General features: G+C 38.7%; 53 protein-coding genes and 4 pseudogenes. 36 read left to right on the top strand and 21 right to left on the bottom strand.

The annotated features are described in order from the left end of the window. The 13 genes and pseudogenes from ACIFPW_RS14025 to ACIFPW_RS13965 all read left to right on the top strand — a co-directional run. Positions 1-461 (top strand): annotated as a pseudogene (locus ACIFPW_RS14025) (hypothetical protein); the annotation flags it as partial. Positions 462-701: 240 nt separating this feature from the next. Continuing rightward, a complete protein-coding gene (locus ACIFPW_RS14020) occupies positions 702-965 on the top strand; it encodes a hypothetical protein (protein WP_430245144.1) in 264 nt (87 codons plus the stop codon). A gap of 109 nt (positions 966-1,074) precedes the next feature. Continuing rightward, on the top strand, positions 1,075-1,290 hold the full coding sequence (locus tag ACIFPW_RS14015; RefSeq protein ID WP_430245142.1) for a DUF3953 domain-containing protein: 216 nt from the start codon (positions 1,075-1,077) through the stop codon (positions 1,288-1,290). 729 nt (positions 1,291-2,019) lie between these two features. Beyond that, a complete protein-coding gene (locus ACIFPW_RS14010; RefSeq protein ID WP_283152820.1) occupies positions 2,020-2,250 on the top strand; it encodes a PF20097 family protein in 231 nt (76 codons plus the stop codon). Positions 2,251-2,638: 388 nt separating this feature from the next. Then, a complete protein-coding gene (locus ACIFPW_RS14005; protein ID WP_430245140.1) occupies positions 2,639-2,983 on the top strand; it encodes a hypothetical protein in 345 nt (114 codons plus the stop codon). 434 nt (positions 2,984-3,417) lie between these two features. Continuing rightward, positions 3,418-3,912 (top strand): hypothetical protein, encoded by a 495-nt coding sequence (locus tag ACIFPW_RS14000; RefSeq protein ID WP_430245138.1) that lies wholly within the window; start codon positions 3,418-3,420, stop codon positions 3,910-3,912. 115 nt (positions 3,913-4,027) lie between these two features. Next, positions 4,028-5,152: pseudogene (locus ACIFPW_RS13995) on the top strand (IS3 family transposase). Positions 5,153-5,196: 44 nt separating this feature from the next. Continuing rightward, positions 5,197-5,610 carry a hypothetical protein gene (locus tag ACIFPW_RS13990; protein ID WP_430245136.1) on the top strand — a complete coding sequence of 138 codons (414 nt, stop codon included), beginning with the start codon at positions 5,197-5,199 and terminating at the stop codon, positions 5,608-5,610. Between the two features lie 168 nt (positions 5,611-5,778). Beyond that, the gene (locus ACIFPW_RS13985) at positions 5,779-5,970 is read left to right on the top strand and encodes a hypothetical protein (protein ID WP_098443851.1); all 192 of its coding nucleotides are present in this window, start codon (positions 5,779-5,781) and stop codon (positions 5,968-5,970) included. A 227-nt stretch (positions 5,971-6,197) separates the two neighbouring features. After that, positions 6,198-6,870, top strand: a pseudogene (locus ACIFPW_RS13980) (permease). 552 nt (positions 6,871-7,422) lie between these two features. Continuing rightward, the gene (locus ACIFPW_RS13975) at positions 7,423-7,602 is read left to right on the top strand and encodes a hypothetical protein (protein ID WP_430245134.1); all 180 of its coding nucleotides are present in this window, start codon (positions 7,423-7,425) and stop codon (positions 7,600-7,602) included. Positions 7,603-7,901: 299 nt separating this feature from the next. Continuing rightward, on the top strand, positions 7,902-8,225 hold the full coding sequence (locus tag ACIFPW_RS13970; protein WP_430245132.1) for a 2-acyl-glycerophospho-ethanolamine acyltransferase: 324 nt from the start codon (positions 7,902-7,904) through the stop codon (positions 8,223-8,225). Positions 8,226-8,313: 88 nt separating this feature from the next. After that, positions 8,314-8,568: a hypothetical protein gene (locus tag ACIFPW_RS13965; protein ID WP_430245130.1), complete on the top strand. Its 255-nt coding sequence runs from the start codon at positions 8,314-8,316 to the stop codon at positions 8,566-8,568. Between the two features lie 568 nt (positions 8,569-9,136). Here ACIFPW_RS13965 and ACIFPW_RS13960 read toward each other — a convergent pair. The 7 genes from ACIFPW_RS13960 to ACIFPW_RS13930 all read right to left on the bottom strand — a co-directional run bounded on the left by ACIFPW_RS13960 (position 9,137) and on the right by ACIFPW_RS13930 (position 14,814). Continuing rightward, positions 9,137-10,144, bottom strand: a complete 1,008-nt coding sequence (locus ACIFPW_RS13960) for a hypothetical protein (protein WP_430245128.1) — start codon at positions 10,142-10,144, stop codon at positions 9,137-9,139. Then, entirely contained in the window at positions 10,141-11,091 is a 951-nt protein-coding gene (locus ACIFPW_RS13955) for an ABC transporter permease subunit (RefSeq protein ID WP_430245126.1), read from the bottom strand. The genes ACIFPW_RS13960 and ACIFPW_RS13955 overlap by 4 nt, the downstream gene beginning before the upstream one ends. A 13-nt stretch (positions 11,092-11,104) precedes the next feature. Further along, entirely contained in the window at positions 11,105-11,671 is a 567-nt protein-coding gene (locus ACIFPW_RS13950) for a TlpA family protein disulfide reductase (protein WP_430245124.1), read from the bottom strand. A 1-nt stretch (position 11,672) separates the two neighbouring features. Then, entirely contained in the window at positions 11,673-12,251 is a 579-nt protein-coding gene (locus tag ACIFPW_RS13945) for a MauE/DoxX family redox-associated membrane protein (protein WP_430245122.1), read from the bottom strand. A 15-nt stretch (positions 12,252-12,266) separates the two neighbouring features. Next, the gene (locus tag ACIFPW_RS13940) at positions 12,267-13,295 is read right to left on the bottom strand and encodes an ABC transporter ATP-binding protein (protein WP_430245152.1); all 1,029 of its coding nucleotides are present in this window, start codon (positions 13,293-13,295) and stop codon (positions 12,267-12,269) included. Further along, entirely contained in the window at positions 13,261-14,055 is a 795-nt protein-coding gene (locus ACIFPW_RS13935; RefSeq protein WP_430245120.1) for a hypothetical protein, read from the bottom strand. The genes ACIFPW_RS13940 and ACIFPW_RS13935 overlap by 35 nt, the downstream gene beginning before the upstream one ends. A 225-nt stretch (positions 14,056-14,280) precedes the next feature. Next, the gene (locus tag ACIFPW_RS13930) at positions 14,281-14,814 is read right to left on the bottom strand and encodes a hypothetical protein (RefSeq protein ID WP_430245118.1); all 534 of its coding nucleotides are present in this window, start codon (positions 14,812-14,814) and stop codon (positions 14,281-14,283) included. A 381-nt stretch (positions 14,815-15,195) separates the two neighbouring features. Between ACIFPW_RS13930 and ACIFPW_RS13925 the strand changes: the two genes are divergently transcribed. From ACIFPW_RS13925 to ACIFPW_RS13855, 15 genes are all read left to right on the top strand, one after another. Continuing rightward, positions 15,196-16,395 (top strand): iron-containing alcohol dehydrogenase, encoded by a 1,200-nt coding sequence (locus ACIFPW_RS13925; RefSeq protein WP_430245116.1) that lies wholly within the window; start codon positions 15,196-15,198, stop codon positions 16,393-16,395. A gap of 24 nt (positions 16,396-16,419) precedes the next feature. After that, positions 16,420-17,877: a CoA-acylating methylmalonate-semialdehyde dehydrogenase gene (locus ACIFPW_RS13920; protein WP_430245114.1), complete on the top strand. Its 1,458-nt coding sequence runs from the start codon at positions 16,420-16,422 to the stop codon at positions 17,875-17,877. A gap of 164 nt (positions 17,878-18,041) precedes the next feature. Continuing rightward, entirely contained in the window at positions 18,042-18,197 is a 156-nt protein-coding gene (locus tag ACIFPW_RS13915) for a hypothetical protein (RefSeq protein WP_194220706.1), read from the top strand. A 42-nt stretch (positions 18,198-18,239) separates the two neighbouring features. Continuing rightward, positions 18,240-18,551, top strand: a complete 312-nt coding sequence (locus tag ACIFPW_RS13910) for a hypothetical protein (RefSeq protein ID WP_430245112.1) — start codon at positions 18,240-18,242, stop codon at positions 18,549-18,551. 113 nt (positions 18,552-18,664) lie between these two features. Continuing rightward, complete coding sequence (locus tag ACIFPW_RS13905) at positions 18,665-18,832, top strand: hypothetical protein (RefSeq protein WP_283152685.1); 168 nt, start codon at positions 18,665-18,667, stop codon at positions 18,830-18,832. Between the two features lie 222 nt (positions 18,833-19,054). Then, positions 19,055-19,699, top strand: coding sequence for a hypothetical protein (locus tag ACIFPW_RS13900; RefSeq protein WP_430245110.1), 645 nt, complete (start codon positions 19,055-19,057; stop codon positions 19,697-19,699). A 123-nt stretch (positions 19,700-19,822) separates the two neighbouring features. Then, positions 19,823-20,218 (top strand): VOC family protein, encoded by a 396-nt coding sequence (locus tag ACIFPW_RS13895; protein ID WP_430245108.1) that lies wholly within the window; start codon positions 19,823-19,825, stop codon positions 20,216-20,218. 466 nt (positions 20,219-20,684) lie between these two features. Further along, positions 20,685-21,221: a small multi-drug export protein gene (locus ACIFPW_RS13890; RefSeq protein WP_430245106.1), complete on the top strand. Its 537-nt coding sequence runs from the start codon at positions 20,685-20,687 to the stop codon at positions 21,219-21,221. A 239-nt stretch (positions 21,222-21,460) separates the two neighbouring features. After that, a complete protein-coding gene (locus ACIFPW_RS13885) occupies positions 21,461-21,901 on the top strand; it encodes an NUDIX domain-containing protein (protein ID WP_430245104.1) in 441 nt (146 codons plus the stop codon). A gap of 490 nt (positions 21,902-22,391) precedes the next feature. After that, a complete protein-coding gene (locus tag ACIFPW_RS13880; protein ID WP_430245102.1) occupies positions 22,392-23,321 on the top strand; it encodes a collagenase in 930 nt (309 codons plus the stop codon). 317 nt (positions 23,322-23,638) lie between these two features. Beyond that, complete coding sequence (locus ACIFPW_RS13875; protein ID WP_430245100.1) at positions 23,639-24,328, top strand: hypothetical protein; 690 nt, start codon at positions 23,639-23,641, stop codon at positions 24,326-24,328. A gap of 397 nt (positions 24,329-24,725) precedes the next feature. After that, entirely contained in the window at positions 24,726-24,968 is a 243-nt protein-coding gene (locus ACIFPW_RS13870) for an aspartyl-phosphate phosphatase Spo0E family protein (protein ID WP_194220715.1), read from the top strand. A 190-nt stretch (positions 24,969-25,158) separates the two neighbouring features. Next, a complete protein-coding gene (locus tag ACIFPW_RS13865; RefSeq protein WP_430245098.1) occupies positions 25,159-25,491 on the top strand; it encodes a hypothetical protein in 333 nt (110 codons plus the stop codon). A gap of 70 nt (positions 25,492-25,561) precedes the next feature. After that, entirely contained in the window at positions 25,562-25,747 is a 186-nt protein-coding gene (locus tag ACIFPW_RS13860) for a hypothetical protein (protein WP_430245096.1), read from the top strand. Positions 25,748-25,829: 82 nt separating this feature from the next. Further along, the gene (locus ACIFPW_RS13855) at positions 25,830-26,135 is read left to right on the top strand and encodes a hypothetical protein (protein ID WP_226612492.1); all 306 of its coding nucleotides are present in this window, start codon (positions 25,830-25,832) and stop codon (positions 26,133-26,135) included. A 218-nt stretch (positions 26,136-26,353) separates the two neighbouring features. Here ACIFPW_RS13855 and ltaE read toward each other — a convergent pair whose 3' ends face one another. The 3 genes from ltaE to ACIFPW_RS13840 form a co-directional block, all read right to left on the bottom strand. Further along, the gene (ltaE, locus tag ACIFPW_RS13850) at positions 26,354-27,376 is read right to left on the bottom strand and encodes a low-specificity L-threonine aldolase (protein WP_430245094.1); all 1,023 of its coding nucleotides are present in this window, start codon (positions 27,374-27,376) and stop codon (positions 26,354-26,356) included. Between the two features lie 109 nt (positions 27,377-27,485). After that, positions 27,486-28,667: a macrolide family glycosyltransferase gene (locus ACIFPW_RS13845; RefSeq protein ID WP_430245092.1), complete on the bottom strand. Its 1,182-nt coding sequence runs from the start codon at positions 28,665-28,667 to the stop codon at positions 27,486-27,488. A gap of 218 nt (positions 28,668-28,885) precedes the next feature. Then, positions 28,886-29,479: a cupin domain-containing protein gene (locus tag ACIFPW_RS13840; RefSeq protein WP_430245090.1), complete on the bottom strand. Its 594-nt coding sequence runs from the start codon at positions 29,477-29,479 to the stop codon at positions 28,886-28,888. Positions 29,480-29,653: 174 nt separating this feature from the next. On the opposite strand from ACIFPW_RS13840, the gene ACIFPW_RS13835 reads away from it, so the two are divergent. The 5 genes from ACIFPW_RS13835 (at position 29,654) to ACIFPW_RS13815 (ending at position 33,278) form a co-directional block, all read left to right on the top strand. After that, positions 29,654-30,745, top strand: coding sequence for a YheC/YheD family protein (locus ACIFPW_RS13835; RefSeq protein WP_430245088.1), 1,092 nt, complete (start codon positions 29,654-29,656; stop codon positions 30,743-30,745). A 269-nt stretch (positions 30,746-31,014) separates the two neighbouring features. Continuing rightward, on the top strand, positions 31,015-31,413 hold the full coding sequence (locus ACIFPW_RS13830) for a hypothetical protein (protein WP_430245086.1): 399 nt from the start codon (positions 31,015-31,017) through the stop codon (positions 31,411-31,413). 171 nt (positions 31,414-31,584) lie between these two features. After that, a complete protein-coding gene (locus tag ACIFPW_RS13825; RefSeq protein WP_430245084.1) occupies positions 31,585-31,752 on the top strand; it encodes a hypothetical protein in 168 nt (55 codons plus the stop codon). An 88-nt stretch (positions 31,753-31,840) separates the two neighbouring features. Then, positions 31,841-32,026 carry a hypothetical protein gene (locus ACIFPW_RS13820; RefSeq protein WP_430245081.1) on the top strand — a complete coding sequence of 62 codons (186 nt, stop codon included), beginning with the start codon at positions 31,841-31,843 and terminating at the stop codon, positions 32,024-32,026. Between the two features lie 379 nt (positions 32,027-32,405). Further along, positions 32,406-33,278, top strand: coding sequence for an HAD family hydrolase (locus ACIFPW_RS13815; RefSeq protein WP_430245079.1), 873 nt, complete (start codon positions 32,406-32,408; stop codon positions 33,276-33,278). Positions 33,279-33,347: 69 nt separating this feature from the next. Here ACIFPW_RS13815 and ACIFPW_RS13810 read toward each other — a convergent pair whose 3' ends face one another. Further along, positions 33,348-34,742: a Mur ligase family protein gene (locus ACIFPW_RS13810; RefSeq protein ID WP_430245077.1), complete on the bottom strand. Its 1,395-nt coding sequence runs from the start codon at positions 34,740-34,742 to the stop codon at positions 33,348-33,350. Between the two features lie 192 nt (positions 34,743-34,934). On the opposite strand from ACIFPW_RS13810, the gene ACIFPW_RS13805 reads away from it, so the two are divergent. Next, on the top strand, positions 34,935-36,272 hold the full coding sequence (locus ACIFPW_RS13805; RefSeq protein ID WP_430245074.1) for a YheC/YheD family protein: 1,338 nt from the start codon (positions 34,935-34,937) through the stop codon (positions 36,270-36,272). Positions 36,273-36,437: 165 nt separating this feature from the next. On the opposite strand, the gene ACIFPW_RS13800 is transcribed toward ACIFPW_RS13805, so the two are convergent. Then, positions 36,438-36,680: a hypothetical protein gene (locus ACIFPW_RS13800; RefSeq protein WP_430245072.1), complete on the bottom strand. Its 243-nt coding sequence runs from the start codon at positions 36,678-36,680 to the stop codon at positions 36,438-36,440. 302 nt (positions 36,681-36,982) lie between these two features. Here ACIFPW_RS13800 and ACIFPW_RS13795 point away from each other — a divergent pair, with 302 nt between their 5' ends. Then, positions 36,983-37,438 (top strand): GNAT family N-acetyltransferase, encoded by a 456-nt coding sequence (locus tag ACIFPW_RS13795; protein ID WP_430245070.1) that lies wholly within the window; start codon positions 36,983-36,985, stop codon positions 37,436-37,438. A gap of 131 nt (positions 37,439-37,569) precedes the next feature. Here the strand turns inward: ACIFPW_RS13795 and ACIFPW_RS13790 are convergent. Beyond that, a pseudogene (locus ACIFPW_RS13790) lies at positions 37,570-37,692 on the bottom strand (transcriptional regulator); the annotation flags it as partial. A gap of 339 nt (positions 37,693-38,031) precedes the next feature. Here ACIFPW_RS13790 and aspA point away from each other — a divergent pair. After that, on the top strand, positions 38,032-39,462 hold the full coding sequence (gene aspA / locus ACIFPW_RS13785; RefSeq protein ID WP_430245068.1) for an aspartate ammonia-lyase: 1,431 nt from the start codon (positions 38,032-38,034) through the stop codon (positions 39,460-39,462). 204 nt (positions 39,463-39,666) lie between these two features. Here aspA and ACIFPW_RS13780 read toward each other — a convergent pair whose 3' ends face one another. From ACIFPW_RS13780 to ACIFPW_RS13745, 8 genes are all read right to left on the bottom strand, one after another. Further along, positions 39,667-40,053 carry a DUF1433 domain-containing protein gene (locus ACIFPW_RS13780; RefSeq protein WP_430245066.1) on the bottom strand — a complete coding sequence of 129 codons (387 nt, stop codon included), beginning with the start codon at positions 40,051-40,053 and terminating at the stop codon, positions 39,667-39,669. Next, positions 40,028-40,351, bottom strand: coding sequence for a hypothetical protein (locus ACIFPW_RS13775; RefSeq protein ID WP_430245064.1), 324 nt, complete (start codon positions 40,349-40,351; stop codon positions 40,028-40,030). Before ACIFPW_RS13775 ends, ACIFPW_RS13780 begins: the two co-directional genes overlap by 26 nt. Before the next feature lie 21 nt (positions 40,352-40,372). Beyond that, on the bottom strand, positions 40,373-40,717 hold the full coding sequence (locus tag ACIFPW_RS13770) for a hypothetical protein (protein WP_430245062.1): 345 nt from the start codon (positions 40,715-40,717) through the stop codon (positions 40,373-40,375). A 48-nt stretch (positions 40,718-40,765) separates the two neighbouring features. Further along, entirely contained in the window at positions 40,766-41,038 is a 273-nt protein-coding gene (locus ACIFPW_RS13765) for a hypothetical protein (RefSeq protein ID WP_430245060.1), read from the bottom strand. A gap of 112 nt (positions 41,039-41,150) precedes the next feature. Then, a complete protein-coding gene (locus ACIFPW_RS13760; protein WP_430245058.1) occupies positions 41,151-41,480 on the bottom strand; it encodes a hypothetical protein in 330 nt (109 codons plus the stop codon). Between the two features lie 35 nt (positions 41,481-41,515). Further along, the gene (locus tag ACIFPW_RS13755; RefSeq protein ID WP_430245056.1) at positions 41,516-41,848 is read right to left on the bottom strand and encodes a hypothetical protein; all 333 of its coding nucleotides are present in this window, start codon (positions 41,846-41,848) and stop codon (positions 41,516-41,518) included. Positions 41,849-41,882: 34 nt separating this feature from the next. After that, the gene (locus ACIFPW_RS13750; RefSeq protein WP_430245054.1) at positions 41,883-42,221 is read right to left on the bottom strand and encodes a hypothetical protein; all 339 of its coding nucleotides are present in this window, start codon (positions 42,219-42,221) and stop codon (positions 41,883-41,885) included. 207 nt (positions 42,222-42,428) lie between these two features. Then, a complete protein-coding gene (locus ACIFPW_RS13745) occupies positions 42,429-42,773 on the bottom strand; it encodes a DUF1433 domain-containing protein (protein WP_430245051.1) in 345 nt (114 codons plus the stop codon). Between the last annotated feature and the right edge of the window lie 153 nt (positions 42,774-42,926).

The raw sequence follows: 42,926 nt of genomic DNA, 5'->3' as shown, positions 1-42,926 counted from the left end.
CTGGCAAGTCTTTTTTTTATACCCTTATTAAAATAAGTGCAGGACTCTGCATTTTTCTGTTGCAAAGGTCTGCACTTCTATATTGCAATAAACAACAGGAAAATATATTAGAATCTAACGGAGAAATGGCTGAAAATCTCACTGACTATAGAGAAGAAAAATTCAAGCCATATGTGACTGATGATTTTTATGGGAACGACATAGTAAAACTTAGTGGAGGAGTAAGGTTCTTGCAAGCAGCTCATCCTAACTATATGTTAAAGGTTGAAGAAGTCGCACTTGAAGAAGATGATAAAGAGGGTGAATATGACTTCAAAATGAAGGTTACTTATACTAATAAAGAAAATGACGAAAGCAAAACGATGGATGTTGAGGGTATGGCTTCTACAAATGAAGAAGGAAAAGTAAAAGACATTCGATATATAAACGATGAAGAATTTAGAGATGCTTTGAGAGAGTAAAGTTAAGAACTCACGACTTTACATCAAACATAAGACAGAATTATTCAAGTAATTCGGAGCGTTAATCTAAAAGGATTACGCTCTATTTTGTTTTAGCTAGTAAAGAGTTAGTTTAAGGAGGGACATGGATTCTGAAGTTCTAAAAAAACGGGCAGTTAAATGGAATAAAAGGTTGTTAATATGAGCTCACAAAAAGAGCCGGTTCATTGAATTAATTTTGTCGATCAAGGGAGTGGAGATATGAAGATATTTGAAGCTACGTATGATGGCCATCGAATTCAGGTGGAAAATAAATGGAAAGGTGAAAAGTTATATGTAGATGGAGAATTACAGGATGAAAATATTGGGCTAGCTTTAAGAGCGACGTTAACTGGAGAATTAAAAGCTGATAATAATGAAGCTAAATGCATAAAAGTTACTCTCGGCGGTTTTTTAAGTATTCATTGTAAAATATTTGTTGATTATGTATTAGTTCGATCTTATCGAATTAAAAAAAGAATTTAAACATTCTTTGAGTGATATTGGACCACATTCTTTAGCTAAAGTGCACAAGATAAGAAAAAGAGATTTCGCTTATTCTTATCTAATCGATTAGAAAAGAGTTGAAACTTTTTTGAAATTGCTTAGGATTATATGCGCCTTAATAATAGGTGTACTAGGAGGATATGCCAAGGTTACAGGTAATCATAATTTACTACCTTATTTGTTTATATTTCTATTACTAATGATTTTAGCGACGGGAATAGATGAGCTTAAGAAAGGTAATAGACGTAGTTCATTTTTCTACTTTGTTGCTACATCGGCGATAATAATACTTTTACTTGCATAATAAGCAAATTTCGGACCGATAGCTGATGATTTGCTTCAGTATCTCAACAGGTAAAGCAGTGGTCGGGTTTAATCGTTGCCTTTGTTATGAGATTGTTTTAAATCTTAATGATAAAAGAAAAATAAGAAAGAATTTAGAATGAGCGAGAATGACGTATAGAATAAAAGGAATTGATTTCGCTTCTTTCAATATATTCGGAGCTTATCTATAACAAGATAAGCTCTTTTTAACTTGAATTAAAGATTGAGTTATCCGGTTTTGTTTGAAATAATTGGTATTATATAGGTGGATTGTGAGGTTTCATATGACTTTGTGTAAAAGGAGTTGGGGTTTAATGGAAGAAATGACTGGCAAAATATTATATTTAATAATAACTTGTGTTTTGTTATACGGATTCTTTAAGATCATTAGATTTATTTATAACAAATATATACCTTACAGTTTTGCAACAGATGCAATCGGAATAATAATATTTGTTATCTTTTGCATTCCTGCCTCACTAGTAATAAGCCATAAATTGTTAAATTCAGCAGGGAAATATTGATCATAATGAGAGTACTAGAAAGTGTGATGAACTTATATCTTCAGTTATTTCGGAGCTAATACTTTATAAAGTACTCGTCCTTATGACATAATCATCGGGCAAAATAAAAGTTAATTTAAAATTGAAGGTGCAGGCTAACCAGTTATTCCATTAAGAACGCTACGATGAAGGTGGTGTAATTAACAATGGACGATGTTGTAATGTGTCCTGAATGTGGTAACCAATTGAAGCAAGGATATATTTTCTCTCCTCGAAGAATTTGCTGGTCAGACTCACCTGATTCCATCTTTGCGGATTTTGGAAGTGAAATATTAATAGGTGATGCATGGTTAAAAGTCAAAAAAGTTCCAGCGTTAAGGTGTGAAGAGTGTAGTGTAGTTATTTTCAAACATGGTGAAAACAAAGATATAAAATAGCAGTAAAGTAATTTTGAATTGAGTTTATTGTTTGGTTAAATCGGAGCTTTTGCTGAAGATAAGGTAAGAGCTCTATACAGATAGTGCAGGGCGTGCGGTATTGATAGGAGGGATAATATGGGGATGGGCGGAATGAGCATAGCATTAATTTCTCTAGTTCCAATCATTCTAATAGTAGTTGTCATACTTCTTATAATGCGAAAAAGGAGATAACTCTTAGAAGGATTATTCCTTTAAATCGGAGCTTATCTGAAATAAGATAAGCTCTTTTATATATGAAGTAAAGATTGAATTCTATGTCCGGATTTGAATTAATTGGTATTAAGTTTTTGCACAGGATTGTGTGAAGTGCAAGCACTATTATTAATGTACTTAAGGTGGGTTCCAAGTGTTTAAAAGCAAGATAACTTTCATTATCGCAACTTTAGCTATTACTTTGATAGGTTGCTTTCAGGTTGAAGAAGCAACATTTATTGAAGGAGAGATAACTAAAATCAACAATGAAAGTGGGGAAATGGAGATCAAAGTCGAATCTTGGTCAACAATTAGTGATGCAGAATCATCTAGCACGCCATATATATTTGAAGAGATGCCAGATTCACATACTATAAGAGTATCCAATCCAGATCAATATGATGAAGGGAAAGAAGTACAGGTGAAAGTTATTAAAAATTATGAAGAGGACGTATGGGATTTAAATAGGTTGAAATTTGAAGTAGAAAAGGCAACTTAGAATATTATTCTATTGATTACATTATCTTAGAGTCCTGAAGAAATGTCGAATTTAAGTCTTCCGTATGAAGATAGGTGAAAACTACAGTAGGATTCGTTACCATCTTCCGTTATCTCGGAGCTTATCTTTAATAAGATAGGCTCCTTTTTAATTTGAAGTAAAAGATTGAGTTATTCGGAGCGATTTTTGAATAACTTAAGGGGACATCACTTTGGATTGGAGTCCCCTTGTTAGCTATAAAATAGATTGCTTATAAATATAAGATGATGAATAAAGAGTTGTTTTGAAATAATTGGAAAGGGGAACGGATACAAGACTATAGTAGTGAAAGCAAAGAAAGAATTACAGATGGTTAGAGAAGTGACTATTTGTTGAAGATGCTCTGAAGTAACACTGTTCAATTAATTAAAAATGTAATGGAAGGGATCAAATAGATGGAGGAACGAAAGTGGGACATCCAAGAAATAAAGCAGATAAAAAAGAAGCTGTTAATAATAAACAACCTTGTCATGCTTTTGCTTATCGTTTCGTTTGGCTTTTATATAGAGCTTGGGGGATCTTCTACATTCCTTATAGGTTTTTGCTGTGCAGTTTTATGGATTTTGGTAGTGAATGCTGTCTATACGATTTGGACCGGGAAGGTCATAGGTACAAAGACAATGCAAAAAGCTTTGAACTTCAAGATCTACCGTCATGGAAAGAGACAGTGGAAGATAAAAGCGATTATAGGATTAATCTTCTTATTCGCATTTAGTGCTGGTTCAACAATATTATTTTTCCAATTCGATTTAGAGGCTTTAAACATAGATTTTCCTCAAGATAGTATAAGTTTATTTGCCGTTTGGCTCTTTTTTAATATCGGGGAAATGAGAAGAATAAAAAAGCTAAACGAGAATTACGGGGGAAGTTTAAAGCGATTCGATTCATAATTGAAAGATATCACGTATTATTTTGTTCTCTTATGTGAATCGGCTACACTCAGTTAGAAAAATAAATTAAGGTCAGATAGACTTTATTAAAACTTTTATTAGAGGAGTGTCTATTATGACCAAACGAACACGCCGTACGTTTACTAAGGAATTTAAACAACAGATGGTTCAACTACATGAAAACGGTAAGCCAAGAAGTGAAATTATTAAAGAATATGAGTTAACGCCGTCTTCATTGGATCGGTGGATCAGTCAGTTTTCGAAAAGCGGTTCATTCAAGGAAAGCGATAATCGTTCTTCTGAAGAAACGGAGCTCATGAAGCTGCGAAAAGAAAACCAGCGTTTAGCGATGGAGAATGATATTTTAAAGCAAGCCGCGCTGATCATGGGACGAAAGTAAATGTGATTCACAATAATCGTCACAAATACTCTGTATCAGCAATGTGCGACGTCCTACAACTGCCTCGAAGTACCTTCTATTATGAAGCGAAAGTGTTAGAATCAAATGACGATGAACTGAAAGAGGTCATTCGAAAAATCTTTTACAAAAAGCCGCCGAAACTATGGAACACGTAAAATCAAGATTGAACTCAAGAAACAAGATTGGATTGTTTCAAGGCGCCGGATTGGACGTATTATGAACGAATTGGGCCTTGTTTCCAAATATACAATCGCTCAATTCAAACCTACTAAAAGCTCGTGTAATGAGTCTGAGCAGGCAAATGAATTGAATCGAGAATTTCATCAAAACCAACAGTTGAAGGTCGTTGTCAGTGACTTGACTTATGTTCGTGTGGGTCAAAAATGGCACTACATCTGTGTCTTTGTCGATCTATTTAACTGCGAAATAATTGGCCACAGTGCAGGTCCACGAAAAGACGCCAGGCTTGTCTAGCGTGCTTTCTCTTCCATTAAAGGAAACCTGCATGACATTGAGCTATTTCACACGGACCGTGGCAACGAGTTTAAGAATAAGTTAATCGACGAGGCCTTAGAAACCATCCAAATTAAACGGTCCTTAAGCTTCAAAGGATCGCCTTATGATAATGCGGTCGCTGAGGCGATGTTTAAGGTCATTAAAACTGAATTTGTTTATCATGCCCACTTCGAAAACCAGGCACAGCTTGATATTGAACTTTTTGATTACGTGCACTGGTACAACCACATCAGAATCCACGGTACTTTGGACTATTTAAGTCCGATTGAACACAAGTCTAGGAACCTTAATATAGCTGTCTAGTTTAGTGTTGACATTCCAGGATGCAACAATTATACAAAGAGAGGATGGACAAACCTATTAAAAAAATTAGTATCATACTAGGTGCTGTCATTCTAATCGTCATATTGGCAAATATATCGAATATATTGGCTCATGCTAAATTATATTCATTCGAAAATAACAAGAATGTTGAAACTGAGACAAAAGTTGTAACGTTCAATGAAATATTCGATATTTTGACTGAACAAAGAGAGTTGGAAGAAGAGTTAAAAACCTCTACAAAATATTCTTTAATCGGCGATGAGGTAAGAAAAGGTATTGATGAGGCATCAGATTACGAAAGGTATTTAGCGGAGAACAAGCAAATCAAGTCTATAAAAATTAAAATCCCTATAACTACATACAAAGACCATGATAAAACCATTGAATTTATTTCAGGTAAAGGTGAAATGTTAGAAATATTCAAGATCAATAAATGAAAAGATGTAGTTTAAAAGTATAATCTGAAAATCATATAAAAAGAAGACGTTGAACTTCGATAGTTTGAAACCTTGCTTCTTAAACAATCTCAGAGCGAGTGTTGAATAAGGTGTCTTTGCAGCTATTTCATTATTTAAGAGCAACCCAGGAATAAAGGGAGGTTATCATTGAAAATGGAAGTTGCAAAAAAGAAGAAAAACCAAAAAATAGCTGGTGCAATACTATTGGTGATAGTAATAGTTTTGTCCCCATTTTTGCATGATCATTTTAATCCATTAACTTTATTAATAACTACGATTATTATATATGCTATTGTCATGTTCATTGTTGGACTGTTATCAAAAGAAGAAAAGTCTTAACCTTAAGACAGAAGGATCGTTTTTTACCATCTTCCAGTATCTCGGAGCGATAGCTGCATAGCGTTTATTCCTTATTGTGCTAACGAAGCAGGTTAGGAACAAAGGTTACATAATTAATAACCTAGTGTTGATGAGCAAAGTAAAAAAGAATAGCAATAAAAATGAAATTCAGACCGTGTATATAGCCACCTAATAGTGAAAAATCATTTATGTAGGGTGATTAGTCGATGATAGGAATAAGCATAGCAACGAAGTGGGAGTACGAAGCAACTTTGGAATACTTCGGAATAAGAGATAACGAACGTTTCGGTTATCCATATGGGGAGTATTTCATGAGAACAATGAATGATACCGAACTTGTTTTTTTATAGTACTGGTGTAAGAAAAGTAAATGGTGTTGGTGGTAATCAGGATATGATTTCTAAATTTAATTTAACTAAAGTAATCGTTGCTGGAACATGTGCAGGAATAGATGATCAGTTTCGTCATTTAGATATTTTTGTACCCGACAAAGCCGTTCAATATGATTGCACGGTAAAAGAAATTGAGCCTTTTATTAAACAATCCTTCATCGTTCATATTGATTTATCAAAATATGGAGATGATTTTTATAAAGGAACAATTGGCACCGCTGATAAAGAAGTCGTTATGTGGAAGGACTATCTAGAACTGAAAAAAAACGAAATAACCATAGCGGATACAGAAGCGGGAGCAATTGCTTATATTTGTAAGAAGAATGATGTTGAATGCATTATTATTAAAGGAATATCTGATTTTCCAACGGATGAAAGAAACGCTAATAAATTCGAATCGAACATTGAACAAATAAATGTTTATTTAGAAAATACCCCGAAAGTTATGAACAAAATATTTGGCAAATATTTAAATAGATTTATTTAGAAAATGAAGGTTAATAGAAAGGTTATGTTTGTTGATTTAACGAATAGCCCATCAATCATTTTATATGGGAGGATTTTGTGTTTACTAAGGTTACATAGAAAATATTGTACTGTTATTGAACGAAGGGGCAGGATAACTGAACAAAAGAAAAATAGGAGTTGAGAGACTTGCCTTTACTATTTTTATTACTAGCTATACTAGCATTGGGCTCATATGGAATTGTGATTTCTCCTATACTATTTCTATTGGCTATAGCTAGCTCTATTTATTATTCTGAGAAGGGAAAATATATTTTCGCTTCAGTCGTTACCTTTATTATTAGTGCATTCATTTTAATGACAATGTTAGTTATGGCACTCATTTTTATGTTTGATTAATATAGTCAATATATAAAGGTGAAATGTAAAAAAATCCTTAAAAATTTTGGAGCTTATCTGTATAAGGTAAGCTTCTATTATATTTAAGAAAATATTGAACTGCTTTAACTAATTTGAAATAATTGGTATTAGAAGTTGGGGGAATTTAGTTGATCATAGATTTAGGAGGACATATATGAGTTTGAAAACAAAGGTTTTCTTTCTAGTTTTTTTCCCGATATTACTCCTAACATTGAGTGTGTTGGAGTTTTCGGAAAGCTTGAATCCGACAACAGGGTTCATCGTAACTTTGCTATCTGCTCTTTCAGGTTTAGTTGTTAATCGATTTAAGAGAAATAAGAAAGATACCTACTAATTTGAAATGGCTGTTTTCTTAATTCGCCAAATGAGTACGGTTTGGCCAAGGAATTTCACTTGGAATGTTAATCCTCGCGTTTTCGTTTCATTTGCTATTCTTTGATTCAACAAATGACACTCCCGCTTTAGCAAAACTGACATTTGCGCCAGTTTTACATGTAGGTATTTTAGTTGTTTTAAATCTTTTTCTTCTTATTAAAAACTGAAACACTAAATAGACTTCTTTTCGAAGAGAAAAGAATGAGGAATATAACTTTAATATTTTTGCTTTAGCAGAGCTGCATTGGGGTGAAAGGAATGGCCAGGTACAGTCTAAACTTCCTTACGAAAATCTCCTTTTTTACTGGATGGGTTACCATTTCAGGAGTTGCCTTATTCATTGCCAATGGCATAATTTCAGATGACAGTGCCAGTGGGATTGGTAGCGTATTAAAGTATTATGTGATGTTCGCCTTTCTTTGTTCTTTGATCGGGGTACCGATTAGTATTGTTTCGTTGTTTAGTAAAGAGAAACTAGGAAAAAGAATATTCGCTTTGATAGTAAATATATCGCCACTCATCATTCTTACTGTTGGTTTTATTATGGAAGTGGTGAGAGAATTCTCCGAAGTACCTTTATAGAAAATGGGTTAAATGAAATCAATTGGTAAAAAACTTGTATATTCGCACTTAAAAAGCATCCAAAAGATGTAGAAGGGGAGGCATCGATGTGAAAACGGCAGGAGAAATACTCCAATTCACCTTACTTTCATTAATTACAGGGCTAGTGTTAGAAACTATTTTTAACTTTTCCCTGTCTTTATTTTTAATGGCGGTTGGCGCTTCAATTGTCTACTTTTTGGTACGAGTTCAATTTAAGAAAAAGTATGGCACGCTTACTGGCCATAATCTCACACTCGTTATAGGAGTAGCTCTAGGGATTATCGTTTCCCTGAATGTGTTGATACCCATGTTTCAGAGTTAAATGAGAAAAATAGGAGTCAAAATTGTTTTTTTGCTTATTCAAGTTATGTCGGAGCTTATCTGTAAGAAGGTTGCAGGATGATGTTATTAGGGTTTGGAGGTTCTTATTATCAATTCTATTAGAGAGATTTTTTCTTCTAAGTGGTTTGGTTATCCTTTAATTTTTGGGTTGCTTTTTGGGGCTTATGCTAAATATGGGGTAATTAAGATTGTTTTATCTACTATTCTCGCCGCATTATTCATTTCGTTGCTTGCTTACAATTATAAACACACCAGCTTATATAATTTAGTTGCTAAAAAAAGAAAAAATAAATCTGAGTAGTTCGTTGTAATAATGAGAATCCATCAAGGTATTTTCATTCTAAAATCTCGGAGCTTATCAATAATAAGATAAGCTCCTTATTTCATTTGGTTTTGTAAATGAAGCTCTTCTGAAGTTATGATGAGTGAGCATGATTGAATTTGTGATAGATGCTCTCAATACCTTCGCCTCCCTATCCGTCATTACAAAGAAAAACGAAATGAAAAAGAGCCATTCGTGACTGAATGACTTCTTATATAAGACTGGATTAGCTTTTGAATTCAAAACTCTCCGGTGGTATGGTCCTTTTTATCGTTGAAGTATGCAGCTTCTTTTTCTTTCTTTTCAATTTGAGAGGCTTAGAAGATGTTAAGTCATATACGATACAGTTCACTGCTAGAATGGTTAATGCAAAGGCGGTAACGGGCGCAAGAATCATCCATGGAAAAGAAGAGACGTATTGGAAATTTTGAGCGATCAGCCCCGCCCACTCATTTGACATCGAAAATGAGTCCGTGAAGGCTTTTCCAGTGTCCATATCATACTCAATGACTCTGACGTCTGTACCGCCTATGAATACTTTCAAAAGACCAAGATGGGCAAAGACAACAAGGACCTGTCCGACTTGTTGAACGAAAAGGAGTAGTAACTTAGGATTCAGGAAAGGTGCTAGATGGTTTTTGAAAATATGAAATTTACTTCCGCCCATAGTTCTGGCGCTTTCTATGAATTCCTTTTTAGATATGAGATCGAGTTCGTTTTGAATGTAAAGGGAAAGTACTGGTACACTGATGAAAATAAGCACGAGCATTGGGAAGACGACTTTCGTTACGGTATCATAGCTCCAGCTGAAGGTTAACACAACGGGAGCGATCAATATGTAGGTGAAAATCGTAACCGGCGCATAGTGAAGCGCATCTGCAAGCCCAGCTAACAGTTTTCGAAAAGCACTCGGTAACCTAAACAAAAGATATCCGCCTAAGAATGAGAATACCATTCGCCCAAAGGCAACGATGATGGATAGTCCAATGGTATACTTGGCCCCCTCGAGTAGCATGAGTAAGAAGTTATTTCCATCGAGATCACTCCCTAATGGAAACTGTAGGGAGGGCGGAAAAGGTGCTAAGGCAATGGCATTATGATTCTCATCATACAATACTTTTTCAGGTGGAGCCGGATCTGCAAACGTGGTGTATACGAAACTTCCTATAAGGAGGAATAAGATAAAGAGAGTGCCTCCTATTAACAACGGGCGTTGGATTAATTGTTTCTTCATATATTCTTCCCACCAATATTGAAGTAGTGTTCTAGCGTAACTTTTCCTGTTGTGAACATGATAAAAGAAGGGATAAATACCATAAACAGCCCCATGGTTAGTATTTCAGGATTCAGTACCCCATTCTCAAAAATAAAGGTCATAAACCCATTAATATTAAAGATAATCTCCAACATTAATAAGTTAGCGATTGCAAAAAGAAAGACACCCTTAAAATGGTTAAATAAGGTTAAAATGGAGTTCCTAAAAACGTGTAACACTAAAATTCTTGATCGCTTTAATCCCTTTCCTCGTGCTAGTTCTACGTACAGAAGCTTCTCCTCTTCTTCAAAGGACAACAACAAATACTTATATATGTATATACCAGGCAGTAGTGATAGAACTAGGACCGGAAGAACGATCGCGTTTTCATCGAAACCGCTGGAAATGTTAAAAAGGAGAAAGTTTGTTTTTTTATAGACCCAAATAATGCCTAGTTGTGCAACTAAAATCACGAAAATGTCCGGCAATGATTCAATAATAAAAAGAAAAGCCTTAGGAAGAGTTCTTTTATGAACTGGAAGTAACATTGTAAGGAATGTAAGAAGGATTCCTAAGATAAGAGCTAGGACGATAGAAATGAATAGGTAAAACATAGAAGTAAGGTAAACATCCATGAATTCCGGGAATAAAGGTAACTCTCTCCCCAGAACGTAGTACTCAATGGTATTGCCAGTTAGGATGACGTTTAAGAGATGAAGCATGTGATGAAAGTATGCATCAAAATTAAGTACGATGGTGTCATATAAAAACGAAGTATTGTTTAACGAATTGTTATCAATCATTTTGAGCACGTTTAGTTGCGATTTCATATTAAAAAACAAGTAAGGAAGTGAGCCAATTAGTAGGATGCCTATTGAAGTTAATAGAAATTGGAATGCAATCTGCAAGGTAAGTGAATTCTTCATCACGGCCCTCCTTTTACAATTGAGAAATCTTTGTTTCGCTAGAAGCAACAGTTTGTTTTGGAACTATGCTTAATAAGTTCTCTAACTCATTCATATCCCCCTGTGCAGCGATATTTCCTTCATGATCGATTATGAAAATTGTAGGCACTTTTTTAATGTAATAGTTTTTAAAGAGTTCAGCCGAGCTTACATAATATGTATTCGGAATAGAAGGCACGGATCCCTTTTCTCTTCTATCATGAGTTATGACGAATATGTTTGTTTGGTAGGTGTCAGCTAGAAAGGGGACTTGACTTAATAAAGTCGAACAAGTACCACACGTCGTGCTGCTAAAGATCATAATTATATGTCTATTATTAAAATCAGCAAGCGAAATTTGTTGATTCTCTTCATCTTTCACCCGAAACAGTGGAGCTTTCTCCCCAACTTGTAACGTCTTTTCTTCTATAGTTGCGCCAACATTTCTAAATCGATTTAAAAACTGCGTAATTTGTTTTAGAAAATACAGTAATATCGCAAATTGCATCAAAAGAAAAAACCATAAGCCAATATGTGAAAGAAGCCCCCAATTCACTTCCATTTTATATCTCTCCTCTGTGTAATAACCGATTAAAATGGTGATTTATCTTCTTAACCTCTACTAGGACAAAGAACGTCGCGATTATGCCAAAAAAACAAAATGAAGCAATAAAGTAAAGTGGTGGATAGACTTCATTCAATGATGAAGTGGATGCATAATAATCAAGAATGCCAACTTTTGTTGAACTAAAGAACAACATTACGGCCACCATTATAATGGATAGGTTTCTGAAAATAAGCTTCCATGAGATTGGCTTTTCGCCAACAATCCCTCCACAGCCACATGAAAGTGATGAGCGACCTCTCCTTAGATTGATTAGAATCGCAAGCGTATAGAGAACGATTAATCCAGTAAAGAAGATCAAACTGACCTTATAAAAGAGGCCAACTAATAGCAAGAGACCAACCATCATTTCAGCGATAGCATCGAATTTCGCTGCTGGTTTTGCATAGCGATCAGGTATAATCTGATAGTTTTGTATGCTTTGTTCATGGTTAGCGAGATCTCGCATTTTGGTATAAGCAGAGGTTACCGGAATAATCGCTATCCCTAACCTAAGAAAAAGTAACAGTATTTCCATAAGCATTCCTCCGAATTAGGCATACCATTGAGCTTGGCTTGTAAACATTTCATAATAATTTTTCCTACGTGCAAGTAATTCTTCATGATTCCCGACTTCAACCAATTCGCCATCTTTCATAACCAATATGCGATCAGCTAATCGAGCTGCGGCCATACGGTGCGAAATATAAATAGCCGTTTTATCTTGAGTGAGTTCTTTGAATTGATTAAAGATGTTTAGTTCTGTTAAAGGATCAAGTGAAGCAGTAGGTTCATCAAGGATAATGATATTGGCTTTACTAAACAGGGCTCTAGAAAGGGCAAGCTTTTGCCACTGTCCACCTGATAAATCTTCACCTTCACCTAAGAGTTTTCCTAACCGAGTATCAAATTGATTTGGAAACTGCTGGACCGTGTCTAGAAGGCCAGACTGTTTGGTTACTTTTCTCATTAAAACCGTATCTTCCATATTTTCAACATCACCAAGAGTAATATTATGCTTTATGGAAAAGGGTAGCTGCATAAAGTCTTGAAAAATCCCTGTCATACTTTTCTTTAGCGTAATAGGATCAAAATAGTTAATGTTAATGCCATCTACAAGGATTTCTCCATGACTTACTGGGTATAGTCCAAGAAGACATTTCACAAGGGTGGTTTTTCCGGATCCATTATCCCCTACAATGGCGATTTTTTCCCCGGGAGCAATTGAAAAAGAGATGTTATTTATGACCGTTTTTTTACTTTCCGGATAATGATAGCTTACATTATGAATCGTAATGCCTTTTCTAAGCTTTTCGGGAAAACTATGTATACGTTCATTGTTTTCAAAAGCAAATTTCTCATCTCTGAAATCTAAAAACTCAAACAGGTCTTCGATATAGAGGTTTTCTTCATAAATTTTAGCGAGATAAGAAGCCATCATATTTAAGGAAGCCTGCGCTCCTTTAATTGCTTGTCCAATGGAAACAAATTCACCTACACCTAAATTCTTTTTCTTTAGTAACCAAATCACAATGGCGGCCGAAAGACTATACAAAAGAGCTGTAAAAAGATCCAGCACCATTTGCACTTTCTTTTCTTTTTTTTAGAAGTGCAAGAACTTCATTGCTATTACTTAAAAATAACTTTCCCCATCTTTCCAAGAAAAAGGGGCCTAAATGAAAAAGCCTTACTTCTTTAGCTGATTGTCGATTTTGAAGAAGGAAGTTGAAGTAATTGGATTCTCTAGCTTTTTGTGTTTGATGCTTTAATAAGAAGAACTTCTCGTTGCCAAAGCGCGACTGCAACAATAATATAGGCACTGCAGAAATTGCGCTCAATATCGCTAATCCCCAATGGAATGACAGCAAGAAGGATAAATAAGAAATTAAGCTTATGGAGAACTGCCCCAAGTCTAAAATGTTCTTTACAGGGGACATAAGCTTACTACCATAGTTTCCACTAATCCGTTCCTGGTGGTTATAAAATTCAGGTATTTCATAATAGCTAAGTGGTACTGATGCTGCTTTTTCTGACACAAGTTTTCCAACACTGTAATCTAATTTCACTTCAATTTGTTCATCAAAAATATCGGATATGTGCTTGAGTGTAGAGGAGAGACCTACTAGAAATAATTCTAGGGTGAGAAATAAAAACGCACGCTGATAATTAGGTTCTTCAGCACTAATAATGAGTACAACTGCATTTACTAATTCTTTAGTTACCCACAGAGTAGCTAGGGGGAAAAGACCAGTCACCACTCTAATGAAGATAGAAGCTAAAAACCACAGTGGACTAATATTCCAAACGAATTGAAAACTCTTCCTTAAATAATGAATATTCATATCTTTACCGCCAAATTAGTTTAAGACCAGGAATAATCCTGGTCTATGTATTTTCTTCATTAGCAAGAACAAGAATTATAGATCGTTTTACACTTTTGTCCAGTTATACTGTCATAATAAGATGTTTGCCATACGCGATTTCCGTTAGAATCACAAGTAGATCCACAAGAAGAGCGACTAACTTTAGAGTCACAAGGGTAACCCGCAGGTTTTACTCCAAATAGTTTATTCAACATTTCCTTCACCTCCCTTCAATATGAAGTTGTATTGATGAAATACTCCTCTATACCAACCATGCTCTCCTAACACCGTTCCATTTTGATCAACTAATAGCAGAGTGGGAAAGTCATGTATTTCAAGTTTGGTTATTGTCTCTTGCTCAACCTGAAGCTGTGTTACGTCATGTTGATAAAGGCTGTACTTTTCGCTATGCGCATTCCCTTCGGCTTTGCTATCGATTGAAATGACATTGAATATTGGAAGTTGATAAGACTGGTTTTCAAGAATAAGCTCTTCTAACTCTGTTAAACAAAAGCTACATGTTTGATTAACAATGATGACAATTGAAAATGGGGAGGAGAGCAAATGAGCGTCAACTAATATATTTCCAACGTTTTTGCCTATGATCGGATGTTTTATAATCATTTCTTTTTGTTGGTCACCAGAAGGAAGAAAGTGAAGCTCAGTATTTAATTGCTTTTTCAGTTTTAGAAATACGAGAAACATACTGATCCAGATTGCGGGTGCTAGTATATACAAATTTGTGTGCTCCTCTAAATAACATTTCTCTGTTTTGCTTTTATTTAAAATTATCACAATTTTAGAAAATATTGTATTGGGAAATATGTCCAAGAATCTTGACTTTAAATCGGGTTTTTTCACTGTTGTTTCCTAATATTCATTTAATGAGTCTTTTTACTTTGTATTAGGTCCCATTTCCAATACTAAAACGTGTTTCTATCAAAAGCGGAATTTGTATTTCACCTGGCATAACGAAACAAACGATGAAATTCTCACCGATGAGTAGGAATGAGCTCCTCTTATCAAGAAAGTAGTGTAAAGAGACAAGTCAATATTGAAAACATCGCAGATAACAGCACGTTCTTCATACTTAAGGAACTTAAGAAAAGGAGAGATATGGTGGAACAGTTTGCGGTTTTTCGTACACCTCAAACGATTCTCTATGGAAGAGATTCGTTTAAACAAATTGGCGCAGAAGCAGCTCGTCGCGGTCAGAAAGCCCTTATTGTTAGTGATCAGGTGATGATGAATCTCGGTTATGTCACGGATTGTCAGGATTATTTGAAGCAGGTGGGAGTGGAAAGTGAGATCTACACGGGTGTTGCGTCTGAACCAACGGACGATTATGTGTCTGAAGCGCTTGTGCTTTTCCGAAACACGAACTGTGAGATCGTTATTTCATTAGGTGGGGGAAGTTGTATCGATACGGCGAAAGCCATCGCCGTTCTTGCGACGAATGGAGGATACATAGGTGACTATCGCGCGAACAGAACGATGGCAGAGAAGGCGCCGATTCCGCATCTCGCTATTCCAACAACAGCGGGAACTGGCTCAGAAGCAACGGACGTGACCGTTATTACGAATACAACGACTGATGTGAAAATGATGATCAAACAGCCCGCCTTCATGCCGGCAGTTGCGATTGTGGATCCGTATCTCTCGCGCTCATCGCCACAGCAAGTAACCGCGGCGACAGGGATTGACGCCCTCAGTCATGCGGTGGAAGCGTATCTCTCAAAGCAAGCTCATCCGATGACAGATACGCTTGCTTTATCTGCGATTGGACACATTATCGGTCATATTAAAAGCGCTTACAATGATGGAGAGAATCTCGATGCACGAGAAGCGATGAGTTTAGGTGCTCTTCAGGCGGGTATGGCTTTTACAAATGCTTCCGTCTGTCTTGTGCACGGCATGTCGCGTCCAATCGGTGCTCTTTTTCACGTGCCGCATGGATATTCAAACGCGATGCTGCTTCCAGCTGTACTCGAATACAGTAAGGATTCTTGCATCGATCGACTCGCTGATCTCGGGAGACTGTTTCAGACAGAAGAAAGCGAGGCGCTCTCAAATGAAGAAGCGGCTGATGTGGCGGTTTCTTCTATCAAAAGTCTTTGTGCCTCATTAAATATCCCGAACTTCAAATCTTGGGGAATTGATGAGACGGCGTTCAAGCAGGTTATTATCAAAATGGCAGCAGACGCATTAGACAGCGGGAGCCCAGCGCATCATCCTCGCTTGCCTACACAGGCGGAATTAGAAGAACTTTATGAGATTTGCTATGACTACGAATTTATAAGTGAAGAAAAGGTTCGCTAACACAACTGGAAGGGGAATGAAAACATGGCTACGACGGCAACGAACGTGCTACAAAACTATATTAATGGTAAATGGGTCGATGCGAAAACCGATCAATTTCAAGCTGTACCAAATCCGGCAACAGGGGAGGAGCTTGCTCAGGTTCCGATTTCAACAAAAGCAGATCTTGATGAAGCAGTGAAAGTAGCAAAGGCTACCTTCAAAACCTGGAGTAAAACGCCCGTTCCGAAACGCGCGCGCATTCTATTTAAATACCAGCAGCTGCTCGTCGACAATTGGGACGAGCTTGCGAGATTGCTAACAAAAGAGAATGGTAAAAGTTTTAAAGAAGCACAAGGTGAAGTGCAGCGCGGGATCGAATGCGTTGAATTTGCAGCTGGTGCGCCATCGTTAATGATGGGCGAGCAGCTTCCGGATATCGCAACGAATCTCGAATCAGGCATGTATCGCTATCCTGTTGGCGTTGTTGGCGGCATCACGCCATTTAACTTCCCGATGATGGTGCCGTGCTGGATGTTTCCACTTGCGATCGCCATGGGGAACACCTTCGTTCTTAAACCTTCTGAGCGAACGCCATTACTTGCAAACCGCTTAGCAGAGCTCTTTAAAGAAGCGGGCTTACCGGATGGCGTTCTGAATATTGTTCACGGAGCACATGACGTTGTGAATGGGCTTCTAGAGCACAAAGATGTGCCTGCGATTTCCTTCGTCGGCTCACAGCCCGTCGCCGAATATGTGTACAAAACAGGGGCTGCGAATGGTAAACGCGTTCAGGCACTTGCCGGTGCGAAGAACCATTCCATCGTAATGGCTGACGCTGATCTTGACGCTGCGGTTAAAGAAATCATCGCTGCTTCATACGGTTCTGCAGGCGAACGATGCATGGCTTGCTCCGTTGTTGTGGCGGTAGATGATGTTGTGGAGCCACTGCTTCAAAAGTTAAACGAAAAAGCCGATGAAATAAAAATCGGCAACGGCCTTGATGAAGACGTATTCTTAGGACCGGTTATCCGTAAAGAACATAAAGAAAGAACGGAAAGCTATATCCGTAAAGGTCAGGAGGAAGGTGCTACGCTCATTCGCGACGGCCGAAACGACGAAGCATACAACGATGAAGGCTACTTTATCGGACCAACGATTTTTGATCACGTAAACTCCTCTATGCAAATCTGGAAGGACGAGATCTTCGCGCCAGTGCTATCAATTGTGCGAGTGAAAAATCTAGAAGAAGCGATCGAGCTCACGAATGAATCTGATTTCGGAAACGGGGCTTGCTTGTTTACTAAAGACGGAAGCAACGTTCGATATTTCAGAGAAAACATCGAAGTTGGCATGCTAGGCGTAAATATAGGCGTACCAGCCCCAATGGCTTTCTTCCCGTTCTCAGGTTGGAAAAATTCCTTCTATGGCGATCTTCATGCGAATGGATCAGACGGAGTGGAATTTTATACGAGAAGAAAGATGTTAACGGCCAGGTGGTAAGCAACAAGAATTAAAATAATACAAAAGGTGCAGAGAGGAGAACCTCTCTGCACCTTTTGTATTATGGGGAGAAGGAATAATGTGGTAAAGATGAAACATTTGATACGTTTCATTCGTATAACGAATTAAGATAACAAAAGGGATAAATGTTCAAGGAGTGCGCTATGCAAACACTATTTCATTCAGTTAAGAATTTGTTTCTAGACTTATTTGCCATGGGAAAGGGATTAGTCTATGGTTTTCTATTGGTTGGATTGCTTACTTTCATTGGTGGAGCGCTACTATACGGCTTTTTGTTCTTACGTCATTTGTTTGTTTAATATTTTTGGATATTAACTTAATGAGAAGAAGGGGAGATATGTGTGAAAAAGGTCATTGTAAGGTCAGTGATTGCATCGTTTGTGATCGGTATACTCGTATGGGCTGCAAGTGTATTCATTTCTTTTTCATTTAGTGAATGGAGCTTCTTTATTGCTCTAGGGCTTACCATTGTGCTTTACTTCTTTAACAGTAGCGGAGGATTTTTATCAAAAGGGGCTACTGCTGAGGCAAGCGAGGCAGGGTGGAAAGTTCAAGAAGATAATGAACTGAAAGTAAATGTAGGTGCCGTTTTTTACGGTTCAGTGCTATTTACGATTTTTAGTCTTGTCTTAACCATTACCACATATTATTAAGGGGATTTTAGTAAAGAGGAGCTCTTATAGAAAACAGACTTGCAGCTCCGATCGAAACAACTATATGATTGTGTAGCATATGCAATCACTAATCACATTAGGGGGATGAAAAATTGGGTTTATTCTTTTATCTTACGATCGTCGTTGGTTTATCGCTCATCTATTATGGCTATGTTAAGAAAACAGAAAAAGATATAAAAATGAAAGAGCTAGAGCTTGAAGCTAAGAAGATTGAGTTGGAAATAAAGAAGTTAGAACATCATAAGGACAGTACTGAATGAAAAGAAAAGTAATCGCTTTGGTTTTGAGCGATTATATTTTTATGAGATGAAATAATATGGGGGCACACCAAAAAGGTGATGAGTCGATTCGTTGCATCATTAAATTATAAGAAGCTATACTCTTCTCTCCTCTCCTCCTAAGTGGGGGTCTTTCGTAAAGGAGAATTGTGGTTTTAGAAAGGGCAAATCAATAGGTTGAAATAGAAAGACGGAGGAATTGAGATGAAACGATTTATCACTTTACTAGGAGTATTTCTGCTTCTAGCAGCATGTACGAATGAAGGCAGCAATGAAGGGAAACAGGAAGAGAAAGGTTCTACTCAAGAGGCTTCTGCAAGTTCCCTAGATATTAAACCTGCCAAACTATCAAAACGTGAGCAAAGCATCGTGAATCAAATGGGAGTCGATTTCAAAACCTTTTATACGGTGGATGGGACCGTAGGAGAAGGAGAAGCGCTCGTGACTTCGATCGTTGTATACAAAGACGGAGAAGATGGAAAAGAAGAGTTTGTTACCTGGGGTGGAGATTATAAACAAGAGCGTTTCAATAAAGCTCTTCACTCATTCCAACTTCAAATGGAAGAAAAAGTAGCTTACTTTACAATGGGGTCACCGGATGGATACAGCAAAGGATCGACCAATATGCCTAAAGAGCTGGGCGCATTTATCTTTGAACAGATAGAAGAAGAAGTCACGATCACAAAAGGAGAAACGGTGTATTTGGCATACTTGATTGGATCGAGTGAGAACCAAATGTCGTCAGTGAACGATAGCGATGTCAAAACTTTGCCTGAATCGGTAAAAACGGCGGAATATGCGATTGTGGCTCAATTGGAATGGAAAGACAATTTGGATAAGAAAGAGTAATTGGACCAAAAGTCGTAAAGGAGTATGACATGATGACTAGAATATAGATACGTGAAGGATACATAAGAACAGATTTCATAACCGGATGTCCTTCTCAAATCTTGCTGAAATTAGGAGGGAATTATGGGACGAGTTGTTCATTTTGAAATTCATGTAGATGACATGGAACGGGCTAAGAAGTTCTACGGGAACGTATTTGATTGGAAGTTTGAAGACTGGAGTGAATATGCCGGCATGCCTTATCTTGGTGTAGTGACTGGTGATGCAAAAGAACCAGGAATCGATGGAGCGTTGATGAAACGGCAAGGTCCACCTCCTGAAGGTAATGCTGCAATCAATGGGTATGCTTGTACAATGGGCGTGGAAGATTTAGATGCTACTGAATCGAAAGTTCTTGCTAATGGTGGCAAAACAGCGATGGCCAAATACGCATTGCCTGGAATGGCGTGGCAGGCCTATTACCTTGACACGGAAGGAAATATCTTTGGTCTTCATCAACCGGATGAGAATGCAAAATAATTTAGTAAAAACAGTTGAGAGAGCCCTTTTTAAAGGGTTCTTTTTTAAATGCTAATTGATGGAGAGTTTTGAACGGATGAAATAGTGAAGCTTGGACGATTTATTTTGGACTGTTAAAAAGTTTTCCATATTTATCAAAATAAAAGATTGAGTTATCTAGTTAGATTTGAAATAATTGGAATTGGATAATTGGCGTAAAATTGCGAATTATTTATTTCTAGTTCGCTATTAAGTAGTATTTTCGAGATGAAAGAAGAAGGAGAGGAGGTGACGGTACTTAGTCCGTGAAAGGTCTTCAAGGTTGGATAGGTGGCGAAGGTAATATGGCTGTTCCTATTAGGTAAGTGCTCTTCATACTTGAGGATACGATTGGGTCCTTACGAATAGTTTAGGTATAGAGATAATTGTTCGTGGAATGATTGGCTACTTAGTGAGAAATGACTTATTTTAGAGGGGAATGGAGACGATGTTTTTATCGTATTTTTTAGTGTTTCTTATGGCAGCGATTCCGTTATTTGAACTTGTTGCTGTAATCCCACTAGCGATCATCGGTGGGCTGTCGCCAGTACTAACAGGCATACTTGCTTTTTTAGGAAATGCTTTGACAGTTGTTTTGTTAATTGTATTTGTAGATAAATTTAAAGTATGGCGGAAGAAACGAAAACAAAAGCGTACGAAGGATGTGGTTCAGGAGGAGGGCGAGACGACAGAAGCACATGTCGAGGAAATGCAAGAGTCGAAGAAGGAGAAACGTGCAAGAGTTCTTTTTGATAAGTATGGTTTGCCAGGCTTAACAATCATCGGTCCCTTTTTCGTCGGCTCACATATTTCAGCGTTTATGGGAATGAGTTTCGGTTCAAAAAGAAAGCTGGTCACCAGCTGGATGATGACGAGTTTAGTACTTTGGACTGTGATTATGGCTGTAGCATCAAGCTATGGAGTTGGTTTTTTTGTACATGACGTGGAAGATGATGGTGTTTTAGTTCGTCTATTCACTAACTAGCATGATCATTTGAAAACACCTTTAACTTTATCGTTATGTGTTGTAAAGTAAATATGAACTGGAAAATTGTAGCTAGGGTTCCGCTATCGAGATAGGCTAGTGACCGAGGGCTACATCTTTTACATAAGTAAAAGGCACCTATTGACATAAAAGGTCCGAGGGGAAAAGTTCAGCGTATTTGTACTGCGCTGAAATCTTTCTCTTCGGGCCTTTTTAATTATTTAAAGGAGGTATTCTATATGTCGACAATCGATGAACTAAAAGCTGGTGTTGCTGTGATTATTCTAAATGAAGAAAACGAGGTTTTATTACAAAAAAGAACCGATGTGGGGCAATGGGGGATTCCATCTGGTCATATCGAAATAGGGGAGACAGTCTCCGAAGCAGCCATCAGAGAAGTGAAAGAAGAAACAAATTTGGATATAACGATTACCAGGATCATCGGTGTTTACTCTGATCCTACTTCACAGGTTTTTCATTATCCAAATGGGAAAGTCGTTCATTTTATTACAACATGCTTCCTTGCTGAAGTGACAGGTGGAGAACTTCGATGCAACTCTGCCGAATCACTTGATGTTCAATTTTTTGGACAGTCACGTTTACCACAGAACTTATTAACCATGCACCCTCGATGGCTGACGGATGCACTTGAGAAAAGAGATCTTGCATTTATTCGTTAAATGAAGATGCTTAAGTGGTAGGAGTAATATAGAAGTTACTTTGTGATGTGTGGTTACTAAAAATAACTGTTAAGAAGCTTATCAATCATAAGATAAGCTTCTTATTTATTGAATGGAACGTTGAGTTATTCTACCTATTTTGAAATAATTAGTTCTAAAGATTAGAAAAATTTAAATCAAAAAAGAAATGAGATGAAGGTTGGGAGAAAAGGGAATGCCGTTATATCTTTCTGTGCGTCGGCATTTGTCAGCTGTTCTGATTACAAGCTAAGTAGTCTTAGCTTTTGACAAAGTGGGATGGAAGGAGGGAAAAACGTGAAAAATCAACAAGCTTTGATCTGGGTAATAGTAGCGATTTTATTAGTATTGGTTTGGGTTTTCTTCAGGTAGTACATAGGTGAGTCGAATGATGTAACGATAGAATATGTCTTAATATCAACTTTTCGTAGATAAGCTGTAAGAAGAAATGAGAAAGAACAAAGGGGTTCATATGAATAAAACTATTAAAATCGTTATCATTATTTTTTCAAGCCTACTTTCTCTCCTTCTACTGCTTTTATTAGCTGGGGTCATCTTATTACATAATGTGATTGAAGAAAATTCAGGTGAACCTATTACTTATTTTCAAGCAGTTAAATTTGGCCTTAGTTTGAACTTTGATGGGAAGCTAGAGAGAAAAGCAAAGCATTCAAAAGAAATGAAAAGCTATGAAAACATGTCTATCTATGTTGATGATCAAGATGTTGAGCTATTTCCTTTAATTATGGATACGTTGCAGTGGGCTAAGGATAGAAATGCAGACATATTGGGCGATATTGATGGAAGAGACGTAGCTGTTCTCTTCTTTCATAATAAAAAGGATTTCGAAAGTATTTCTGATTTAAATCATGTATCTGGTTTTTATGATCAATATGGGTTATTCATCGCTGTTAGGATCGATGATAAGAAAGGAATATTGGATGGTAAGGAAACACCACTTTATTTTTTTCAGAAAAGGATATTACACGAATATACGCATTATACGTTAGATCAAAAAGTGGCTGGTACGCCTTTAGGATTGGATAAATATCCTCTATGGTTTCAGGAAGGAATTGCTGAGTATATATCAAATGATCAAACCACTATAGAAGTAAGTGACTTTAAGCTTTTGACTTATGATCAGCTTAGAAGTCATGAACAATGGGCAGCTGCTAGAGAGCAAAAAGAGAAGAATGTCTACGATCAAAGTTATTTCACGATCAAATTTCTTATAGATGAGCAAGGGGAAGAAGTGATTGAAGAAATTATCGATGCAACGAATGATTCAGGTGATTTTAAAGAAAGTTTCGCTGATGTAACTGGACTTCACTATGATCGTTTATATGAAAAACTGGAAATGAAGTTAGGGGAGGAAGAGGATAGAATAGGAAGCTTTCATTGAAGGAGTGAAAGCATACTAAGTAAATGCCTTAAGTATGTTTCTTATACCTTGATACCAATAGTCTTCTTTTGTTGATTAAATAAGCGCTACAAAAAGGTTTGATTTAAATGAAATTGATACTTGAGTTAATGAGAATAATCTGAAATAATGGATGATAGTGTGGAAATTAATTGTAAATTTAAGGAATTTTTATGGGGAGAAAATTTGCAGAGGCGTTTGGTACAGGCACTTAGATGATCGTGATGTTGATCGAATGAGATGATTTCATTTTTTATTACTAATCGTTAGACAAGATAATAAATAAAAGGAATGATCGAATGAAGAAACAGGTAAAGCTTTTTTATTGTCATATGTCTTTATTATTGTTTATTCTATTACTTGCAGGGTGTTCAGATAATACGAATGCCAAGTCAAATGCTGCTGAGAATGACGCTACTTTATCAACGGAAGAAACGACTGAAGTGGAAGAGGGTAATCAAGCAAACGAAGCTTCATCTTCATCAACGTCAGAAGACACTTCACAGGAAGATGCTAAAGAATCCTCTTCTGAAGAATCAAAAAGCGGTGATTCAAATCCTGCAGATGAAAACGAAGAAAATCTTTCGTTAGATGATTACTCCTCCAAGGAAATTGAATACGCTCGTGTCTGGTCACAGCTAGGACCGAATCAAGAAATAGATGAATTAAATGTTCAACTTATATCCGCTGGTTCCCCTCTTGATCCTGATGATGAGAACAGTCTCACTTATCCAGAAGATGTTGTTCAATTACGTGGTTCCCGTATCGTAGATGGCATCGTTACGTATAGTGGTAACGGAGATGGCACGATTAATGTATATAACGTTCCTTTGCGCTGGTATGGTGGCTTTCCTCCTCCTGAAGGTATAGATAAAGAAGAAATTCAGAAGGAAATGGAAGATATCATTACCAATACAAAGCTTGTAAACGTGGATACAGGAGATAATGAAGAAATCATAGAGATTATCAACAAAATGAATAGTCAGTAATCTGAGTAGCGGAATTATGTTAATCATTGTTTCGTTTTAGAAGGCATAATGTGCCCACACTATGTTGGATATGAAAATAAGATTAAGACAATTCTCTATCCCCAACAGGTTAAAATTTGAAGACAATTGAAGTCATGATGCCATAATCGTTATAAAGTATGGTAAGTTAGCTATTGAAGTTAGCACAAATATTTCTTTCGCAATATTTCTTTTTTTATATTTTCTTTTTGCAAAATATAGTAAACTATTACATGAATTACTATATTATCGTACTAATTTAATAGCGTTATATACATGTTGATTAATGAACTTGTAGGAATGAAGATCTTTATATTTTATATTTTGAGCACTATTATTTGGCCCATTCCTTAGAATCCATATATAGCACGCTGTTTATATGTACTTCTGGTTCTCCAACATTAATTTAGGAAGGGAAGCGTTTAAATCGCCAATCAAATGCTATAATCGTGCAGATCTTCTTGATCTGATCGATGAAAAAAAATCTCTTTTATCTTTAAAGGTGTTAGCTCATGGCTTTACACATAAACAGACATTAATGGCTAGCCAGGAGCTTGATCGATTACTTAATCGCTACCAATTTGGAGAGTATAAAGAAAGTCAGCCAACATACTCAAATTAAAGACAAACTGTTATTTTAGGAAAGCAAAAGCTAGCCGCTATAAATGTGTAATATGTAAATTTGAGATAGATTAGTTTTGTTCATGATTGTTAAGCGAACAAAGCATAATTCTATCTCATTTTTTTTAGGGGGACGGCTTATTGAAGAGATTAGTTATAAGCGTCTATTTTAAATAGAAGAGGTGGTAAAAATGTTAAACGAATGGGCTATTTCTATATTTGTTAGCTTTATTCTATTTTTAATTATTGGCTGGTTTACTGGAGATAAAGAGTATGGAAGTGGTTCAAAAACCAATGATGAACGCTCTCGATTCATTAAACAAAAAGCGATTGTAGGAAGTTGGATTTTCTTACTAACCGTCTTTGTGATAAATGTGGTCTTAAGCTTTTTCGACTTAAGAACAGGACCTCTAGAAAACGCTCCATTTAATCATCCAGAGTTATTCTATTTACTTCTTTTGGTGGGTAGCTATTTTGTATGTTATTGGATGTATAGTAAGCGAATCAGTGGGAAACGAGAGTAATAGAGACGAGGGGGGTACGGGGGTTACGAAAGTTGATTAACTTCTATCAAGAGGAGGAGGGAGATTCTCTATGAACAACGAAAACGAAAATAAACCATTCAATGATGCTATAGCTCATAAACAAAACATTGAAGGTTATCCAAAATCAAGAGGTGGAAAACTGCCCTTACCTATTAAGGTAATCGGATATTTTCTGTTTGGGAGTTTGATTATCATGCTATTGATTGGATTGGTTGGGAATTTTCTATTCGATTAAAAGAGGTGGAGCCTTTTTGTTATAAAAGATCCATAAGAAGATATTGAATGGCAGATATGATCTTGGGGGAGGAGATGTGATTATGTGGATAGCTGAGACAATAGCACCGCTTGTCTTAATGGGCATAGTAGTTGTCTTTGTGATTGAAAGCCTAAAGCATAAATCTAATAAAGGCAATCTGGGGAAGAAAGATTCAAAAGCTGCTCAACTTTTATTAGATAGTCTCATCCCAATCGGAATGCTTTTGGGGGCTGGTATTGGTGTAGTGGTTGGTATGTATTTCTCGTTCTCATTACTATCTTCAGTTAATTTAGGTGCGGCACTAGGTTATTTAGTTGGATATTTTGTTTATGAAATTTATAGCAAGGAAGGAAATAAATATCCATAAGTAGCTAATAATATCTTGCGAAGGTTGATTCGTAAGGGTTATTTCAAGTAGGGATAGTTTCAGATTCTATCTCTTACCTATGTATCTTATTTCGGGTAAACTTTTCATCGCATTACATGTGAAAAATTGATTTATCAACATAAAAGATCCACAAAATGAATGATGATTTTGTGGATCCTTTTTCAATCTATGAAGATGTGAAATGAATAAATTAGAATTTAACTTACAACTTTCCGGACAGCCGATAATGCAGCATCAATGTCTTTCTTCGTAATCCCATTATTCGTTACAAATCGAATCACGTTCGGACCAAACGCACCTGCTAAAACGCCGTGTTCTTTTAAACGGTGGATAAAATCTTCTGTCGTTTTCTTCGTATTCGTAATATCAATTAAGAGTATGTTCGTATCCACTTGATTGACAAGGACAATCCCTTTAATATTCTGAAGACCATCAGCAAGATACTTCGCGTTCTCGTGATCCATCTCAAGATGCTTCACGTTTTCTTCGAGAGCAATAATGCCTGGTGCAGCGAGAACACCTGCTTGTCTTAAACCGCCGCCAAGGCGCTTACGCCATTTTCGAGCTTTCCCGATAAATTCAGAAGTACCGGCAATCATAGAACCAACTGGTGCACCGAGCCCTTTTGATAAGCAAAATTGAACAGAATCCGTATACTTCGCGAATTCTTTTACGGGAATTTGAGCTGCTACAGAAGCATTGAATAATCGTGCCCCATCTAAGTGAACAGGGATCTGATGTTTTCTTGATAGTTGATAGATTTGTTCCATATTCTCAAGGGGAACAATCGCGCCACCTGCTTTGTTGTGGGTGTTTTCGATGCAGATTAGTCCCGTTTCCGGCTGATGAATATCGTCGCCTCGGATAGCCGCTTCAACATCGCCTGGATTCATCGCACCGCGGTTGCCATCGATCGTCTTAATTTGTACACCAGCAAAGGCGGACAGTGCTGCCGCTTCATATAGGAATAAGTGCGCCTGAGATTCCATGATCACTTCTTGACCAGGCTGACAGTGGACTAAGCCAGCAATTTGATTTCCTTGCGTGCCGCTCGTGACAAATAAAGCCGCTTCTTTTCCTAGCGTTTCTGCAGCGATTTGTTCGAGCCTGTTAACCGTAGGATCTTCTCCATACACATCATCGCCTACTTCAGCTTCGTACATCGCTTTTCTCATTTGTTCATTTGGTTTCGTTACCGTATCACTGCGCAAATCGATCACGATTCGTCCTCCCCGTCTTCATTAAGTAATAGTCTACTAGTATCCATCAAAAGTATACGGTTATTTCATAAGTGAATCAACTTCGTAACGGGGAGGCTTTATGATCCTGTTATCTCGACGCAAGGTGGCGATCGATGATTTCTAATGCTTCAATAGGTCCGCCACAGGCTTGAAAGCTCTCTTTGATCTTTCGGATGCCTAGCTGATAGTTCGCGTTATGAATGACCTGATTCACTGCATGCTGTAGCGATTCGATTGTTACGTTCGGTGGGAAAATAGGATATCCGGCTTGTAGTTCTGCGAGGCGTGCAGCGACCAAAGGCTGGTCCTTACCATGAGGGAGCACCACCATCGGGACTTCAAAGTAAATCGCTTCATTAGTGCTGTTCATTCCTCCGTGGGTAAGGAACACGTTCGTATGCTGCAACACATCTAGCTGAGGAACATATTTTCGAATAATGAAGTGATCGGGAGCTTCTTTTAGTTTAGTGAAATCAGCACTTGATCCTGCTGAAATGACAACTTTCCCTGGAAAATCTGTAAAGGCGTCGATGCACATATTAAAGAAACTCTCAACATGATCGAGCACTGTGCCCATAGAAATAAAAAGAACCTGCTCGTTTTCAAGCTGGTCAAGTGGGAAGTCAGTCGCGTCTTTTCGTTCCGGGAAGCTAGGACCAATAAAATGATACCCTTCACCAAATTCACTTAAATGAGGTTGGAAATACTCGCTTGAATAAACCATCGTTTGCTCGCCTTGATTTTGCATAAATTGCAACATGGTTTTAGGAGCGACGCCAAACTCTTGCTTCATCTTAGCTAATAAAGCTTTCCCATTTTCATCGAGTTCAAATGACACCGACGCGTCTGGGTGAAGGGGGAGGTTCTTTTTATAATCTTCTGGGATTAAAAAGGATGAAGAAGAAGAGAAGCCTGGTACTTGTAAATACTCTTTTACTAATTCACCAGGACCAAAGGCATCGTAATAAACAAAATCAATCGAAACTTCTTTCGCTAACTCTTTTGTAATTGAGAGGATATCTAAAGAAGAGCGTATAAAGAAATGTAGAAAGTTATTGATTCCTTCTGAACTACCATGATTGATGTGTAAACCATCTAATCGATCCTCATGAAGAATCACATTCGCTCCTACGCCTTCTAGGCGGTCTTTGAATTTTTCAGTTGAAATATAATAGACGCTGTCTCCCCGATCTGCAAAAGCTTTTGCCATGCCTAAGCTTGGGTTAACATGTCCTTCACCTGGGATGTTAAGCATTAGAATATTTGCCATCAGTCGTCACCTCTTGAGTTTTATTATCGTCACATAGTAAAGAATAATTGTTTTTCAATAAGAATGAAACCTTATTACGTTGGTTGGCTTCTTCCATAGTTGAGCAATTATTAAACTTAGTTCATGACAAATCCTTCAAAAGTAATAACACAAAAAACCTTAGATAGGTCAATCTATCTAGGGTTTAAAAATGAACGATTTACCAGAATCTGTCTTCCTTATCTTCGCCTGCGACGTTTGCGTGATAAAGGGGGTGGCGGTCCGATAACGACAGGACTTTTCCCTTCAATTGGATCTAGCGCTTTTTCCATTGTTTTCGGGTCTATGCGATACGCTTCTTCATAAACCTTCAGAGGGGTTTTCGTCAGCATGCTAGAGCCATCTTGCGTTTGGAAGCGGTCGTTGTTAAAGAATAATAACAGCAAGGTCTCGTCCGAATCTGCCTTAATCCAGTGCCAATAGCCCATTGGAATAAAGACCGTTTCACCAGCTTTTCGTAGCTGATACGTTAATAATTGATCATTGTTCGGGTTGAGGATGCCGACGGTTGCGGATCCAGAAGCGAGGTATACCAATTCCCATGAGTTTGTATGCCAGTGCGGCTCGCGTACAGATCCTTTCGACATTCTTAATTCGGCAAGTGAGCCGCCGATCATCGCTGGCATTTGCGCTGAGGATAAGAGATAGATGAGGTTTTCCGGATCTTTCTTAAATGCAACATTATCCTTTATATCATAAAAAAGGTTCGGGTTTCCTTTTCGACCTACTAAGTTTCGGTTATCCGTAATATAGCCTGATACTGGAGTTGTCATATATTCTCCTCATTTCTGTTTCAATTCTCTACTATTCTATGAAAAAGGATAAGCCCGGTGTAGGTGCCAGTCCACTGGCTATGAAATAGGGCGGAGAAGCGCCTATAAATGCACTCGACCAGGCACAACACGGCCCCTATTCGCAATAGATTAAAGCGAAGGGGGCAGATCGTTGTGAGCGATCACTATCTAGGTATTATCCTTCCCAAATCAACGTATGAGGCGATGCCTGAATTACAGGGTGGCACGCGCAGCATGTTTATGATTTGGGAGAAGTCAGCAAGAGAACTTGGCATAATCCCTTGTTATTTTCGATTCTTTGATCTAAAGCCAGGCGTCGCGACGGTGAAAGCCTATGTGTATGAACAGGAAACGTTTGTCGTGAAAGAAGTTCCAGCGCCGAAAGTCATTTATACACGCGTGCTCGATTACTTGCCAGCTTACCGTTCGCACATCAAGTCTTTAATGAAGGAAGGGCGCGTCGTTTACAATGTGCCGAATTATGATGTGGAGAAGCATAAAGTTCACGAAGTCCTGATCAAGCATGACAATCTTCGAGACCACTTGCCTGAGACGGAGCTCTTTACGATCAACAACTTAAATAAAATGGCTGCACGCTACAAGCAATTCATTCTCAAGAAAAGCTATGGCGAATTCGGCATTGGCGCGATGAAAGTTGAGCGGGTTAAGAAAGGATGGCGCCTCTTTTATAAAACAAAAGAAGGCGATCTCAAACAAGTTGATTTCAAAAAGACGCTGCCTGCGGTGCTCGTTAACCGACTCCGTACGCATACGTACATGATTCAGGAGATGATTCCGCTAGCTGATTTTAAAGGCCATCCGTTTGATTTGCGCGTCGCGGTTCAAAAGAATCGAAACGGGAATTGGCAGGTGTCAGGCGTGATGTGCAAGGTAGCCAATGGGGGAGACTTTCTAACGAATGGAGCACAAGGGGGAACGACGTACACGTTTGAAGCTGTTGCGCCTCATTCCCATCCAGGAATTTCGTACGAAGCGCTCCTACAAAGCATTGAACAGCTAGGACTTCAAACCGCCCGCGTACTCGATCACCATTTTCCGAAGCTAGCCGATCTTGGATTCGATATCGGCATCACAAAAGCGGGTAAGCCTTATTTTATTGAATGTAACTTTATCTCAGACTATGTGAGCGGATTGTTTGAGGATGGAGAGCTCCTTCACGATAAGTGGGAAGCGGTCTTCAGAACGCCGATCGAGTATGGGAGATATTTAATGGATCGGATTTAAGTCGCGCAGTAATCATAACGGGTCCTGTTATCTATCACGAATAATGAATATGTACTAGAACAGAGGGAGGAATTGTACATCGATTCTTCCCTCTTTGTTTGTAGAAGTGGGGTTCAACGAAAACGGAATGTTGAAATTAACAGGGGTGAGATGGTGTAATATGTAAAAAAGAACTGAAATCATATGCCCAGTTTGCTCGTTATGAATAGTTCGATTAAGAGGACATACGATATCCCTAAGACAACTTCTTTTGGAAGGTGGGATTTGAAATGAAAAAAGCAATCATAGTTCTGCTTCTACTAGGGAGTGTTTTTTCTGTATTCTATTTCTTTGCTATAGAGAATAATAATGATAAGCCGGTGGGTGCCAGGAGCACTCCATCAACGGATCTTGAACTAATGGATATTACAAAGAAAATAACGGAAACTAATTTTACTAGTAAGGTTGTAAATGAGTTAGAGAATCAAGGTTACCAAGCAGAGGGAAAAATACATTACTCAATATACGACGCAAAGAAAAAAGATCTTATATTTGTCATTTCAAATAGTGAATATAAAGGGGAAAAGTCGGAACAGGAAATAAACGCAATCATTGATAAGCTTTCAAAATCAAGTGAGCTAGGTTCATTTAATGTCATCTTTCAGAAAGAAGAAAAAGCTGTAGATTAACCTTTCAAGCATAGGCGATTCAGCCCCATTTTATGAAAGAGACGAGGAGCTTATCTGTCATAAGATAGGCTCCTTTTAATGTGAATTAAAGGATTGAGTTGTTCATAACAATTTGAAATAATTGGTATTGGAGATATAGGGAAGAGATTACTTAGAAAAAGGGGGAGTAAGGTGCTTGCAAAAATATTAGCGTCAATCATGATGTTAATTAGCGTAGTTTATATTGCGTTTTTAGTAAAAAATCTTATCGTGACATTATCTTTATTGATTTTATCAGGGATGTCTATTTTTTATTTGTTTTATGAAAAGGATGAGAAGGAAGACCAGGATAATTTATGACAATAATTATCTGTTCAACAATCTCTGAGCGGTTGCTAAATAGTTTAACTTTGTGAATGAGAAAATAATTTATTTAGGAGGAATCACATTGTTTAATAGAACATTTGTTGCATTGATAGGTAGTTTTCTTGTTTTGGCTGTTGGATTGTTTAGATTAATGACGGAATCGTTATCCACCACACCTCTGTTTATAGCTTATGTATTTATTATTACTGGGCTAATTGGTGTTGTTGCTAATGGAATAAGGTTACGTAAAACGAACAGCGGTCGGTAGTGGTTTTTCATTATTACTGGTAGGTTTAGTACTTTGAAATCCATTCTTCGGGAATATCGGAGCTTATCTGTAACAAGATAAGCTCCTTTTATAATGAAAGAACGAAGTAGGTTATTGATGCCAATTTAAACTAATTGGTATCAATAACTTGAACAAGGTAATTAAAGAGGAGTAACATGTTATTTGCTGATAATGATTAAATGGGAAATACAATGGTACAATCACTATGAGTTACGAATAGATTCATAGATCCAGAAACTTTATAAACCGTTAGAGACGAAAATATTGTCGTTAAGAGTGAAGTGAGAGATCAGGTGTAAAAGAATACGCCGTTTAAATTTAAAAATAGAAGATTTATAACGAAAGAAGGAGAGTCACAATGCTAACGAACCCAAAAGCTATTTTCTTAGATATGGATGGTACGATCTTGAATCACTATAACAAGGTGAGTGAGTATACGAAGCAAGTGATTGATGAGTTACGAGAGAATGGCATATACGTCTTTATCGCAACCGGCAGAGCTGCGGATGAGATTAAAGAGCTTGTCCCTGAAGGGTTTCAAGTGGATGGCATCATCTCTTCAAATGGGATGGCAGGGTATGTTGAAGGAGAGGCCATATTTGAACATTCCCTTCAGCTTGACTTAGTTGAAAAGATTATTGAAAAAGCGCGTGAGCAGAAAATTTATTACGAGCTCTTTCCATACGGAGGAGATCGCATTGCTTTAGAACAAGATCGTCACTATATGGAAGCAGAAATTAAAGATCCGCAGCCAGAAGGCGTCGGGCTGAATGAATGGCTTTCGCGTCAAGAAGCGATCAAAGAAGCGATCAACTGGAAAGCTCAAATTGAAGGAAATAAGTTTTCCAAATTCTATTTCTTCGCTCGAACGAAAGAACATATCAATCAATGGAAAGATGAGCTAGAAAATATCAAGCAGGACATTGATTTTACAACGTCAATCTCTTCAGCGCATAACGTCGAAGTAATGGTAGCCAATGTAAACAAAGCGACTGGCATTAAAGAAATGCTCCAGCATTTTGATTTGTCAGGTGTAGAGACGCTTGCCATAGGCGATAGTAACAACGACTTACCGATGTTCCAGTTTGCCGATTATGCTGTAGCCATGAAAAATGCATCGGACCAAATTAAAGAAATCGTCGACGATGTGACGGAATTTACGTGTGATGATGACGGTGTTTATCATTATTTGAAGTCGATTGTCGTGCGAGATTCTATTAGAAATACATGATTATTTGTAAAGAAAGCCACATCTCCATCCAAAAGAAATGGAGATGTGGCTTATTATTATGGGCAATTGTTAATTTCTTTTTGATTTCACTACAAGTGATTGTAGCGTATCGCTAAACGATCTTCGCATCGATGTTTTTAAAAGAATCGACGTTTGAGGGGAGGCGAACTGATCTAAGAGCGTGAGCAGCTGCGATTGCGTTGTCACGTTATGAATGGCTGACGGATTCATGCCTAACTTAGCGGCTTCGCTACAAATCGGATAGGCGTTTTTCCCGACGGCGATTAGCACATCCACGTCTTTCTTCGCGACAAGCGCACCGACTTTGCGATGCTCCTGCTCGGCGTAGTGACCGAGCTCTTCCATTTCACCTAGGACGGCAACTGTTTTTCTTCCCTGAGCGGTTTCAATAAGAACTTCCAATGCCGCTTCGATAGAAGTTGGATTTGTATTCCACGTGTCATCAATAAGCAGGCTGCCCTTTTTTCCTTCATAGAATTGCAAATGACTTTTGACATGGTGAAAGGACTTCAAGCGACGAATGGCATCTGGAATCTTCACGCCAACGAGGGAGGAAGCGGCGATTGCTGCGAGCGCATTGAAGACGTTATGCGTGCCGTATCCTGGTACAAAACAAGAAAATTCACCTTCACGACAAACAAGGATAAAATCCATGCCGTTCTTCTGAAGATTGAACCGAATGCTGTGTGCTCGGCAATGAGCTGATGAATCCTGTCCATAGTAAAGAACCTTACCGGTAAACTCGCTTAGATCAAGGTTTCGAATCGTTTCATCGTCCCGATTTAATAGAATCGTCCCGTTCTTTCCAACGGCTTTTAACATCTTCGCTTTTTCCGCGATATACGCATCCTGGCTTAGAAATCCCTCGATGTGATCAGTACCAATGGCTGTGATAATACCGATCTGTGGCCGGAAATAATGAGCGGAATAAAGAAGCTGATTAGACCCAGAGACTCCCATCTCAAACACAGCACTGTCTGTTGCATCATCGATTTCTAGTAAATAATCGAGGTTTCTCGCCAGGCCATTATGACTTAACTTCGTACTAACAACGCGATCTCTTTCCTTCAAAATCCACGTGATCATTTCCTTTGTCGTCGTTTTACCGCAGGTGCCTGTCACCCCAATGACAGGTAGCTGAAATAAGCCTCTGTAAAACGAAATAAAGCGATAATACGCTTTTCTAACGTCTTCTACATAAATGACCGTAACGTCTTCTTTCACATTCTTAAGAGCTTTCGGGTTAGAGGTGACAACCATGATATTTTTCGCTTTATCTGGTAAAGGCATGGACGACTTTCGTTTAAGCATAAAAACTAACGACTGATCTGTAATAAGGTGCTCTCCATATTTTGCGGCGTTTTTCACTGTTTTTGCGGTGCTTCCAGATAAAACAGTTCCTTCTAGAACAGGAAGGAGCCGTGGCAGTGGAAGATGCTTCATATTAACCACACTTTCGCTTTAGACTTACTCCTATCTTATTCCAGACAAGGGGGAGGTGTACGGGCATATCTCTCCTGTCATTCTACCAATCTTTTAGGAGCACATTCCTATTTACTTCCAAATGCATATACTACCTTCGTAGTCAGTCGGAAGAGAATGATATGTTTTATGCAATGGAGCGGAGGGAGTAGGATGTTAGGCGTCAAATCGTACCTTCAGAAAAATGATCGGTTGATTGTATCGAAGAAATCTCACATTAGTCGCGAGGTACAATCGGAAAAGACTTATCGTATTCAATTTGGCATCAAATACTGGAACGTCACTGTATATCATTCAGATTATGCGAAAGAAGATGAACTCCATCTCTCAACGAATGTAATCGAAGAGCTCGACCTCCCATTATCGTGTCATTATGATGTTATCGTGCAAGGTGACACGATCATTATCGGTCCATTTATTGGGATTCTTTGCGAATTAACAAACAAAAAGCTAGTCGAACTAGTCTCCACATACAAAAGCTTCGTCAAAGGCTACCGCGCGATCGGCGGCGCGGTGATAGTCTTCTCTATCGAAGGGGTTCAGAAAGAAAAGCGAATGATCAACGGCTTTCTTTATCATCCCGTGAAAAAAGTCTGGGAAGTTATACAACTCCCTTATCCTGCCGTCGTGATGTCCATTGCCGAGCCAAGCTTAACGTCCTCCTGGGAGAAGTTTCACGAGTGCATGACCGATTTTGAACTTCGTTTAGGAGGAAGAGTGTTTAACTATCCCCATTTCTCAAAATGGGAAATGTATCAAATGTTGCGTCCTGAATTTAAAGAATATCTGCCGGAAACCGTGCTGTACGAGGATGTGCAGAGCGTCCGCGACATGCTGCGTAGACATGATAGCATTTATATCAAGCCATTAAACGGCCGATTAGGGAAAAGCATATTGAATGTGAAGAAGGAGAAACATCACATTATCGTGAAATACGATGAGAACCGAAGAAGACGCGAAGAACGTTTCGAGAGTAAAGAGGAGAGCGATGTCTTTTTCCGGAAGCATCTTGAGACAAATAGCTTTCTTATTCAGCAAACGATTCCACTCAAAACATATGAACAAAGAGTTATCGATTTTCGCGTGATGACTTCAAAGAACCATAAAGGAATGTGGGAAACAATCGGGATCTATTCCCGCTATGGCGCAAAAGGGCAAATCGTCAGCAACATTACGGCCGGCGGTCATACCGAAATAGCGAGGGCAACGTTAAAAAACGTCTGGAAGCTACAGGACAAAGAAATTCAAAGGGTAGAAGAAGAAATGAAACGCGTCGTGTTAAACTCGATTCAGAAAATCGAAGAACAGGGCTACCATCTCGCCAACATCGGCGTTGATATTGGATTAGACGAAAACTGTCAGATCTCAATCATTGAAATCAATCACCAAAATCCCGATCCGTATATTGCAATGATGGCGAAGGATCGACTGGCGTTCTATACGAGCCGGTATCAGAATATGAGATATGCACGGTATTTGGGTGGGTTTTAGATGGGGGATAATTTATGTAGAGAAAACTTCAGTTGGTGTGGGTTTTATAGGTGAATAATTAGAAATAAGCTAGCTATCCTTTTAAATCTTCTTACAAAAAGCTAATCGAGATTAGCACATAAGAAAAGGATAGCTATATTACTCTAATGACATTCTTCAGACGCTTCATTGATTGAACCTTTCAGCAAATTCAACTATCGGATCGACGCGGAAACAAAGCGGCTTCATCTCTTTAAACGAACACATCACTTGATCGGATGATTCATCGAAGAAGACGATCGCATAATCATCATCACTTTCCGAGAAAACACGCTGCCCATAAGGTAGCGAATCATCATGTTGAAGTGTAATATCCTCTATATCAAATGTTGAATAAATCCATTCTTGTACTCGCTCACGAGCTTCCATGTTTTAACCTCCTTTAGTAATCACTACTCCTATTGTTACCCGGATTAAATGATGATTAAGCCATTTTTATGTTATTTTAAGTAACAGAGACCTTTTTTAGATGGGTGAAAATGGCCCGTAATAGGCGGCGAAATAACGGTTGAAATCGGACGGAATGAGGTTTTAGATCCTAGAGGAAGAGCATTTAGCGAGATTAGTATTAGTGAATGTTAGAATGATTCTAGTTAGCTAATAAAAAGTGATTTTAGCCAATATATTGGTATTTCGGCCAATAAACAGCCGTTTACCGGAGGAGAGACGTTATGAAATTTCATTTTGTTCCAATCTCATTCGAATCTGCACAGGAGATTGATGATTGGCACTATGAGGGGAAGTTTGCTGACCTTTATATGACCCCTTACTTTATATCTGGTGAGAAAAATGGTGTTTTCACAGGTCCTGGGGGCTGCGATGGATTTGTAGCTATGCATGAAGGGACTGTATCAGGTTTATTTGAGTTTACGATCGTCGATGGAGGATTGGAGATCGGACTTGCTTTAGCTCCTGATTTAATTGGAAAGGGAATAGGTCCCGATTTCGTTAAACAGGGCATTGCTTTCGGTTTAGAGCAATATGAAGGCGTGAACGATTTTATCCAGTTAGAAGTGGCTGCCGCAAACAAACCGGCCATGCGCGTGTATGAGAAGGTAGGGTTTGTGAAGACAAACCAGTCCGCAGATCAGGTTGAAATGAGGCTTCCCGTAAAGCAGAAGCTTTAATACTGGTATTAAAAAAACTATGGTCTATCAGTACATAATCGCCTCTCACTGTTTGGCCCCATTCAAGCATTATTGAATGGGGCCATTCGTTGTGTTTCGGAAAATGGGGAGAGGGATTGTCTCTTCGATTTGAGCGATAGAACCGATGGAATGCGGTATCCTGATTCATAACCAGCGTAGTTAGCTAGGCTAAGGTGGTCGGCCGTTGCTTGTATGGACCAATTCCGTAGTTCCGTTAAATGTTTTAGCCTCATATAAAACGCGAGCTATAGAAACTTTTTACATAGATTAGCTTAAACAATTAATCGCTTCTATGAAAAGGTACACCTATTATGTCCAAAAGCCTTGAACCATTTCATGAAGTAATTATAATGGGGAATGTTGATATGCGTTACACGAACTATTTCAAGTGATGGAAATGTAACTTATGAATAGATACTAGGGGGGACCATTCCCTCGCTAGAAGCAGAGAATGGGTAAATTTCAGGCATATCTGTAGAGAAATTGGTGCAGTTTGTGAAACCACCTTTTGCCGGAATTTTAACACGACAGTTCGATAGATTAGAAGACGAAGCAGAAGAAGGAGAATCATCATGCCGACAACTATGACCAACACAAGAACCGAATCCGATTTCTTGGGAGAAAAGGAAGTTCCGATTGATGCTTATTATGGCATTCAAACGCTACGCGCCGTGGAGAACTTTCCGATCACGGGCTATCGCATCCATGAAGAATTGATCAAAGGGTTCGCCATGGTGAAGAAAGCGGCGGCGCTCGCCAACATGGAAGTGAAGCATCTGTATGCTGGAATTGGAAACGCAATCGTCGAAGCAGCAGATGAATTGATGGAAGGAAAGATGCATGATCACATCATCGTCGACCCGATCCAGGGAGGCGCTGGTACTTCCATTAACATGAACGTAAATGAGGTCATCGCGAACCGCGCGATTGAATTGTTAGGCGAAGAAAAAGGGAACTATATTGCTTGTAGCCCGAACACCCATGTGAACATGTCACAGTCAACAAACGACTCGTTTCCAACAGCTATTCATCTATCCGTCTTAAATATGATGGAGCAGTTGCTAAGCACAATGGAAGACATGCATGCCACTTTCGAACAAAAAGCAGAAGAGTTTAACCACATTATTAAAATGGGACGCACCCATCTTCAAGATGCCGTGCCGATTCGACTTGGTCAGGAGTTTCAAGCTTACAGTCGCGTGATTGCGCGCGATATGAAACGAATTAAACAATCCCGTCAGCATTTATATGAGTTGAACATGGGCGCAACGGCAGTAGGAACGGGACTGAATGCCGATCCGCGCTATATTGAATTCGTTGTAAAAGAACTAGCGGAAATTAGCGGTTTACCACTCTTGGGAGCGGAAGATATGGTCGACGCCACGCAAAATACCGACGCCTACACCGAAGTTTCTGGCGTGTTAAAAGTGTGTATGATGAACATGTCAAAAATCGCAAATGACCTAAGGCTAATGGCGTCCGGACCACGAGCGGGATTAGGCGAAATCAGCTTGCCAGCAAGACAGCCCGGATCTTCGATTATGCCTGGTAAAGTGAATCCCGTCTTACCCGAAGTTATTAACCAGGTCGCTTTCCAGGTAATCGGAAACGACAACACGATCTGCCTCGCTTCAGAAGCAGGGCAGCTCGAATTAAACGTCATGGAACCCGTGCTCGTCTTCAATTTGCTTCAATCACTCAGCATCATGAAGAACACGTTCCGCACGTTCACAGACAACTGCCTTAAAGGCATCGAAGCAAACGAAGACCGACTCAATGAGTACGTAGAAAAAAGCGTCGGCGTCCTAACCGCCGTAAACCCGCACATTGGCTATGAAGTAGCAGCGCGAATCGCGAGAGAAGCGATCCTAAGCGGCGCCTCGATCCGAGAGCTTTGCTTGAAGTACGATGTGCTCACTGAAGAAGAACTAAACTTAATCTTAGATCCGTACGAAATGACCCATCCAGGAATCGCTGGTGTGTCGTTATTTGATCGAGAGTAAGCCGAACGGTGTTTGAAAGATAGATCGAGAATAGGGAAAAGCCGTACTTAGCGCTCGCGCGAGGTGCGGCTTTTTTGTAGTGGTGATGGAGGGCGGGCGGTGGTTAGAATGATTCTAGTTAGCTAATAAAATGGAATTTTGGCCAATATAATCGGATTTTAGCCAATAAAGAGCGATTCTCTCCTATCACGAGGGTATTCTTGCTCAGTAATCGCACGTTTCAACCAGGCACGCCTTCTTAATTTCGGGAAACCCCTCACCTAACCCGATACTTCCTACTGAAAAATCGTTTTCGATCCCAGCGGAAAACTCAGCTTCTCCATCATTAATCGTACCATCGACGTTCAAGCCACCCATTTCACTTTGATAAACATTCGTGAATTCAACAGAATCGATATGCTCGTAATTGTTCATCAGGAAGCTTTCAACAGATTTTTTAGCATTTGTTTTTGTTTCATCATCATACTTCTCACTTGCTGTGATCCAGCTGCAGCCTGCTAAGAGAAGAAAGACTGCGACAAGCAAACTAATTCGCGTTTTCATAGAGACCCTTTCATAGCCATATTTAGTCATAACAAACTCTTTCTTCACACCCCTTTTTCCGAGGGGGAAAATTATCGCTTCGAATGGCTAACCCGGCGACTGTAAAATCTTCTTCAAGGTTGATGGTGAAATCCTCACCTTGATTCACCGTACCATCAATCGCCATACCGCCCATTTCCGTTTGATAGGGCGCGCCTAATGTTATTTCTTCTATTAAAAAGTTGTTCACCATATAGCTTTCCGCTGCTTCGGTTGCTTTTTGGATACTCTCCTCATCATACGTTTCTGCCTGGCATCCGCTAAAGAGGATCACCAAGGCGAGGAAAGCACCTCTATAGAACTTCATTCCATTTCACCTCACATCAAATCAGTGCTCATATGTACACGTGCGCTCCATACAGTCCTCTTTTCGATCCGGAAATGTCTCGCTTACCCCAACACTTCCAACCGAAAAATCATTTTCAATTCCCGCGGAAAAAGTACCCTCACCGTTATTAACCGATCCCTCTACCTTCATGCCGCCCATTTCATTTTGGTAGACGGTTGTGATTTCAACAGATTGGATCTCTTTAAAGTTGCTCTTGATGTAATTTTGTGTGGAAGCCTCCGCTTTAGCGATGGTTTCTTCATCATACGTTTCATGGGAAGATGCCCAACTACACCCACCAAGGACAGTTGAAATAAGAAACACCATTAAAAGTCGTCTTAACAAAAAATCACCTCGCAATCAGGAAAGGGAAGCCGCACTTTTTCCGTCACGTTAATAGTCACAAATGTTCTCCTTACACGCTTCTTTCTTCTCTGGAAAATGTTCGCTCTGGATCGACATAACTGAAATCGTCAAATCGTTATTTAACATCACTGAAAAAGCCTCTCCATTTGCTTTACCCTCAAGCTTGAAACTTCCCATCTCTCCCTGGTAGGGATCCTTCAGCGTGATCTGTTCAATGCTCTCATAATTATTTTCTATATAGCTTGTCACACTCGCTTTCGCTTCTTTGATTGTTTCCTCGTCATATTCCTCTCTTTGCATCAGACTACATCCCGTAAGTAAAAGAAATGTTAATGCCAAAAGAGAAAGGGGCCATTTCATAAAATCACTTCCTTAGAAAGATACAATCTATCATTTGAGACTAGATATTAACCTATTCTTCCAGCTGTCCATAGTCACACGAGTGCTCCAGGCACGCTTCTTTCCGCTCGGGAAATCCCTCGCCCTTCCCGATCCCTCCGACCGTGTAATCTTCATTTACCCCAATATTAAATGTGGCCTCCCCATTGACCGTTCCTTCTAGAACAAGCCCCCCCATTGGGGTAGAAGGGGAGTTGTTAAATTCTACGCTTTCAACGTTTTGAAAGTTAGCCTTCAGATAGCGCTTCACGCTCGCTTCCGCTTTGTCGATTTGTTCTGGATCTTGCTCCACACCACAACCGATTAGGATCGTAAACGATAGGAATAAGACAATTCTTTTCATTCACTATGCTCCTTACTAGAAATGTTAGGAAACGCTTATTCATAATCACAAACGGTATCCCGACATTCTTCTTTTACGTCAGGAAATCCTTCCGTCTCACCAACGCTTTTCACCTTGAACGTTTCCGAATCGAGGCTCGCTGAAAATTCAGCACCATTGACCGTTCCGTTTATCATTAAACCTTTCATCGGATCACTCGTATCTTCGCTGAACGTCATTATTTCTACGTCTTCATAATTATGGCGCAAATAGCTTTCTACGCTTTCTCTTGCTTTTTCAATCGTTTGTTTATCAACCGTTTCTGATGAAGATATTGCGTTACATCCAAATAAAAAGATTAAAAGGAAGATGCCAATAGTACGTTTCAAAAAAACACTCCCTGTTAAAGAACATAATGACAACTTAGTCATCACAAACTTTCTCCTTACACGCGGGTTTCTCTTCATGGAAACCCGTTCCTTCGCTGATCGCGATCACCTTTAACGAGTTGTCCATATCCATTGAGAACACAGCCTCACCATTTACTTTTCCTCGAATCACAAGCCCGCCCATAGGGCTACTATGATCGTCACTAAAAGTGACCTCATCAACGTTCTTATAATTCGCTCTTAAAAAATGCTCCGCTTCTTTCTCTGCTTGTAAAATGAATTCTTTCGAATACTCATTACTACCAGTAGAGAATAGACTACACCCGCTAAGGAAAAGGGCGAGCATGATAAAAATTGGTGCTTTCCATTGCATGATGATCACCTTTCGTGAACGGTGGTTAGAAGTTGCCCCACCACTGTTAGAATCATTCTAGTTAGCTAATAAAATGAGGATTTGGCCAATATATCGCGAGTTTGGCCAATAAAATAACAGAATGGCCAATATAATTGGATTTTAGCCAATAAAGAGGGCGACACTCAGTATAAGAGGGGAGATGAATAACGAAGCCCCCATTTTCAGTTAGTAATCACACGTTTTGTCGATACATTCCTGCTTACGTTCAGGGAATTCTTCACCTTTTCCAATGCTTCCTACTGAAAAGTCATTTTCAACTTCGATATCGATTGAAAAGGTTGCTTTGTCATTCCCATTTACAATGCCAGAGATCATCATGCCGCCCATCGGATTAGTTGCGTCCTTATCAAACTTGATCTGATCAATATCTCTATAATTGTGAATTAAGTAGCTTTCAACTGTAGCTCGTGCTTTGGAGATCGTTTCATCATCGTACGCTCCTGATGAGTTCTGGCTACAGCCGACGAGCAGGATAAGGAATACAACAAATAGAAGGGGCCTGCTATCCAAAACGAATCTATCCTTTCTTTACAAGTTTCTAACAAACTTTCTTTTTACATTCGTCTTTTAATTTTAGAAATAACGCATCATGAGAGAAACCAACAACATTGTAATCATCTTCCTAATTTAAATGTAAGGTGAAGTGTTTGTCGTCATTAACTT

Source organism: Pseudalkalibacillus sp. NRS-1564 (assembly GCF_050467905.1).
GTDB lineage: Bacteria > Bacillota > Bacilli > Bacillales > Guptibacillaceae > Guptibacillus > Guptibacillus hwajinpoensis_B.
Note: the sequence above shows the minus strand (reverse complement) of the source record. Positions and strands in the feature narration are given on the sequence as shown.

Excerpts from the sequence above, each read along its gene's own strand:
- ACIFPW_RS13915 (WP_194220706.1), top strand. The coding sequence starts at position 18,042 with ATGCAAACACTATTTCATTCAGTTAAGAATTTGTTTCTAGACTTATTT.
- ACIFPW_RS13900 (WP_430245110.1), top strand. The coding sequence starts at position 19,055 with ATGAAACGATTTATCACTTTACTAGGAGTATTTCTGCTTCTAGCAGCA.
- ACIFPW_RS14010 (WP_283152820.1), top strand. The coding sequence starts at position 2,020 with ATGGACGATGTTGTAATGTGTCCTGAATGTGGTAACCAATTGAAGCAA.
- ACIFPW_RS13955 (WP_430245126.1), bottom strand. The coding sequence starts at position 11,091 with ATGAAGAATTCACTTACCTTGCAGATTGCATTCCAATTTCTATTAACT.
- ACIFPW_RS13760 (WP_430245058.1), bottom strand. The coding sequence starts at position 41,480 with ATGAAAAGAATTGTCTTATTCCTATCGTTTACGATCCTAATCGGTTGT.
- ACIFPW_RS14000 (WP_430245138.1), top strand. The coding sequence starts at position 3,418 with ATGGAGGAACGAAAGTGGGACATCCAAGAAATAAAGCAGATAAAAAAG.
- ACIFPW_RS13990 (WP_430245136.1), top strand. The coding sequence starts at position 5,197 with ATGGACAAACCTATTAAAAAAATTAGTATCATACTAGGTGCTGTCATT.
- ACIFPW_RS13870 (WP_194220715.1), top strand. The coding sequence starts at position 24,726 with ATGTACTTCTGGTTCTCCAACATTAATTTAGGAAGGGAAGCGTTTAAA.
- ACIFPW_RS13800 (WP_430245072.1), bottom strand. The coding sequence starts at position 36,680 with ATGGAAGCTCGTGAGCGAGTACAAGAATGGATTTATTCAACATTTGAT.
- ACIFPW_RS13775 (WP_430245064.1), bottom strand. The coding sequence starts at position 40,351 with ATGAAGTTCTATAGAGGTGCTTTCCTCGCCTTGGTGATCCTCTTTAGC.
- ACIFPW_RS13890 (WP_430245106.1), top strand. The coding sequence starts at position 20,685 with ATGTTTTTATCGTATTTTTTAGTGTTTCTTATGGCAGCGATTCCGTTA.
- ACIFPW_RS13875 (WP_430245100.1), top strand. The coding sequence starts at position 23,639 with ATGAAGAAACAGGTAAAGCTTTTTTATTGTCATATGTCTTTATTATTG.
- ACIFPW_RS13750 (WP_430245054.1), bottom strand. The coding sequence starts at position 42,221 with ATGCAATGGAAAGCACCAATTTTTATCATGCTCGCCCTTTTCCTTAGC.
- ACIFPW_RS13810 (WP_430245077.1), bottom strand. The coding sequence starts at position 34,742 with ATGAAGCATCTTCCACTGCCACGGCTCCTTCCTGTTCTAGAAGGAACT.
- ACIFPW_RS13880 (WP_430245102.1), top strand. The coding sequence starts at position 22,392 with ATGAATAAAACTATTAAAATCGTTATCATTATTTTTTCAAGCCTACTT.
- ACIFPW_RS13960 (WP_430245128.1), bottom strand. The coding sequence starts at position 10,144 with ATGAAGAAACAATTAATCCAACGCCCGTTGTTAATAGGAGGCACTCTC.
- ACIFPW_RS13950 (WP_430245124.1), bottom strand. The coding sequence starts at position 11,671 with ATGGAAGTGAATTGGGGGCTTCTTTCACATATTGGCTTATGGTTTTTT.
- ACIFPW_RS13840 (WP_430245090.1), bottom strand. The coding sequence starts at position 29,479 with ATGACAACTCCAGTATCAGGCTATATTACGGATAACCGAAACTTAGTA.
- ACIFPW_RS13860 (WP_430245096.1), top strand. The coding sequence starts at position 25,562 with ATGAACAACGAAAACGAAAATAAACCATTCAATGATGCTATAGCTCAT.
- ACIFPW_RS13885 (WP_430245104.1), top strand. The coding sequence starts at position 21,461 with ATGTCGACAATCGATGAACTAAAAGCTGGTGTTGCTGTGATTATTCTA.
- ACIFPW_RS13945 (WP_430245122.1), bottom strand. The coding sequence starts at position 12,251 with ATGGAAATACTGTTACTTTTTCTTAGGTTAGGGATAGCGATTATTCCG.
- ACIFPW_RS13805 (WP_430245074.1), top strand. The coding sequence starts at position 34,935 with ATGTTAGGCGTCAAATCGTACCTTCAGAAAAATGATCGGTTGATTGTA.
- ACIFPW_RS13865 (WP_430245098.1), top strand. The coding sequence starts at position 25,159 with ATGTTAAACGAATGGGCTATTTCTATATTTGTTAGCTTTATTCTATTT.
- ACIFPW_RS13940 (WP_430245152.1), bottom strand. The coding sequence starts at position 13,295 with ATGGTGCTGGATCTTTTTACAGCTCTTTTGTATAGTCTTTCGGCCGCC.
- ACIFPW_RS13935 (WP_430245120.1), bottom strand. The coding sequence starts at position 14,055 with ATGAATATTCATTATTTAAGGAAGAGTTTTCAATTCGTTTGGAATATT.
- ACIFPW_RS13895 (WP_430245108.1), top strand. The coding sequence starts at position 19,823 with ATGGGACGAGTTGTTCATTTTGAAATTCATGTAGATGACATGGAACGG.
- ACIFPW_RS13970 (WP_430245132.1), top strand. The coding sequence starts at position 7,902 with ATGGCCAGGTACAGTCTAAACTTCCTTACGAAAATCTCCTTTTTTACT.
- ACIFPW_RS13765 (WP_430245060.1), bottom strand. The coding sequence starts at position 41,038 with ATGCAAAGAGAGGAATATGACGAGGAAACAATCAAAGAAGCGAAAGCG.
- ACIFPW_RS13815 (WP_430245079.1), top strand. The coding sequence starts at position 32,406 with ATGCTAACGAACCCAAAAGCTATTTTCTTAGATATGGATGGTACGATC.
- ACIFPW_RS13975 (WP_430245134.1), top strand. The coding sequence starts at position 7,423 with ATGAGTTTGAAAACAAAGGTTTTCTTTCTAGTTTTTTTCCCGATATTA.
- ACIFPW_RS14020 (WP_430245144.1), top strand. The coding sequence starts at position 702 with ATGAAGATATTTGAAGCTACGTATGATGGCCATCGAATTCAGGTGGAA.
- ACIFPW_RS13855 (WP_226612492.1), top strand. The coding sequence starts at position 25,830 with ATGTGGATAGCTGAGACAATAGCACCGCTTGTCTTAATGGGCATAGTA.
- ACIFPW_RS13795 (WP_430245070.1), top strand. The coding sequence starts at position 36,983 with ATGAAATTTCATTTTGTTCCAATCTCATTCGAATCTGCACAGGAGATT.
- ACIFPW_RS13830 (WP_430245086.1), top strand. The coding sequence starts at position 31,015 with ATGAAAAAAGCAATCATAGTTCTGCTTCTACTAGGGAGTGTTTTTTCT.
- aspA (WP_430245068.1), top strand. The coding sequence starts at position 38,032 with ATGCCGACAACTATGACCAACACAAGAACCGAATCCGATTTCTTGGGA.
- ACIFPW_RS13845 (WP_430245092.1), bottom strand. The coding sequence starts at position 28,667 with ATGGCAAATATTCTAATGCTTAACATCCCAGGTGAAGGACATGTTAAC.
- ACIFPW_RS13920 (WP_430245114.1), top strand. The coding sequence starts at position 16,420 with ATGGCTACGACGGCAACGAACGTGCTACAAAACTATATTAATGGTAAA.